The sequence below is a fragment of the Mycobacterium hippophais genome (assembly GCF_027529605.1).
GTDB classification, from domain to species: Bacteria; Actinomycetota; Actinomycetes; order Mycobacteriales; family Mycobacteriaceae; genus Mycobacterium; species Mycobacterium arseniciresistens.
The window spans coordinates 111,588-162,127 of the sequence record NZ_JAPZPY010000014.1; the positions used below are offsets into that span (position 1 = coordinate 111,588).

Genomic DNA, 50,540 nt, shown 5'->3' on the forward strand with positions numbered 1-50,540 from the left:
GGCGACGGGTGCCGCCGTCCTCGTCATTTCGACTGCTATTCGGCACCGATTGGCTCACGGATGGGTAACGGCCTCAACGGATTTCGGGTGGACGGCAGCGAGGTGCGGCGGTTTTCGCGCACGACATCCCCCGGGCACGTCGGGTGCCCGGGGGATGGTCGCTACGGGAGCGGCGGTCAGCTCGCCGGAGGCATCAGCACCGTGTCGATCATGTAGACGGTCGCGTTGGCGGTCTGCACCCCGCCGCACACCAGGCCTGCGTCGTTGACCTTGAGGCCCTCGCCCTCACCGGTCACCGTGACGTCGGCGCCCTGCACGGTCTTGTGGGTGCCTGCCACCTTGTCGGGAGCGGCGCCCGGACCCGGCACGACGTGGTAGGTCAGGATGCTCGTCAGCAGATCGGAGTCGGTCTTGAGCGTCTCGATGGTCGCCGGGTCGATCTTGGCGAACGCGTCGTCGGTCGGCGCGAACACGGTGAACTCGCCGCCGTTGAGCGTGTCGACCAGATTCACGTTCGGGTTGAGCTGCCCCGACAGCGCCTGGGTCAGCGTCTTGAGCATCGGGTTGTTGGACGCCGCGACGGTCACCGGGTCGGCCGCCATGCCGGTCACCGATCCGGGGCCCGACGGCACCTGCTCGGCGTAGGCGGCGCAGCTCGCGCCGACCAGGTTCGCGGCCGGGTCGGCCGCCGCGCTCGACGGTGCGGACGACGTGGCACTCTCCGTGGCCGACGACGCCGCGCTGCTCCCCGACGAAGCGGTGGACTCGCTGCCACCGCTCGAACACGCCGCGGCGCCGAACACGGCCAAGGCGCTCAGGCCTGCTGCCGCAACGGCCTTGCGGTGGACGCTGTACCTCTTCGTTGAAACCACTGCCACTCCTCGGTACGCGGAGGCGGCGGTGCCGCCGTCCTGGTGATCTGACACCGGGGATTCGGGGTGGTGTGCGTCACGGACGGGCCTCGGGAGCCGCCGTCACAAACGCGTCACATTCAAGATCGGGGTGCGGTGTGCGCCGGGGCGGCTCCCGGAGGCGGCACAATAGTCCGGTGAGCTCATCCGGATCTCGGCAGCGGGTGCTGATCCTCGGCAGCACCGGGTCGATCGGCACCCAGGCGCTCGAGGTGATCGTCGCCAATCCGGACCGGTTCGAGGTGGTCGGGCTGGCCGCCGGTGGCAACAACCCCGACCTGCTCGCCCGCCAGCGCGCCGAGACCGGCGCCACCAGGGTCGCGGTCACCGACGCCGCCGCCGCGGAGCGGATCGGTGACGTCACCCACAGCGGCCCGGACGCCGTGACCCGGTTGGTGCAGGACACCGAGGCCGACGTGGTGCTCAACGCCCTGGTCGGGGCGCTGGGACTGGAACCCACCCTGGCCGCCCTGGCCACCGGCGCGCGGCTGGCCCTGGCGAACAAGGAGTCGCTGGTGGCAGGCGGTCCGCTGGTGCTGCGGGCGGCCGCACCCGGCCAGATCGTGCCGGTCGACTCCGAGCACTCGGCGATGGCGCAGTGCCTGCGCGGCGGCACCTCCGGCGAGGTCGCCCGGCTGGTGCTCACCGCATCCGGCGGCCCGTTCCTCGGCTGGTCGGCCGAGGACCTCGACTCGGTGAGCCCCGAGCAGGCGGGCAAGCACCCCACCTGGTCCATGGGGCCGATGAACACCCTGAACTCGGCGACGCTGGTCAACAAGGGCCTCGAACTGATCGAGACGCACCTGCTCTTCGGCATCCCGTACGACCGCATCGACGTCGTCGTGCACCCGCAGTCGATCGTGCACTCGATGGCCACCTTCACCGACGGGTCGACGCTGGCACAGGCCAGCCCGCCCGACATGAAGCTGCCGATCGCGCTCGCGCTCGGCTGGCCGGACCGAGTGCCCGGAGCCGCCGCCGCCTGCGACTTCTCCACCGCCGCCACCTGGGAGTTCCTGCCGCTCGACGACGAGGTCTTCCCGGCGGTTCGGCTGGCCCGCGCGGCAGGCACCGCGGGCGGCTGCCTGACCGCGGTCTACAACGCGGCCAACGAGGAGGCCGCCGCGGCGTTCCTCGACGGCCGCATCTCCTTCCCGGCGATCGTCCGGACGGTCGGCGAGGTGCTGGCCGCCGGCGACGAGTGGGCCGCGGAACCAGCTACCGTGGAGGAGGTACTCGAGGCGCAGCGATGGGCCCGCGAGAAGGCCCGCTCCGTGCTCACCCAGGAGGTTCTGCCCGCCCGATGATGTTCGTTGTTGGTGTCGCGCTGTTCGCGCTCGCGATTCTGGTCTCGGTGGCCCTGCACGAATGCGGCCACATGTGGGTGGCGCGTGCCACCGGTATGAAGGTGCGCCGCTACTTCGTCGGCTTCGGGCCCACGCTGTGGTCCACGCGCAGGCCCAACAAGCTGGGGGAGACCGAGTACGGCGTCAAGGCCATCCCGCTCGGCGGATTCTGCGACATCGCGGGCATGACCCCGGTCGACGAACTCGACCCCGCCGACCGGCCGTACGCGATGTACCGGCAGAAGGTGTGGAAGCGGGTTGCCGTGCTGTTCGCCGGCCCCGGCATGAACTTCGTCCTCGGCATGGTGATCATCTACGGCATCGCCCTGACCTGGGGTCTGCCCGACCTGAACCCGCCCACCACCGCCGTCGTCGGCGAAACCGTGTGTGTCGCGCCGCAGGTGTCGAAGACCGAACTGGGTGAGTGCACCGGACCGGGCCCCGCCGCGCTGGCCGGTATCCGGCCCGGTGACACCGTGGTCAAGGTCGGCGACACCCCGGTGGCGGACTTCAAGGAGATGGTGACCGCCGTCCGCACCCTCGACGGGCCGACGCCGTTCACGGTCGAGCGCGACGGCAGCCAGTTCACCACCGTGGTGGACGTCACCCGTGTCGAGCGCTTCACCAGCACCGACGGTGACACCCCGTCGAAAGTCGGCGCCGTCGGCATCGGCGCCCCCGACCCGCTCGACTGGGCGCAGTACAACCCGCTGACGGCGGTGCCCGGCACCGTCGCGTTCACCGGCGACCTGGCCGTCCAGCTCGGCGAGGCGCTGGCGAAGATCCCCACCAAGATCGGCGCGCTGGTGGAGTCCATCGGCGGCGGCGAGCGCGACCCCGAGACCCCGATCAGCGTGGTCGGCGCCAGCATCATCGGCGGTGACACCGCCGACGCCGGGGTGTGGGAGTTGTTCTGGCTCTTCCTGGCTCAGCTCAACTTCGTCCTCGGCGCGGTGAACCTGATCCCGCTGCTGCCCTTCGACGGCGGGCACATCGCGGTCGCGGTGTTCGAGAAGATCCGCAACATGATCCGGTCGGCGCGCGGCAAGGTGGCCGCGGCGCCGGTGAACTATCTCAAGCTGATGCCCGCTACTTACGTAGTCTTGGTGGTGCTGGTCGGCTACATGCTGCTGACCGTGACCGCCGACTTCGTCAACCCGATCAGGTTGCAGTAGCCGGCCCTGAACCCTGGAGACGCTGTGACTTCGATAGGCCTGGGCATGCCGGCACCGCCGGCGCCGGTGCTCGCGCCCCGCCGCAAGACGCGCCAGCTGATGGTGCGCGATGTCGGTGTCGGCAGCGACCATCCGATCGCCGTGCAGTCGATGTGCACCACCAAGACCCACGACATCAACGCGACGCTGCAGCAGATCGCCGAACTCACGGCATCCGGCTGCGACATCGTGCGGGTGGCGTGCCCGCGGCAGGAGGACGCCGACGCGCTGCCCGCGATCGCCAAGAAGTCGCAGATCCCGGTGATCGCCGACATCCACTTCCAGCCCAAGTACATCTTCGCCGCGATCGACGCCGGTTGTGCCGCCGTGCGCGTCAACCCGGGCAACATCAAGGAGTTCGACGGCCGGGTCAAGGAGGTCGCCAAGGCGGCGGGCGCGGCCGGCATCCCGATCCGGATCGGCGTCAACGCCGGCTCGCTGGACCCGCGGTTGATGAAGAAGTACGGCAAGGCCACCCCGGAGGCGCTCGTGGAGTCGGCGCTGTGGGAGGCGTCGCTGTTCGAGGAGCACGGCTTCGGCGACATCAAGATCAGTGTCAAGCACAACGACCCGGTGATCATGGTCGCGGCCTACGAGCAGCTCGCCGCGCAGTGCGACTACCCGCTGCACCTCGGCGTCACCGAGGCGGGGCCGGCGTTCCAGGGCACCATCAAGTCCGCCGTCGCGTTCGGGGCGCTGCTGAGCAAGGGCATCGGCGACACCATCCGCGTCTCGCTGTCTGCGCCTCCGGTCGAGGAGATCAAGGTCGGCAACCAGATCCTCGAATCGCTGAACCTGCGGCCGCGTGGCCTGGAGATCGTGTCCTGCCCGTCGTGCGGCCGGGCCCAGGTGGACGTGTACACGCTGGCCAACGCGGTCAGCGCCGGGCTGGACGGCCTCGAGGTGCCGCTACGGGTCGCGGTGATGGGCTGTGTCGTCAACGGGCCGGGGGAGGCGCGCGAGGCGGACCTCGGCGTCGCGTCCGGAAACGGCAAGGGACAGATCTTCGTTCGCGGCGAGGTCATCAAGACGGTGCCCGAGGCGCAGATCGTGGAGACCCTGATCGAGGAGGCGATGCGCATCGCCGCCGAGATGGACTCCGGCAAGACAAGTGCGAGCGGTTCACCGGTTGTCACCGTAAGCTGAGGGCGGCCCTGTGGTCGGGGTCACGACCGCTCGAACAGAAAGACGCGCGATGTCGGCACCGCCGCTGTTCCGCCATGTCGACGAGCGACGGGTGTCGGTGGTGCGGGACGCCGCCGCGGTCCTCGAGGTGCTCGACCAGGATCCGATCGGATCGTGCATGGTCGCCGCCCGGGTCGCCGATCACGGCGTCGAGCCAGGCGCCATCGGCGGAGAACTGTGGACGCGCAGGGGTGCCGCCGATTCGCTGTGTTACGCCGGTCCCAACCTGATCCCGCTGCGCGGTGAGATCGACGACCTGAACGCCTTCGCCGACCAGGCGATGAGCACGGCGCGGCGATGTTCGTCGCTGGTGGGCCGGGCGGAGCTGGTGCTACCGATGTGGCGCAGGCTCGAGGCGGCGTGGGGCCCCGCGCGTGACGTGCGCGAGCACCAGCCGCTGATGGCGCTGCACTCCGCGCCCCAGTGCTCCATCGACTCGGCGGTGCGGCCCGCCCGCATCGAGGAACTCGACGCCTATCTCACCGCGGCCATCGACATGTTCATCGGCGAGGTCGGCGTCGACCCGCGGCTGGGCGACAACGGCCGCGGCTACCGGCGCCGGGTGGCCGGGCTGATCGCCGCGGGCCGGGCGTGGGCCCGCTTCGAGCGCGGCGAGGTGGTGTTCAAGGCCGAGGTCGGCTCCCAGTCGCCGACCGTCGGCCAGATCCAGGGCGTGTGGGTGCATCCGGAATGGCGTGGCCGCGGACTGGGCACCACCGGCACCGCGGCACTGTCGTCGGCGGTGCTGCGCAGCGGGCGCATCGCCAGCCTCTACGTCAACAGCTTCAACACCGTCGCCCGGGCGACCTACGCGCGCATCGGGTTTGAGCAGGTCGGCACGTTCGCGACGGTTCTGCTCGACTGACCACCGCCCGGTTCCCCGGGCGCGGTCCGCAGCCCTTAGGCTGCCGTCATGACCGAATCCGACCCCAAGGTCGCCCGCCGCGAGATCGCCGACACCCTGGTGCGGGCGCTGGACCACAGGCACGAGGTGCTCGACGCGATCGTCGACTCCGAGGACCACGACGCCGCGATCGAGGCGGTCGCATCGCTGCTGAAGACCTCCGCGTCCAGTGCTGAGGCAGTGCTGCGGTTGTCCTTCGACCGGCTCACCAAGGTGTCCCGGCGGCGCATCGCCGCCGAGTTGGAGGATCTCAACAACCAGCTGAGCTTCACGAGGGGCGAGTCGGGGTCCGCGTCGCCGGACTCGCTGACGCTGCGGGCCTTCGATGCGACCGCCGACGGCGACATCTTCGCCGCCCGCACCGCCGATGTCGGCGCGGCGGGCGACGGATCCGGCGGTCCCGCAGGCGATCTGGCCGACGAGATCTCCGCGGCCGTGTCGCGCGTCGCCGCCGAGGAGGCGGCGTGGCTGGTGGCGATCGACGGCTCCGACAAGGTCGGCATGGTGTTCGGCGAGCTGGCCGGCGGCGAGGTCAACGTGCGGGTCTGGATCCACCCGCAGTTCCGCAAGCGGGGGTACGGCACCGCGGCACTGCGGAAGTCCCGCTCGGAGATGGCTGCGTTCTTCCCGGCGGTCCCGCTGGTGGTGCGCACCCCGGCCGCCGGGTCCTGACGGTCAGGCCGCCGCGGCCTTGGTCAGGGTGTACTGGCGGACGTCGACGTGGCGCCAACGGAACCGGTCGGCACAGCCGGTGAGATACCGGATGTAGGTCTGGTAGGTGTCCTCCGAGGCGATGCGTACCGCGTCGTCATGGCGGGCGGTCAGTGTCTCCGCCCAGATGTCCAGCGTGCGGGCGTAATGCGGCTGCAACGACTGGACGTTGCGCACCGCGAAGCCGGCCGCCTCGGCGTAGGAGGGGATGCTCTGCGGTAGCGGCAGCTCACCGCCGGGGAAGATCTCCCGGCCGAGGAACGCCCAGAAGTCGACGTCTTCACGGGTGATCTTGCGGCCCATCCGAAAGATGTCGCGGCCCATGGTGACGATGGAGTGCAGCATCATCCGGCCGTCGCCGGGCAGGACGTCGTACGCCCGCTCGAAGAACATCGGGTAGCGGGCGTACTTGAAGTGTTCGAACGCGCCGATCGACACGATGCGGTCCACCGGATCGTGGAACTCCTCCCATCCTTGCAACCGCACCTCGGCGTGTCTGCCCGAGTCGGTGTTCGGCCGGGAAGCCAGCAGCCCCTGCACATGCTGGTACTGGTTTTCGCTCAACGTCAGCCCGATGACATTGACGTCGTAACGCTCCAACGCCCGCAGCATCGTGGCGCCCCACCCGCAACCGATGTCGAGCAGCGTCATCCCGCGCCGCAGGTCACATTTGCCCAGCGACAGGTCGATCTTCGCCAGCTGCGCCTGTTCCAGCGTGAGGTCCGGGGGCTCGAAGTACGCGCAGCTGTAGGTTTGCGTGGGATCCAGGAAGAGTCGGAAGAAGTCGTCGGACAGGTCGTAGTGGTGCTGTACGTCGCCGAAATTCGGGGACGGATCGGTGTCGGCCATCGTCGATCACGGTATGCCCCGCACCGCTTACCGTCACCACCGGGCGCTTCGCCGGAATGCGGTGGATCGGGCTCCGGCGACGGGCCTCGGTGATTGTCACGGCCGGGTCTCGGTGCGCCTCCCCGACATGCGCTGCCAAAGTTCATAACATCTGCCCCAATGGCAACTCGAACCTCAGCAGTATCACGTGCGTCCGCTTTGGTCGCGCTGGTGGTGGTTGCGGCGGCGGCGTCGCTGAGCGCCTGTACCCCCCGCCCCAACGGTCCCGAACCGACGGCCGAGGAGTTCTTCGCGGCGCTCGGCCGCGGCGACACCGGAGCCGCCGCCGAGCTCGCCGACCGGCCCGACGAGGCGCGCACCGACCTGAACGAGGCATGGGCCGGTCTGCAGGCGACCACGCTGGACGCCCAGATCCTCAGTGCCCGATACGCCGAGGACACCGGCAGCGTGACCTACCGCTACACCTGGCACCTGCCCAAGGACCGCACCTGGACCTACGACGGCCGGCTGAACATGGTCCGCGACGAGGGCCGCTGGCAGGTGCGGTGGAGCGCCACCGGGCTGCACCCCCGGCTCGGCGAGAACCAGACACTCGCGCTGCGCGCCGACGCACCGCCCCGCGCCGCGGTCAACGAGCGGGGCGGCACCGACGTGCTGGTGCCCGGCCGGCTCTACAGCTACGCACTCGACGCGGGAGCCGCGGGCGGCGCGCTGATGCCCGCCGCGCGCGCGGCCGCCGACGCGCTGCGGCAGTTCGACCCGACGCTGGACGCCCAGCGGCTGGCCGAGGTGGCCAGCTCGTCGGCGGGGCCGCTGAGCCTGATCACGCTGCGCCAGTCCGACCACGACCGCGTCGCGGGGGCGCTCGGGGCGGTACCCGGCGTCGTCGTCACCCCGCAGGCCGCGATGCTGCCGACCGACGACCGCTTCGCCCCCGCCATCGTGGAGGAGGTGCGCAAGGCCGTCATCGACGAACTCGACGGCCAGGCCGGCTGGCGCGTCGTCAGCGTCAACCACAACGGCGTGGACGTCGACGTGCTCAACGAGGTTCCCGGCAACCCCTCGCCGTCGGTGACCATCAGCCTGGACCGGGCCGTGCAGAACGCGGCGCAGAACGCGGTGAACTTCACCGGCAAGAAGGCGATGATCGTCGCGATCAAGCCGTCCACCGGCGAGATCCTGGCCGTCGCGCAGAACGCCGCCGCCGACGCCGACGGGCCGATCGCCACCATGGGCCTGTACCCGCCCGGCTCGACGTTCAAGATCGTCACCGCGGGCGCCGCGATCGACCGGGCCATGGCCACTCCGAACACCCTGCTCGGCTGCCCGGGCAAGATGGACATCGGCCACCGCACCGTGCCCAACTACGGCGGCTTCGACCTCGGCACCGTGCCGATGTCGCGGGCCTTCGCCAGCTCGTGCAACACCACCTTCGCCGAACTGGCCAGCCGGATGCCGCCGCGCGGGTTGACCACCGCCGCCGCGCAGTACGGCATCGGGCCGGACTACGAGATCGAGGGCATCACCACGGTGTCGGGCTCTGTGCCGCCGACGGTCAACCTGGCCGAGCGCACCGAGGACGGTTTCGGCCAGGGCAAGGTGCTGGTCAGTCCGTTCGGCATGGCGATGGCCGCAGCCACCGTCGCGGCGGGACGCACCCCGGTGCCCCGCCTGATCGAGGGCCGCGAGACCGTCATCAACGGCGACCGCACGCCCATCTCGCCGGCGATGGTCGACGGCCTGCGGCCGATGATGCGGCTGGTGGTGACCAACGGCACCGCCGACGACTTGCAGGGCGTCGGCGACGTGCGCGGCAAGACCGGTGAAGCCGAATTCGCGGGCGGCTCACACTCGTGGTTCGCCGGCTACCGCGGTGACATGGCCTTCGCCGCGCTGATCGTCGGCGGCGGCAGCTCCGAGTACGCGGTGCGGATGCTGCGCGGCATGCTCGACGGTCTGCCGCCCGACTATCTGGCCTGAGCTCCCGGCGGCGGTAAATTGGGACGGGACATGACCAGTCCCAACGGCGAACCCATCGCACTGCGCATCTCCGACGCCGACCGCAACGGCACCCTGCGCCGGCTGCACAACGCCGTCGCGATGGGCCTGATCGACATCGACGAGTTCGAGGAACGCTCGGCGCGGGTGTCGCAGGCCCGGCTGCGGCCCGACCTCGACACGCTCGTCGACGACCTGCCCGGTCCCGGCGCGATCGTCACCTCGGCCACCGACCGCGTCGAACTGCGTGGCGTGTTCGGATCCCTGAAACGCCAAGGCGAGTGGATCGTCCCGACCCGGCTGGCGCTGCACCGCCGGATGGGGTCGATCACCCTCGACCTGACCCGGGCCCGGTTCGCCGGCCCGATGGTCGTCATCGAACTCGACCTGCGCGCCGGCGGCCTGGAACTGCGGCTGCCCGACGGCGCGAGCGCGTCGATCGACGACGTCGAGGTGATCGTCGGCAGCGCCACCGACCACCGCCGCGACGCCCCCGCCGAGGGCCGCCCGCACGTGGTGCTGACCGGCAAGGTGGTGTTCGGCTCGGTGGACATCCGCGGTCCGCGCACTGGGTGGCGGTGGCGGCGCGGCGAGCGCTGACGACTCAGCGGCTCCGGCCTGATTCGCCGCTCAGCGGCGGTCGAGTACCGCGAAGCTCAACGTGGCCCGCGCGGCCAGCCGGTCACGGCCGACGTCGGTCACGTCGACGGCGGTGACGATCATCCGCCTGCCCGCCCGCACGATGGTCGCCTCGGCGCGGGCCGGGCCCGCCACGACGGGCGCGAGGAAGTGCACGGTCATGTCCGCGGTGGTGACGTCCTGATCGGCGGTGACGTGCCTGCCTGCGAGGCGTCCCGCGGCGATGTCGATCAGGGTGGCCACCAGGCCGCCCTGCAGCGCGCCGCGGACGTTGGCCAGGTCGGGCCGGTTGTCCATCTCGAGGATGAGCAACTCGTCGGCAACCACGACATCCCGCAGGCCCAGCTGTCCGAGCAGGTGGTCGGGCGTGGTCTCCATCGGCCGCGTCGTGAGGTTCGACTCGTCGAGCATGGCTGTCAAGGTAGCAGCACTCTCCGAAAGGGAGATCGGCGTTCTCCTGGCTATCCTGGGTGTCATGCCTGTCCGCACCGCGCTTCGCCCCGGTGAGCTGTCCCCGACGCTGCCGGTGCCCAAATCGATCGCCCGCCCCGAGTACGCCTGGCGGCCGACGGTCAACGAGGGCAGCGAACCGTGGGTGCAGACGCCCGAGGTGATCGAGAAGATGCGCGTCGCCGGGCGGATCGCGGCGGGCGCGCTGGCCGAGGCGGGCAAGGCCGTCGCGCCCGGCGTCACCACCGACGAGCTCGACCGCATCGCGCACGACTACATGGTCGACCACGGCGCCTACCCGTCGACCCTGGGCTACAAGGGATTTCCGAAGTCGTGCTGCACCTCGCTCAACGAGATCATTTGCCACGGCATCCCGGATTCGACCGTCGTTGAGGACGGTGACATCGTCAACATCGACGTCACCGCCTATATCGACGGCGTGCACGGCGACACCAACGCGACCTTCCCGGCCGGTGACGTCGCCGAGGAGCACCGCCTGCTCGTCGAGCGCACCCACGAGGCGACGATGCGGGCGATCAAGGCGGTCAAGCCCGGCCGTCAGCTGTCGGTTGTCGGCCGGGTCATCGAGTCGTACGCAAACCGGTTCGGCTACAACGTGGTTCGCGATTTCACCGGCCACGGCATCGGCACCACCTTCCACAACGGCCTGGTGGTGCTGCACTACGACCAGCCGTCGGTGGACACCGTGCTCGAGCCGGGGATGACATTCACCATCGAGCCGATGATCAACCTCGGCGGCCTGGACTACGAGATCTGGGACGACGGCTGGACCGTGGCCACCCGCGACAAGAAGTGGACCGCGCAGTTCGAGCACACCCTGGTGGTCACCGACGGCGGCGCCGAGATCCTCACCCAGCTGTGAGGGTCCGCCCGCGAGCAGACACAAAGTCGCACATTTTCGCCGCGCAAAGTGCGATTTTGCGTCTGCTCGCCGAGGGATCGTGAAGGGCGCGCTGCTGGTCGCGGGCACCACCAGCGACGCAGGCAAGTCGATGGTCGTCGCCGGGCTGTGCCGGCTACTGGCCCGCCAAGGCGTGCGGGTGGCGCCGTTCAAGGCGCAGAACATGTCGAACAACTCGGCGGTCACCGTCGAGGGCGGCGAGATCGGCCGGGCGCAGGCGGTGCAGGCCCGCGCCGCAGGCCTGGCGCCCAGCATCCGGTTCAACCCCGTACTGCTCAAGCCCGGCAGCGACTGCACCTCGCAGCTGGTGGTGCGCGGCAAGGTCACCGGATCGGTGGCCGCCGCGGACTACATCGCCCACCGGGACCGCCTCGCCGCGTTGATCGCCGACGAACTCGCTTCGCTGCGCGAGGAATTCGACGTCGTGCTGTGCGAGGGCGCCGGCTCACCGGCCGAGATCAACCTGCGCGCCACCGACCTGTCCAACATGGGGCTGGCCCGTGCAGGGCGGCTGCCCGTCGTCGTGGTCGGCGATATCGACCGGGGCGGCGTGCTGGCCCACTTCCACGGCACCGTCGCGGTGCTCGAACCGCAGGACCAGGCGCTGATCGCCGGCTTCGTGGTCAACAAGTTCCGCGGCGACCCGGCGCTGCTGGCGCCCGGGCTGGACCGGCTGACCGAGCTGACCGGGCGGCCCACCTACGGCGTGCTGCCCTACAGCGACGAGATCTGGCTGGACACCGAGGATTCGGTGTCGGTGCTGACCGGCCGGGTGGTCGGGCGGCCGACGTCGCCGCGCGGCGCCCAGCCCCTGACCGTCGCCGCGGTCCGGCTGCCGCGGATCTCGAACTCCACCGACGTCGAGGCGCTGGCCTGCGAGCCCGGGGTGCTGGTGCGCTGGGTCAGCGAGCCCGCCGACCTGGCCGACGCCGACGTCGTGGTGCTGCCGGGCAGCAAGGCCACGGTGGCCGACCTGACGTGGCTGCGCGAGCGCGGCCTCGCCGAGGCGATCGTCGGGTACGCCCGCGCGGGCCGGCCGGTGCTCGGCATCTGCGGCGGATTCCAGATGCTGTGCCGCCGCATCGACGACACCGTGGAGTCGCGGGCCGGACGCGTCGACGGCCTCGGACTGCTCGACGCCGACATCGCATTCGCCGCCGAGAAGACGCTGTGCCACCGCGACGCCCCGCTGCGGGGTTACGAGATCCACCACGGCCGGGTCGCCGACACCTCCGCCGTCGAGTGGTGCGACGCCGACACCGGCACCGCTGTCGGGCTGCGTCGCGACGGCGTCTACGGCACCCACTGGCACGGACTGCTCGACAACGACGCGTTCCGCAGGCGCTGGCTCACCGAGATCGCCGCGGCGGCGGGCCGGCCGGGCTTCGTCGTCGCCGACGACACCGACGTCACCGCGCGGCGCGACGCCCAACTCGACGTGATGGCCGACCTGCTGGCCACACACCTCGACGTGGACGCCGTCTGTGGCCTCGTCGCGAACGGTCCGCCGCCGCGCCCGACGCTCGTCACGACCCTCCGCTGAGCCCTCGCCTAACCTGGCCACATGATCCGCCGGTGGGGGGCGCTGCTCGCGGCGGCCTGCGCGCTCACCGGCTGCGCCACCGCCGTCACCGGGACACCCACCTGGCCCGGCGCCCGGCTGGAGCGGGCGCTGCTGACCGCTGAGGACTTCCCGGCCGGCGTGCAGTACGACCGGATCGCCGACGGGACCGGCGCGCCCGATGGGCCCGGCGCCCGCAGCGGCCCGCCGGCGATGCTGTCCGAGCCGCCGGGTTGCTCGGACGGGCTCACCAGGGTGATCGCCGGATCCGGTGAGCGCGGCCCCGGCAGCGCGGGCGAGTACGTGGTGGCCTGGGACGGCGTCCGCATCGTGATGACCGTGCTGACGTGGCCGCTGGACCTCGACCGGCTGGCCGCGACCGCCGACCGGTGCGCGCAGTTCGAGACCTTCTTCGACCCGGCCAGCGACGGCATCCCGATGACCACCACCCGGCTGCCCGCGCCGCGCGCCGAAGCGCTGGTGTACCAACAGACGATGACCCTGGCCGGCGTCGACAACAGTGTCTATTTCAGCTTCGAGAACGTGGGCGCGATGGCTGTCTTCGGCATCGCGTTCCCCACGCCGAATCCGGACATCGCCGTCAAAGGCACGCTGCCGCAGACGTTTCTGGACACCGCGGGCAGACAGGCGCAACGTGCAGCGGCACAGTGAAAGCCGAATTCTGATCTTAAATTCCGCCCGGGCACCCGGATTCTCCCTGTAGCGTGGCCGAATGCTCTCATCCATGGTCACCGTCGACGGGTTCTCCGTCCCGGTGGACGTGGCGGGCCCGGAGAAGGGCTCGACCGTGGTGGTCCTCGGCGCGGCCAATCACTCCCCGGCGTCCTACGACGCGGTCTGCGCGCGACTGCACACCGCGTCGCTGCGGACCGTCATCATCGGACCCGACCCCCGGCTGACCCCCAAGGCGGTGGTGGGCATCCTCGATGCGCTCGACGTGCGCTGGGCGTTGCTGGTGGGGGACAAGGTCGGTGGCGAGCTGGCGTGGGAGTTGGCGGCCACCCGGCTCGACCGCTTCATCGGGCTGGTGGTCATCGACCGCGGGCATCCCCGGGTCGCCGACCTGTCCGGAGCCGTCCGCGACGAGCACTGCCCGCCGGTGGAGATGAACACCACGGCGCTGGTGAGCACCCCGGCGTCGCGAGAAGTGGCGAAGGCCAGCCAGCGCTACGTGTACGGCGAGTTCCGGCTGGTCGAACTGCTCAGCCGGCGCAGCGCGCAGGACGCCACCGCGCAGGTCGCCGCCGAGATCGTGCTGCGCACCAGCACATGGTGACCGGCTAGGCCGGTGTCTCGTCCGGAGTCCAGGCCTGCGGAAGGCCCGGCTGGTTCGGGAACAGGAAGTCGATGAAAGCCGCTGCGGTGGGCTGAGGTTCGTGATTGGCCAGCCCCGGCCGCTCGTTGGCCTCGACGAACACGTACTCGGTATCGGTGACGTCGGGCACCAGGAGGTCGATGCCCGTCACGGGGATGCCGAGCGCTTCGGCGGCGGTGACCGCCACCCGGCACAGCTCGGGGTTGACCTCGGCGGTGACGTCGTGGATGGTGCCGCCCTGGTGGAGGTTGGCCGTGCGGCGCACCCGCAGATGCTCGCCCTCGGGCAGCACGTCGTCGAAGGACCAGCCGGCCTCCCGGACGGTGGACTTGGTGACCTCGTCGATCGGGATGCGTGACTCGCCGCCGGTCGCGGCGGCCCGCCGCCTGCTCTGCGTCTCGATCAGTTCGCTGATGGTGTGCTTGCCGGTGCCGACGACCTCCGCGGGCTTGCGCAGCGCGGCCGCGACCACCCTGCCGTCGATCACCACCAGCCGCAGGTCGTCGCCGGCGGCGCGCTGCTCGATCAGCACCTCGGGGTGCTGCTCGCGGGCCCGGACCAGGGCGGCGTCGAGTTCCTCGGGGCCGTCGACACCGACGGTGATGCCCTTGCCCTGCTCGCCGCGGGTGGGCTTGACCACGACGTCGCCGACATCGGCGAGGAACGCGTGGTCCTCGGCGTCGAAGGTGGCCAGCCGGCCCTTGGGCACTTTGATGCCCGCCTCGGACACGATGCGCCGGGTCTGTCGCTTGTCGTCGCACCGGCTCATCGCCACGGCGGAGGTGAACTCCGAGAGCGATTCGCGGGTGATCACGCTGCGCCCGCCGTGCGAGAGCCGCATCTCGCCGGCGCCCGCGTCGAGCACCTCGACCCAGATGCCGCGACGCATCGCCTCGTCGGCGATGATCCGCGCGTAGGGGTTGAGGTCGTCGACCGTCTCCGGCGGATGGGTGAACAGCGGTTCGTTGATCGCGTTCTTGCGCTTGACCGCCAGCACCGGGACCCGCTGGAAGCCGAGCTTCTCGTACAGCGCGATCGCCGCGGCGTTGTCGTGGGCCACCGAGAGATCCATGTAGGCCCGGTCCCGGTCCCGGAACGTCGCGGCCAACACCCTGGTCAGGGCCGCCCCGACGCCGGGCAGGCTGGTGGTGGGGTCGACCGCGAGCGTCCACAGGCTCGACCCGTCCTCGGGGTCGTTGAAGAGGAGTTTGTGGTCGACGCCGGTGACGGTGCCGATCACCGATCCGTCGTCGTCGCGGACCGCCACCAGGTACTCGACGGCGTCGACGTCGCGGTGGTTGGCCCAGATGACGTCGACGGGGGCGGGCACCATGCCGCAGCGCACGTACACCCGGTTCATCGCGTCGGCCTCGGCGGCGTCGGCGAGCGGTCGCACCGTGAACCCGATGGGATCGGCGTCGGGCACCTCGCGGTCGGCGAAGCGCAACCGGTAGGTGTGGCTGGGATCGATGAAGAGCTCCGACGGCGACCGTGCGACGAGGACGTGCGACTCCCTGGCGTAGATGCAGATGTCGCGGCGCCCGGGCCCCTCCTGTTGCAGGGCCTGCGCCAGCCGTTCCGGGTCGGCGAAGGTCTGGCCGAAGATCAAACGGCCCCAGCCGAGTTCGAGAACGACGTCGTCGGCCATCGCGTCGACGAGATGCTGCGGCGACGCATCGTGCAGACCCATGGTGATGGCCTCGGTGTGATCACCGGTGGACACCACATGTGGATCTGTGTCGGTCACGCCGCGGCCCCGTTGATGCCGTGCCGTTGCAGCCACAGTTCCAGCAGGCCGATCTGCCACAGCTCGTTGCCCCGCAGCGGTGTCAGCCTGCCGTTGGGGTCCGCCAGCAGCCGGTCGACGGCCTCCGGGCGGAACAGTCCGCGTTCCTTGGCCTCCGGTGCGTACAGCGCGTCGCGCACCAGGTCGAGGTAGGGGCCCTCGAGGTGGGTCAGCGCCGGCACGGGGAAGTAGCCCTTGGGCCGGTCGATGACGTCGGCCGGGATCACCTTGCGGGCCGCCTGCTTGAGCACACCCTTGCCGCCGTGGGCGATCTTGTACTCCGGCGGGCAGGTGGCGGCCAGCTCGACCAGCTCGTGGTCGAGGAACGGCACGCGGCCCTCCAGACCCCACGCCATGGTCATGTTGTCCACCCGCTTGACCGGGTCGTCGACCAGCATGACGGTGGTGTCCAGGCGCAGTGCGCGGTCGACGCCGGACTGGGCGCCGGGCCGGCCGAAGTGCTCGGCGACGAACTGCAGGCTCGGGTCGCCGTCGGCGAAGAACCCGGGGGTGACCAGGCCGCCGACGCCTGCGGTGTCGCGATCGAAGAAGGCGCCGCGGTAGGTCTGCACCGAACCGTCGAGGGCGGCTGCCGCAGGGTCACCCATCGGCGGGTACCAGTGGTAGCCGGCGAACACCTCGTCGGCGCCCTGGCCGGACTGCACCACCTTGACGTGCTTGGCTACTTCCTGGCTGAGCAGGTAGAACGCCACGCAGTCGTGGCTGACCATCGGTTCGCTCATCGCGCCGATCGCACCGTCGAGCGCGGGCAGCATGCGCTCGGTGCCGATGCGGATCTGGTGGTGGTCGGTGCCGAACCGTTCGGCGACGATGTCGGAGTACTTGAACTCGTCGCCGGCCACCCCGCCCACCGACTCGAATCCGATCGAGAAAGTCTGCAGTCCGTGCTGGCCGGCCTCGGCGAGCAGCCCGACGATAAGGCTGGAGTCGACCCCGCCGGACAGCAGGCAGCCGACCGGCACGTCGGCCACCAGCCGGCGCTCGACGGCCAGCCGCAGCGACGCCAGGACGGCGTCCTCCCAATCCTGTTCCGACCAGTCGGCGCGGTCGTCGCGGCGGCTGAAATCGGGGGACCAGTAGGTGGTGGTGGTGCGGCGGCCGTCCGGCTCGATCGCGATCAGCGACGCAGGCGGCACCTTCTTGACGCCCTGCAGGATGGTCAGCGGCGGCGGGACCACCGAGTGGAACGTGAGGTAGTGGTGCAGCGCGACCGGGTCGATGCGGGTGTCCACACCCCCGCCGGCCACCAGTGCGGGCAGCGACGAGGCGAACCGGATGCGGTGGGCGTCCTCGGTGATGTACAGCGGCTTGATGCCCAGCCGGTCACGGCCCAGCAGCACCCGGCCGGACTCGCGCTCGACGATGGCGAACGCGAACATGCCCTTCAGGTGGTCGACGAACCGGTCACCCCAGCGGTGGTAGGCCTTCAGCATCACCTCGGTGTCGCTGGTGGAGAAGAACCGGTAGCCGTGGTCGGACAGCTCGCGGCGCAGCTCGGGGTAGTTGTAGATGCAGCCGTTCCAGGCGATCGCGAGGCCGAGGTCGGAGTCGACCATGGGCTGGCCGCCGGCCTCGGTGAGGTCGATGATCTTCAGGCGACGGTGTCCCAATGCGACCCTGCCCGCTGACCAGGCGCCCGCGCCGTCGGGACCGCGCGGCGACATCGCCTCGGCCATCGCCGACACAGCGGCCAGATCAGGGGTTCGGCCGTCGAGGCGTACCTCGCCGGTGGCTCCACACACGCAGGTGACATTACCCGCAGGGCGGAAAAATTAACGGGCGAGCGACCTGTGGTGATCCAGATCGCATCAGTCGGTGTGACCCTCGAGGATCTCGTCTTCGATGGCGTTCGCCGCACGAGGAACAGGATGCCAATGGTCTATTGTCCTACCTTTGGAAGTGACGTTCCTGTAAACATGCAGGCGGAGAACGGTGGTTATGCGATTCAATGGTTGAATCTGCGCTTCGAGTCATTGATTCTGAGCCAGCGACCGGATGTCCTTCAGGAAGGTCCCCCATGAGCCCGAACCCCGGCATGCTGTCCCAGGCCGAACTCGAGCAGTCCGTCGCCGACGGCGACATCGACACCGTGATCGTGGCGTTCTGCGACATGCAGGGCAGGCTCACCGGCAAGCGGCTGTCGGCGCGCCTGTTCGTCGAGGACGCCGCGGCCCACGGCGCCGAGTGCTGCAACTACCTGCTCGCCGTCGACGTCGACAACAACACCGTCGACGGTTACGCGATTTCCAGCTGGGAGACCGGCTACGGCGACATGGTGATGACGCCGGACTTCGCGACGCTGCGGCTGCTGCCCTGGCTGCCGGGCACCGCGCTGGTGATGGCCGACCTCTCGTGGACCGACGGCACCCCGGTGATCCAGGCCCCGCGCAGCATCCTCAACGCGCAGATCGACCGGCTCGCCGACCGGGGACTGGTGCCCTACGCCGCGACCGAACTCGAGTTCATGGTGTTCGACACCGGGTTCCGTGACGCGTGGGCGGCCGGCTACCGCAACCTGCGGCCGGCCACCGACTACAACATCGACTACGCGATGCTCGCCTCGACGCGGATGGAGCCGCTGCTGCGCGACATCCGCCGCGGCATGGAGGGCGCAGGGATGTACTGCGAAGGCGTCAAGGGCGAGTGCAACCTCGGCCAGCAGGAGATCGGCTTCCGCTACGACCACGCCCGGACCACGTGTGACAACCACACGATCTACAAGAACGGCGCCAAGGAGATCGCCGACCAGCACGGCAAGAGCCTGACGTTCATGGCGAAGTTCGACGAGCGCGAGGGCAACAGCTGTCACATCCACATTTCGCTGCGCGGCGAGGACGGCGCGTCGGTGTTCGCCGACGACGGCGACCCGCTCGGCATGTCGCCGATGTTCCGCAGCTTCATCGCGGGCCAGCTGGCCACAATGCGTGAGCTGACGCTGTTCTTCGCACCGAACATCAACTCCTACAAGCGGTTCGCGGAAGGCAGCTTCGCCCCGACCGCGATCGCATGGGGCATCGACAATCGCACCTGCCCGCTGCGCGTGGTGGGCCACGGCGCGGGCATGCGGATGGAGTGCCGGGCGCCAGGCGGCGACGTCAACCAGTACCTCGCGGTGGCGGCGCTGATCGCCGGCGGCCTGTACGGCATCGAGAACGAGCTCGAACTGCCGGAACCGCTGGAGGGCAACGCCTACACCAGCGGGGCCGAGCGGCTGCCGACGACGCTGGCCGAGGCCGCCGCGCTGTTCGACGGCTCGAAGGTGGCGCGTGACGCGTTCGGCGACGAGGTGGTGGACCACTACCTCAACAACGCCCGCGTGGAACTCGACGCGTTCAACGCCGCGGTCACCGACTGGGAGCGGGTGCGTGGTTTTGAACGGCTATGAGAACGAGGCGGGCGCCGCGGCGCCGCCGGTGATCGGCATGACCACCTACCTGCAGCAGGCGCAGACCGGGGTGTGGGACGTGCAGGCGAGTTTCCTGCCCGCCGTCTACTTCCAGGGCGTCAACCTCGCAGGCGGCGTGGTGGTCCTGCTGCCGCCGCAACCCACCGACGCGGGCACCGCCGACCGCGTGCTCGACGGGCTGGACGGGCTGATCCTGACCGGCGGCAAGGACGTCGACCCCGCCCGCTACGGCCAGCGACCCCATGCGCGCACCGACGAACCCGACCGCGTCCGCGACGGCTGGGAGTTCGCCCTCGTCGACGGCGCGTTGCGGCGCGGCATGCCCGTGCTCGGCATCTGCCGCGGCGCCCAGGTGCTCAACGTCGCCCTCGGCGGAACCCTCATCCAGCACCTGCCCGACGTCATCGGCCACACCCATCACCAGAAGGGCAACGCGGTGTTCGGCACATCGGCCGTGTGGACCGAACCCGGCACCCGGCTGGCGGACCTGATCGGGAAGACCTCGGGCGCACAGTGTTACCACCACCAGGCCATCGACCGCCTCGGCGAAGGCCTGATCGTCAGCGCCCGCGACGACGACGGGGTGATCGAGGCGGTGGAGCTGGACCGTGCCGCGCACCCCGACACCTGGGTGCTGGCCGTGCAGTGGCATCCCGAGGAACGACTCGACGATCTGCGGTTGTTCGCCGGCGTGGTGGCCGCCGCGGCACGACACGCGAAGGAGAGGAACGCTCTTGAGCACCAGCACCAGTGACGTCATCAACCCGGCCACCGAAGAGGTGCTGCGCTCGGTCGAACTCCTCGACGTCGACGGTGTCGACGAGGCGGTCGCGCGGGCGGTCATCGCGCAGCGGGCGTGGGCCAGGCTGGCGCCGGCCGACCGGGCGGCGGCGCTGCGGTCGTTCGCCGCGGCCGTGGACGCCCACGTGCCGGAACTCGCCGCGCTGGAGGTCGCCAACTCCGGGCACCCGGTCGGCAACGCCACCTGGGAGGCCGGCCACGTCCGTGACGTGCTGCAGTTCTACTCCGCAGCCCCGGAACGCCTGTCCGGCAAGCAGATCCCCGTCGCAGGCGGACTCGACGTGACGTTCAACGAGCCGCTCGGCGTGGTCGGGGTGATCACGCCGTGGAACTTCCCGATGACCATCGCGGCCTGGGGGTTCGCGCCGGCGCTGGCCGCGGGCAACGCCGTGGTGCTCAAACCGGCGGAGTGGACGCCGCTGACCTCCATCCGGCTCGGCGAGCTCGCGCTCGCGGCGGGCCTTCCCGACGGCCTGTTCCAGGTGCTGCCCGGCAAGGGGTCGGTGGTGGGCGAGCGGTTCGTCACCCACCCGGACGTGCGCAAGATCGTCTTCACCGGCTCGACCGAGGTCGGCACCCGCGTGATGGCCGGTGCCGCCGCCCAGGTCAAACGCGTCACCCTGGAACTGGGCGGCAAGAGCGCCAACATCGTCTTCGACGACTGCGACCTGGAGAAGGCCGCAGCCACCGCGCCGTACGGGGTGTTCGACAACGCCGGCCAGGACTGCTGCGCACGCAGCCGGATCCTGGTGCAGCGCAACGTCTACGACCGATTCATGGAGCTGCTGGAGCCTGCCGTCAAGGGCCTGGTGGTCGGCGATCCCCGCGCCGAGGACACCGAGATGGGCCCGCTGGTGTCACGGGCGCACCGGGATTCGGTGGCGTCCTATGTGCCCGACGACGCGCCGGTGGCGTTCCGCGGCGCCGCACCGTCCGGACCGGGCTGGTGGTTCCCGCCGACGGTGCTCACCCCGCAGCGCCAGGACCGCACCGTGCGCGAGGAGATCTTCGGGCCGGTGGTCACCGTGCTGCCCTTCGACGACGAGGCCGACGCGATCACGCTGGCCAACGACACGCCCTACGGGCTGTCGGGATCGATCTGGACCGACAACCTGTCACGCGCGCTGCGGGTGACGCGTGCGGTGGAATCGGGGAACCTGTCGGTGAACTCGCACTCCTCGGTGCGGTACACCACCCCGTTCGGCGGGTTCAAGCAGTCCGGGCTGGGCCGCGAGCTCGGGCCGGATGCGCCGCTGTCGTTCACCGAGACCAAGAACGTCTTCATCGCCATCGAAGAAGCCTGACGAGACGAAGCCTGAATGCAAGCCGCAGAGGAGAACTGAATGGACCTGACCCAGCGACTGGCCGGCAAGGTCGCCGTGATCACCGGCGGCGCCAGCGGCATCGGGCTGGCGAGTGCCAGGCGGATGCGGGCCGAGGGCGCCACCATCGTGATCGGTGACATCGACCCGGCCGCCGGGAAGTCCGTCGCCGACGACCTGAACGGCACCTTCGTCGCCGTCGACGTCTCCGACCAGGTGGCGGTCGACGAGCTGTTCGACACCGCCGCCGAGACGCACGGCTCGGTGGACATCGCGTTCAACAACGCCGGGATCAGTCCGCCCGAGGACGACCTGATCGAGAACACCGGCATCGACGCATGGCAGCGGGTGCAGGACATCAACCTCAAGTCGGTGTTCTTCTGCTGCAAGGCTGCGCTGCGGCACATGGTCCCCGCGCAGAAGGGGTCGATCATCAACACCGCGTCGTTCGTGGCGGTGATGGGATCGGCGACGTCGCAGATCTCCTACACCGCATCCAAGGGCGGTGTGCTGGCCATCTCCCGGGAGCTCGGTGTGCAGTACGCGCGCCAGGGCATCCGGGTCAACGCACTGTGCCCTGGCCCGGTGAACACCCCGCTGCTGCAGGAACTCTTCGCCAAGGACCCCGAGCGGGCGGCGCGGCGGCTGGTGCACGTGCCGGTGGGGCGGTTCGCCGAGCCGGAGGAACTCGCCGCGGCGGTGGCGTTCCTGGCCAGTGACGACGCCTCGTTCATCACCGCGTCGAGCTTCCTGGTCGACGGCGGCATCAGCGGCCACTACGTCACTCCGCTGTAAGCCGGCTGCGATGACCGCCGACCCGGACGTGCCGATCTCCCCGGAAGCGGGCGATGCCCTGCTGCGGCCGGTGCGGCTGGGAAACGCGTTCGAGGACACCGTCGGACGGCTGCTGCAGACGATCCGGCTCGGGGTGGTCGCACCGGGGGAGTCGCTGCCACCCGAGCGTGAACTGGCGGCGCGGCTCGGGGTCAGCCGCGACACCGTGCGCGAGGCGATCCGGTCGCTGGCCGATGCCGGCTATCTGGTGGCCCGTCGCGGTCGCTACGGCGGCACGTTCCTGGCCGACGAACTGCCCCCGCACACCGGTGCGCAGGCCGGCGTCAGCCGGGCGGAGATCGACGACGCGCTGCGGCTGCGGGAGATCCTCGAGGTGGGCGCTGCGCGGATGGCGGCACAGCGCACGCTGACCGCCGCCGAGCGGGAAGGGTTGTGGTCGCGGCTGGCCGACGTGCGCTCTGCGGCGCCCGACGACTACCGGCGGCTCGACTCGCGGCTGCACCTGGCGATCGCCGAGGCGGCCGGCTCGCCGTCACTGGTGCCGCTGGTGGCCGAGAACAGGATGCGGGTCAACGCGATGCTGGACGGGATCCCGCTGCTGGCCCGCAACATCGCCCACTCCGACGAACAGCACGAGGCCGTCGTGATCGCGATCCTGGCCGGGGACGCCGACGGCGCGGCCACCGCCATGCGTGTCCACGTCGCCGGTTCGGCCACGCTGCTGCACGGCTTCCTGGACTGACGCCGGGGGCCCTCGCCATAACCCGTCGGGCGCTACATTGAGAGCTGTGATCCGAGCCGGCGAGCACGTGCACGTCGAGCGGGCGACGTCGGCGCTGGCCGACGTCGACACCGCCGGCTGGACGCAGCGCTTCGACCTGCTGTCGGATCCGAACCGGCTGGGCATCCTGCTCGGGCTGCACCGGGCGCCCGGAATCTGCGTCAGCGACCTGGCGGCCGCCCTCGGCCGTTCGGAGAACGCGGTGTCGCAGGCGCTGCGGGTGCTACGGGAACAGGGCTGGGTCAGCTCGACGCGGGTGGGCCGGTCGGTGAGCTACCGCCTCGAGGACCAGACGGTGCACGACCTGCTGCACTGGATCGGCGCCCGGCACGACTGACCGGCTCCGCGTGTTTCGCGGGCACGGGGTCGCCCCGTGGTGGACGCTGTACCCCGATGGGGGTGAATTTCCGGTTACTCGGTGAGGTCGAGGCCCTCGTGGACGGCCACGGCCTCGACGTCGGGCATGCGCGGCAGCGGTGTGTGCTCGCCTGTCTGCTGGTCGACGTGAACCGGCCAGTGTCGGCCGATCAGCTCATCGAGCGGGTGTGGGCGGGCGATCCGCCGCACCGGGCCCGTAACGCGCTGGCGGCGTACGTGTCCAGGCTCCGCCACGCGCTCGCCGCCGCCGACGCCGTGCACATCGCCCGCGGGACGGCGGGCTACACGCTGAACGCGCACGCCGACTCGGTCGACCTGCACCGGTTCCGCACGCTGACCGTCGCGGCCCGCGCCGCCGGACAACCGGGGGAGGCGCTCGCCGCGTTCGACGACGCACTGGCGCTGTGGACCGGTGAGCCGTTCGCCGGCCTCGACACGCCGTGGGTGAACGAGATGCGCGCGGCGCTGGAGACCGAGCGCCTCTCCGCCACGCTGGACCGCAACGACGCCGCGCTGCGGGTCGGCCGGCACACCGAACTGCTCACCGAACTGAGCACGGCGGCAACGGCTCACCCGCTCGACGAACGGATCGCCGCACAGTTGATGCTGGCGCAGTACCGCAGCGGCAGACAGGCCGCCGCGCTGCAGACCTACCGGCGGATGCGGGCGCGACTCGTCGCCGAACTGGGCGTCGAACCCGGGCCGGCGCTGGAGGCCGTGCACCGCGAGATCCTCGCCGGCGCAACCGTGCCCGCTCCGCAGGACGCGCCGGCGCCGCAGCCCACCCGCCCCACCCCGCGCCGGGCGACCCGGTTCATCGGCCGCACGAGCGAGCTGGCCGCGATCACCGGTGCGCTGCGGGTGGGCACCGCGCTGACGCTGACCGGCGTGGGTGGTGTCGGCAAGACCCGACTGGCCTACGAGGCCGCCGACCACGCCGACGGCTTCCCCGACGGTGTCCGGACCTGCGAACTCGCCCCCGTCGACGACGGGTCCGCTGTGGGCCGGGCCGTCGCGGTTGCGCTCGGCCTGCCGCAGGGCAGGGACACCGCCGTCACCACCACCGTGGTCGACCACCTGCGCAGCCGCCGGCTGCTGCTGGTCGTGGACAACTGCGAGCACGTGCTGGCCGACGCGGCGGACCTGGTGGACCGCATCACCCGCGAGTGCGCCGGGGTCGCGGTGCTCGTCACGAGCCGGGAATCCCTCGGTATCGACGGTGAGCGGCTGCTGCCCGTCGAACCGCTGCCCGAGGGCGACGCCACCGCCCTGTTCGCCGACCGGGCCAGGGCGATCCGGCCCGACTTCGACCTCGACACCGAACCGATCGGCGCCGTCGCCGAGATCTGTCGCCGGCTCGACGGTGTGCCGCTGGCGATCGAACTCGCCGCCGCGCGCCTGCGGGCGATGAGCAGCCTCGACGTCGCGCGACGGCTGGACCGGCTGCGACTGCTCAGCGGCGGTGCGCGCGGCGCTCACCCGCGCCAGCAGAGCGTCGAGGCGACCATCGACTGGTCCTACCGTCTGCTGGCCGAGCGGGAGCAGACCCTGTTCGACCGGTTGTCGGTGTTCGCGGGCAGCTTCGACCTGGAGGCGGTGCACGGGGTCTGCGCCGAGCGCAGCGACGACGAGGACGACACGCTGGAACTGCTGACCGGCCTGGTGGACAAGTCGATGGTGGTCGCCGTCCACGGTGACGCGGGAACCCGCTACTCGGTGCTGGAGACGCTGCGGGCGTACGGCCGGGAGCGATTGCGCGAGAACGATTCTCACGACCGGTGCGCCGTGCGGCACGCCACGTACTTCACCGAACTGGCCGAGCGCGGGGCCACGGCGATGCACGGTCCCGACGAGCAGGTGTGGATCGAACGGATGGCGCCGACCGCGGGCACCACCTTCACCTCACCCGACCACGACAACCTGCGCACCGCCTTCGAGCGGGCGATGGCCGACGGTGACACCGGCCTCGCGCTGCGCATCGTCGCGTCGCTGCCCGAACTGATGCACATGCGGGTCGGCTACACCTCGATGGACTGGGTGGACCGGGCGATCGAATCCGCCGATCCCGCCCATCCGCTGTTCGCCGCGGCGGTCGGGGTGTCCGCGCGCGGCGCATGGGTGCTCGGCCGGTTCTCCCATGCGCTGGCGCTCGCCGCGCTCGCCGAGGGCAGGGTCCCCGAACGCGGCCACTCCTACCTCGGATACCCGGGCGACATTCCCGCCGACGTGGCGGTGGTCTGCGGCGATCCCGCTGTCGCGCTTGGGCATTACCTCGAGGAGTGCGCCGTCGCCCGCGACGCCGGCGATGCACCGAGGCTGGTGTGGAATCTGTACAACAGCACGGTGGCCCAGGATGTCCTCGGTGTCCCGGAGGCCGGACTGGCCGCCGCTGCGGAAGCCATCCGCGTCGCGGCGACCACCGCCAATCCGAGTGTCTCGGCGATGGCCCGGTGCGCACTGGGCCGCTCGCTCAAGTCCACCGATCCCGAGCGTGCGGTCGCGGTGCTGGACGAGGCGTTCGCTTTGGCCGCGCCCGTGCAGAACAACTGGCTCACGGGCATCGCCCGGATGGAGTCCGCGGCCGTGACCGCCGTGCACGGTGACCCGGCGGCCGCGGCCCGTCGACTCCACGAGGTGCTCGACCACTGGAGCCAGGCCGGTGAGGGCGCCGGGGCGCAGCACTGGTACTGCCTGCGCTACGTCATCCCGCTGCTGGAGCGGACCGGCGCGGCGGCGGACGCCGCGGCGCTGCGCCGCGCCGATCCCGGTGACGACCGGTTCGCCGAAGATCCCGCGATCCTGTCCGGCCCGGAGGCAATGGCGCTCGCCAGGGCGGCCCTGCGACGCCTTCTCGCTCCCTGAGCTGCGCATTCAACGAACGCCGAAGGTCCGCCGAACCGTCGCCGCCGATCGTAGAGCGACCATCGAGAACTGGAGGACTGATGACCACTGAACACACGACGGTCGACGAGGCCGACCGGGCGCTCAAGGCGAAGCACCGCGCGCTGTGGGCGTCGGGTGACTACCCGGCCGTCGCCGCGGAGCTGATCCCGTCCCTTGGCCCGGCACTGGTGCAGGCGTGCGGGGTGCGGCCCGACGACCGGGTGCTCGACGTGGCGGCCGGATCCGGCAATGCCGCCATCCCCGCGGCGCAAGCCGGAGCGATGGTGACCGCCTGCGACCTGGCGCCGGAACTGTTCGACGCCGGCAGGCGGATCGCCGCCGCGCACGGAGTCGAGCTGGAATGGGTGGAGGCCGACGCCGAGGCGCTGCCGTTCGCCGACGGCGCGTTCGACATCGTGATGTCCTGTGTCGGTGCGATGTTCGCGCCGCATCACGACGTCACCGCCGGTGAGTTGATCCGGGTGCTCCGGCCCGGCGGCACCATCGGCATGGTCAACTGGACGCCATCGGGCTTCGTCGGGCAGTTGTTCGCCACCATGAAGCCCTACGCCCCGCCACCGCCTCCCGGTGCCGGATCGCCGCCGATGTGGGGCGACGAGGCCCACATCCGTGCCCTGTTCGGCGACCGCGTGACCGGGTGGGCGTTCGAGCGCCGGACGGTGGTGCTCGACCACTGCACGTCACCCGCACAGTTCCGGGAGTACTGGAAGCGCAACTACGGGCCGACGATCGCGACCTATGCGCACAACGCCGCCGCACCGGACCGGGTCGAGGTGCTGGACCGGGACTTCCTGCGATTCCTCGTCGAGGCCGACCGGGGCGACGGTGACCGTGCGGTCTGGGAGGCCGAGTATCTGGTCGTGACGGGGACGAAGCGCTGACCTCGGTACATCTGTCCATCTGTTCATCTGGACATATGTCGGGTGCGGTCATAGGCTCATCGGATGGCCGCCACCAGCGTCGTCGCCATGCACATGAGCGACGGCATCGTCAGTGCGCCGGTGTCACTGATCTTCGCCGTGATCGCCGTTGCGGCAGTCGGATTCTGCACCGTCAGGGCCCGCGCCGAGCTCGACGAGCGCACCGTGCCGTTGGCCGGACTGGTCGCCGCGTTCATCTTCGCGGTGCAGATGGTGAACTTCCCGATCCTGCCCGGTGTCAGCGGGCATCTGCTCGGCGGTGCGCTGGCCGCGATCCTCGTCGGCCCGTACACCGGGGCGCTGTGTATCGCGATCGTGCTGGTGGTGCAGTCGCTGCTGTTCGCCGACGGCGGGGTGAGCGCGCTGGGCACGAACATCACCAACATGGCGGTGATCGGTGTGTTGGCCGGCTACGGCACGGCGGTGCTGGGGCTCACGCTGGCGCGGCGCCGCGGCGAGGTGTCCACCAGGACGCTGGGCGGAATCTCCTTCGTCGCGGCACTCGTCGGGACGGTCTGCGCGGCAATGGGATTCGTCGTCGAGTTCGCGCTCAGCGGGGCGGGCGGAGCGTCGCTGTCCACGGTCGCCGGTTACATGTTCATCACGCACGTCCTGATCGGCATCGGTGAGGGACTCATCACCGCCCTCACCGTGGTGGCCGTCGCAGGCGCCCGGCCCGACCTGGTGCATCTGCTGCGCCGCCGGACGCGCGCCGGGGTGCCGGCATGACGCGACGGTCGGTGTTCTGGTTCGCCTTCGCCACCGCTGTGCTGGTGATCGCAGGCGGCCTGTCCTACCTCGCCAGCGGCAGCCCCGACGGTCTGGACTCGGCGACGCTGCAGGGCTGCGAGGTGGTGGAGACCGCGGCGGGCGAGGAACTCAGCGGCGCCTGCATCGCGCAGCACGCGACCGAGCATCCACTGTCGTCGTCGCCACTGGCCGACTACGCGATCGGCGGGCACGCCGCGACCGGTGGCATCGCCGGAATCGTCGGCGCACTGGTCACACTCACGGTGGCGGGCGCCGCCTTCTGGGGCATCGCAAGAAGCAAGCGCTAGCCCATGGGCGCAGGCGCACACCCGCTCTACCGCCACGGCGACACGGTCGTGCACCGGACGCCTGCCGAGGTCAAGATCGTCTGCCTGGTCGTGTTCGTCCTCGCGGTCGTCGCGACACCCCGGGAGCTGTTCTGGCCGTACGCGGCCTATGCCGCCGTCGTCGTGGCGTGCTGGTCGGTCGCCCGCATCCCGGCGCGCTGGGTGCTGCCACGCATGCTCATCGAGGCGCCCTTCGTCGTCCTCGCGGCGCTGCTGCCGTTCACGGACGGAGGTGCGAGGGTCACCGTCGCCGGGCTGGACCTCTCGGTCACCGGCCTCTATGCGGCATGGGGCATCGTCGTCAAGGGCACGCTCGGGGTGGCGGCCGCGTTGACGTTCGCCGCCACCACGCAGGCCACCGAACTGCCCGCCGCGCTGAGCCGGCTGAGGGTGCCCGCCGTGCTGACGTCCGTGCTGGTGCTGATGATCCGCTACGTCGATCTGCTCACCGCGGAGGCGGGACGCATGCGGATGGCGCGGATCTCGCGCGGCGACTCGCCGCGGGCACTGCACCAGGCCGGCGCCGTCGCCCGCGGGGTCGGCACCCTGTTCCTGAGGTCCTTCGAACGCGGGGAACGCGTGTACGTCGCCATGCTGTCGCGCGGTTTCGACGGCGCGGCACCCGATCTCGCCGCCGTCGGCGCTCCTGCCCGCGCCAGGCCTGCACTGTGGGCCGCCGCGATGGCGCCGGCGGTGACGGCCGTTGCGGTCTGCGCGGCGGCCTGGGTGTCCGCATGAGTGTGCCTGCGGCGGTGCGGATCGAGGGACTGCACCACACCTATCCCGACGGCCGGGCCGCACTCAACGGGCTCGACCTGACCATCACCGCCGGTGAACGGGTGGCGGTGCTCGGCCCCAACGGGGCGGGCAAGACCACGTTGATGCTGCACCTCAACGGTGTGCTGACGGCGACGGCCGGTTCGGTCGCGATCGGTGGTGTCACCGTCGGCCGCAAGACCGTTCGCGACATCCGGCGCCGGGTGGGTCTGGTGTTCCAGGACCCCGACGACCAACTGTTCATGCCGACGGTCGCGCAGGACGTGGCGTTCGGGCCTGCCAACTTCGGGGTGCGCGGCGACGAGCTGGACAGCCGCGTGCGCAAGGCGCTGGCGACGGTCTCGGCGACCGGGCTCGCCGATCGCAACCCGTCGCATTTGTCGGCCGGGCAGCGCAGGCGCGCGGCACTGGCCACCGTGCTGGCCTGCCGGCCCGAGATCCTGGTGCTCGACGAGCCGTCGGCCAACCTCGACCCGGTGGCGCGCCGCGAACTCGCCGAGACCCTGCTGACACTCGACGCCACGATGCTCGTCGTGACCCACGACCTGCCGTACGCCGCGCAGCTGTGCGAGCGGGCGGTGGTGATGGACAGCGGAGTCGTCGTCGCCGACGGGCCGATCGGCTCGGTGCTCGCCGACAGCGCCCTGCTGGCCGCCCACCGGCTGGAACTGCCATGGGGCTTCGTGGTGCCTGCGCGCTGAAAATCGCTTGACCTCAAGTCCACTTGAGATGCCAGGCTGTCGGCGTGACGACCGCGACAGAGGATCACGACCAGCGCAGGGCCCGCTTCGAGCGGGACGCACTGCCCTTGCTGGACCAGCTCTTCCGGGCCGCACGACGCTACACCCACAACACCGCCGACGCCGAGGACCTGGTCCAGGAGACCATGGCGAAGGCCTACGCCGGATTCGGCTCCTACGCCGACGGCACCAACCTGCGGGCCTGGCTGCTGCGCATCCTGACCAACACCTGGATCAGCTCCTACCGTGCCGCGCAGCGCAGGCCCGACGAGGTGCTCTCCGACGACTTCACCGACGCGCAATTCGCTGCGGGAGCGCAACATTCGTCGCGGGGCCTGCCCTCGGCCGAACTCACGGCGCTGGAGGCGATGGGCGACGAGGACGTCCGCGCGGCGCTGCAGGCGCTGCGGGAGGACCAGCGGATGGTGGTCTACTACGCCGACGTCGAAGGCTTGCGCTACAAGGAGATCGCGACGATCCTCGACATCCCGCCCGGCACCGTGATGTCACGGCTGCACCGCGGCCGCAGGCTTCTGCGCCTGCTGCTGGTCGAGGTGGCCGCTGCCCGCGGCTACCTGCCCCGCGACTGCTGCGCGGCGTGAAGGCGTGAATCAGTGCCGTCGGGGCGGTGGCCACGGTGGCTCGCCGCACAGCGCCAGCAGGGCGTTCTCCACCACCTCCGGCAGCGCCGGGTGGATCCAGTACTGGCCGCGGGCCATGTCCTGGGCAGGCAGGTCGAAAGCCATCGCCTGGATGAGCGGCTGGATGATCGACGACGCCTGGTGTCCCATGATGTGCGCGCCGAGCAGCAACCCGGTGTCGTCGTCGACGATCAGCTTGGCGAAGCCGGTCGCGTCCTCCATCGCCCAGCCGTAGGCGACGTCGCCGTAGTCCTGCACCTTCGACCGGATGCGGTATCCCGCTGCGCGGGCCTCGTTCTCGGTCAGCCCGACCGACGCGATCTGCGGCTCGGTGAACACCGCCGACGGCACGTTGCGGTGGTTGGCGGGCATCAGGTTGTCGGTGTCGTCCCAGTCCTGCAGCAGGTTGTGCTTGACCACCCGCGCCTCGTGGTTGGCGACGTGCTTGAGCTGATACGGCGAACTGATGTCGCCCAGCGCGTAGACGTTTCGCGCCGTGGTGCGCTGGAAGTCGTCGACGACCACCAGCCCGTCCTCGACCTTGACGCCGGCGTGGTGGGCGTCGAGCTGATCGCCGTTGGGGATGCGGCCGGTGGCGACGAGCAGGGTGTCGGCGTGCAGATTCGAGCCGTCGTCGAGGTGCAGCGTCACCCCGGACTCGTCGGACTTGCCGCTGACGATGTTGCGGCGGCTGCGGATCTCCCACTTCTTGCCCGCGATGTCGGTGAACCGTTCGCAGATGGTGTCGTCGCAGTGGGTGAGCATCGTCGTGCCGCGCAGCACGATCGTCACCCGGGAACCCAGCGACGAGAAGACGTGCGCGAACTCGGCGGCCACGAAACCGCCACCCACGATGACGATGTGCTCCGGCAGCTCCGAGATGCGCATGATGCTGTCGCTGGTGTGATACGCCACGCCGCAGTCCAGGATGGCCGGCGGCACCGTCGCCCGCGAACCCGCGGCCAGCACCACCTGGTCGGCGGTGAACTCGTCGCCGTCGTCGGTGCGCAGCCGGTAGCCGTCGGCACCGGAACCCGCCGGGGCGAACCGTGCGTGGCTGGCGAACACCTCCACGTCGGGCGACGACCGGCGGTACTGCTCCCCGCCGCTGGCGAGCGGGTCGATGCGGCCGAACACCCGCGAGACGATGTCGGTCCAGCGCACCGCGTCGACGTGGGCGTCGACGCCGAAGCGGGCCGAGTCGTGGACCTGCTGGGCGACGCCCGCGGCGTAGACGAACATCTTGGTCGGGATGCAGCCGACGTTGAGGCACGTGCCGCCGAACAGCCCCTTCTCCGCGATGGCCACCCGCTTGCCGAGGTAGCGGTCATCGAGGACGGAGTTGCCCGATCCGGTGCCGATGATCGCGATGTCGAAGTCGGCCATACCCATCACTCCTGTCGGGATCGTGCCGACGGCGTGTCGGAACGTGTGTCCGGCAGGTACCCGTCCAGCCAGCGGTCCAGTTCACGGTAGGCCACCGCCCGTGGCCCGGCCAGGGAGAGGAACACGTCGTGCTTGGCGTCGGCAATCGGCACCACGGTCGTGCGGTTCCCGATGCAGCCCGCCCACCTCGCGATCTGCCGGACGTCGAGCACCGCGTCACCGCGCTGGATGGCGTCGAGGCCCGCCGGGTCGCGCACCTCGCGCACGCTGTGGTCGGACCGCAGGATCAGATTGGGCACGCCGACGTCCAGTCCGCGGTGCAACCGGGCGTGCCCGCGCCGGATCGCGGCGAGCCAGCCGACGGTGACGGGGAACCCGCCGACCGGTTTCCAGTCCAGGTTGTAGTCGAATTCGCCGGCGTAGTCGCGGTGCAGCGAGGCCCCGTAGCCCCCCTCGGGCACCGGGGTGCGCACCACCTGTCGCTTGCGCAGCCGCGACACCGCCGACATCGCCGCCGAGGTGCCGGCGAACCGCAGGATCGCCGGGCCCTGCAGATCCAGCCACGGGCTGTTGAGCACCAGACCGGTCACATCGCACTGCGCGGTGCGGTCACGTCGCCGCAGCCGGTCCAGCCACAGCGGGACGATCAGCCCACCCGCCGAGTGCGCCATCACCAGCACGTCGGCGCCGCCGGTCTCGGCCGCGACGATCTCGCACGCCCGCTCCAGTTCGGCGTCGTACCGGCTCAGGTCGGTGGTGAAGTGCGGGGTCTGGCTCGGCTGCCACGAGCGGCCGCATTTGTGCAGGTCGAGCGCGTAGAACGCGAAGCCGCGGGCGGCCAGCCGGTCGGCCAGCTCGGTGTGGAAGAAGTAGTCGGTGAACCCGTGCACCAGCAGCACCGCGTGCGCGGCCGGGCGGGCGTCGCCGCGGCGCACCACGGTCGCGAAGAGTTCGCCCTCCCCATCGGGGTCGGTGCCCAGCTCCACGGTGTGCTGCCAGTAGCCGGGCAGAACGTCGGGCTCCCAGCCGGTCACGACAGCCACCTTAGAGCCCGCGCACCGGCACGGGGGTGAGGAGTTGCACAGCCCTGGGCCGGTTTGGCGCAACGGTGTCGGGATAACCTGAGTGCTGAACCGTCTCGAACGGACCGTGTGAGCATGTGAGGGCCGAGTGTCGAAGTCAGAGGCAGCCACCCAGACCGACGTCGTGCTGGTGGGCGCGGGGATCATGAGCGCGACGCTGGCCGCCCTGATCCGGCTGGTGGAGCCCGACTGGTCGATCACGCTGATCGAGCGGCTCGACGGCGCCGCCGCGGAGAGCAGCGACCCGTGGAACAACGCGGGCACCGGCCACTCGGCGCTGTGCGAGCTCAACTACACCCCCGAACTGCCCGACGGCGACATCGACATCGCCAAGGCTGTCCACGTCAACGAGCAGTTCCAGGTGTCGCGTCAGTTCTGGTCCTACGCCGTGGAGAACGGCGTGCTGCCCGACGTCCGCAGCTTCCTCAACCCGATCCCGCACGTCAGCTTCGTCAGCGGCGCCAAGAACGTCCAGTACCTGCGCAAGCGGTACGACGCGCTGGTCACCAACCCGCTGTTCGCCACGATGGAGTTCATCGACGACCGCGACGAGTTCACCCGCCGGCTGCCGCTGATGTCCGAGCAGCGCGACTTCTCCGACCCGGTGGCGCTGAACTGGACCCAGGACGGCACCGACGTGGACTTCGGTTCGCTGTCGCGTCAGCTCATCGGCTTCGCCGCAAAGCAGGGCATGACCACCTACTTCGGCCACGAGGTCCGCGATCTGGACAAGCAGTCCGACGGCAGCTGGACACTGAAGGTGGTCAACCGGCGCACCGGCGCCAAGCGCAAGCTCAACGCCAAGTTCGTCTTCGTCGGCGCAGGCGGTGGCGCGCTCCCGCTGCTGCAGCGCGCAGGCATCGCCGAGGCCAAGGGTTTCGGCGGGTTCCCGGTGGGTGGCCAGTGGTTGCGCAGTGGCAATCAGCGCCTGACCGCAGGCCACCAGGCCAAGGTCTACGGCCAGCCGCCGCTGGGCGCGCCGCCGATGTCCGTGCCGCACCTGGACACCCGGGTGATCAACGGCAAGTCGTACCTGCTGTTCGGTCCGTTCGCCGGCTGGTCGCCGAAGTTCCTCAAGCAGGGCAAGGTCACCGATCTGCCGTTCTCGGTGCGGCCGAACAACCTGGCATCCATGCTCGGCGTCGGTGTGACCGAGCTGGGCCTGGTCAAGTACCTGATCGGCCAGTTGCGGCTCAGCGAGGCCGACCGCGTCGATGTACTGCGTGAATTCGCGCCCAGCGCACAAGATTCCGACTGGGAGCTGGACATCGCCGGCCAGCGCGTCCAGGTGGTCCGCCGCAAGGGCCGCGGCGGCGTGCTGGAGTTCGGCACCACCGTGCTCACGGCGGCCGACGGCAGCATCGCCGGCCTGCTCGGCGCGTCGCCCGGTGCGTCGACGGCCGTGCCCGCGATGTTCGACGTGATGGAACGCTGCTTCGGCGACCGCTACCAGACCTGGCTGCCCAAGCTCAAGGAGATCGTGCCGTCACTCGGCGTCCAGTTGTCCAACGAGCCGAAGCTGTTCGACGAGGTGTGGGCGCACGGCACCAAGGTCCTCAAGCTCGACCGGCCGGCGAGCGGGATGCCTGCCACCGTCGACCACGAAAACACTGCAGGCACCGAGCATTCACCCACCGCGGCCACTGCCTGACGTGGTCGGCGGATGACTGTCGCGCTGCGGCGCAGCTGGGCGAAGGACCTCGATGCGGCAACGCTCTACGAGCTGCTCAAGTTGCGTGTCGAGGTCTTCGTCGTCGAACAGGCATGTCCCTACCCGGAACTCGACGGCCGCGACCTGCTCGCCGAGACCCGGCACTTCTGGCTCGAAGGTGTTGACGGAGAGGTCATCTCGACACTGCGGTTGATGGAGGAGCATCCCGGCGGGCAGAAGGGCTTCCGCATCGGCCGGGTGTGCACCAAGCGCGAGGCGCGCGGCCACGGCCACACCCACCGGCTGATGCAGGCCGCCCTCGCCGACGTCGGCGACCATCCCTGCCGCATCGACGCGCAGACCTATCTCGAGGAGATGTACCGCGGCCACGGCTTCGTCCGCGACGGCGACGAATTCCTCGACGACGGGATCCCGCACGTGCCGATGCTGCGGGCCGCGTCGGGGGCGGCGCAGTGACCGCCGAACCCGGCTACCCCTTCAGCGCACTCGTCGGACACGACCGGCTGCGCCTGGCGTTGCTGCTGTGCGCGGTGCGCCCGGAGATCGGCGGGGTGCTGATCCGCGGGGAGAAGGGCACCGCCAAGTCGACGGCGGTGCGCGCCCTTGCCCGGGTGCTCACGGCCGTCGACGCCGGCGCGCGGCTCGTCGAGCTGCCCATCGGGGCCACCGAGGACCGGGTGGTCGGCTCGCTTGACCTGCAGAAGGTGCTCCGCGACGGCGAGCATGCGTTCTCGCCGGGTCTGCTGGCCCGCGCGCACGGCGGCGTGCTGTACGTCGACGAGGTCAACCTGCTGCACGATCACCTGGTCGACGTGCTGCTCGACGCGGCGGCGATGGGCCGGGTGCACGTCGAGCGTGACGGCATCTCGCATTCGCACGACGCCCGCTTCGTCCTGATCGGGACGATGAACCCCGAGGAGGGGGAGCTGCGGCCGCAGCTGCTGGACCGTTTCGGGCTCACCGTCGACGTGGCGGCCTCCCGCGACGTCGACGTCCGCGCCGACGTGATCCGCGCCCGGCTGGCCTACGAGGCCGATCCGGCAGGCTTCTCCTCCTACTACGCCGAAGCCGACGCCGGACTGGCCCGCCGCATCGCCGGCGCCCGCGCCCTGGTCGGCCGGGTGGTGTTGCCCGACAGCGAGTTACGCCGTATCGCCGCGCTGTGTGCGGCGTTCGACGTCGACGGCATGCGCGCCGACCTGGTGGTGGCGCGCACCGCCGTCGCCCACGCCGCCTGGCGGGCCGCCGACGCTGGGGCGAGCGAAGCGACGGGAGATGTCGCCGGGGCGAGCGACGCGATCACCGTCGCCGAGGAGGACATCCGGGTGGCCGCCGAATTGGCGCTGCCGCACCGTCGTCGCCGCGACCCGTTCGACGACCCCGGTCTGGATCCGCAGCGCCTCGACGAGGCGATGGAGGAGGCCGGTGCGCAGAGCGCCGACGCGGAGTCCGGGCCCGAGGATCCGGAACCCGATCCGCCGGGTGGCGGGGCATCGCCCGACGGTGCCGCGGAAGCGCCTGGCAAGCAACAGGATTCGCCGTCGCCGACCCGTTCCAACGCGGCGCCCTCGGGGGTGTTTCGCACCAGGGCACTGACCGTGCCCGGGGTGGGGGAGGGCGCGCCCGGCCGGCGTTCGAGGGCAAGGAACCGGACCGGCACCGTCGTGTCGGCCACCGCCGACCCCGGCGTGGGACACGGTGTGCACATCTTCGGCACCCTGCTGGCCGCCGCCAATTCGCAACGCGCGGCGGGACGTCCGCGGCCGGGACCCGACGACGTGCGGCGCGCGGTGCGGGTGGGCCGCGAGGGCAACCTGGTGATCTTCGTGGTGGACGCGTCGGGGTCGATGGCGGCCCGCGACCGGATGGCGGCGGTCGGCGGCGCCACGCTGTCACTGCTGCGCGACGCCTACCAGCGGCGGGACAAGGTGGCGGTGATCACGTTCCGCGGCGACGCGGCACGGGTGCTGCTGCCGCCGACGTCGTCGGTGTACATCGCGAGCAGGCGGCTGGCCCGCTTCGACACCGGCGGCCGTACTCCGCTCGCCCAGGGACTGCTGACCGCCCGCGATGTGGTGGTCCGGGAGAAGGCCCGCGACCGGGCCCGGCGCGCACTCGTAGTGGTGCTCACCGACGGCCGGGCGACCGGCGGGCCGGATCCCGTCGGCAGGGCGCGGGCCGCCGCCGCACGGCTGGTCGCCGAGGGCGCCGCGGCGGTCGTGGTGGACTGTGAGACGTCATTCGTGCGACTGGGTCTGGCCGCTGACCTCGCCGCCCACCTGGGCGCCCCGGCGGTGCGGCTGGCACATCTGCACGCCGACGAGCTGACCCGGGTGGTCAGCCGGGCCGACCGCACCGCGGCCTGAACCACCGAGGAGGACCGCCATGCCCCAGGGCCGCCCGCTGACCGTTCCCGCCGACGGGTTGAGCACCCGCGCCCGCCGCAACGCGCCGCTGCTGGCCGTGCACACCGGTCCGGGCAAGGGCAAGTCGACCGCGGCGTTCGGGATGGCGCTGCGGGCGTGGAACCAGGGGTTCGACATCGCGGTGTTCCAGTTCGTCAAGAGCGCGAAGTGGAAGGTGGGCGAGGAGGCGGCGTTCCGCGAACTCGGTCGCCTGCACGAGCGCGACGGCGTCGGCGGGCCCGTCGAATGGCACAAGATGGGCTCCGGGTGGTCGTGGTCGCGCAAGGCGGGCAGTGCCGACGACCATGCGGCGGCCGCAGCCGACGGGTGGGCCGAGATCACCCGCCGGCTGGCCGAGCAGCGGCACGACTTCTACGTGCTCGACGAGTTCACCTACCCGCTGAAGTGGGGATGGGTCGACGTCGACGAGGTCGTCGCCACGCTGGCCGACCGGCCCGGCAACCAGCATGTGGTGATCACCGGCCGCGACGCGCCGCAGGCCTTGCTCGACGCCGCCGACTTGGTGACCGAGATGACGAAGGTCAAGCACCCGATGGATGTGGGCCGCAAGGGCCAGAAAGGGATCGAGTGGTGACCCGGTGAGCGTGCCCGCCCTGGTCATCGCCGCCCCGGCCTCGGGCAGCGGGAAGACCACCGTCGCAACCGGTCTGATGGGCGCGCTGCGCCGGGCGGGCCGGTCTGTCGCGCCGTTCAAGGTGGGCCCGGATTTCATCGATCCGGGCTATCACGCGCTGGCCGCGCACAGGCCCGGCCGCAACCTCGACCCCGTGCTGGTCGGCGAGTCGCTGATCGGGCCGCTCTACCGGCACGGCAGCGACGGTGCCGACCTCGCCGTCGTCGAAGGTGTGATGGGGCTGTTCGACGGGCGAATCAGCGACGAGCCGATCACCGGGCCCGCCCGCGGTTCCACCGCAGAGGTGGCCGCGCTGCTGGGCGCGCCCGTGGTGCTGGTGATCGATGCCCGCGGTCAGAGCCACAGCGTGGCCGCCCTGCTGCACGGCTTCGTCGGCTTCGACTCGGCCGTGCGGATCGCCGGGGTGATCCTCAACCGCGTCGGCTCACCGCGCCACGAACAGGTGCTGCGGCAGGCCTGCGAGTACGTCGGGCTGCCGGTATTCGGGGCGATACCGCGCACCGAAGCACTCGCCGTGCCGTCACGCCACCTCGGTCTGGTGACCGCCGGCGAGCACGGTGCGCAGGCCCGCGAGGCGGTGGAGGCGATGACCGAGGTGGTGGGCCGCCACCTGGACCTGACGGGCATCCGCGCAGTCGCGACCAGCCGGGTCGGTGACCCGCCGTGGGACCCCGCCACCGCAGAACCCGTGGGCAACGGCGTCACGGTGGCCGTCGCGGCGGGAAACGCGTTCAACTTCCGCTACACCGAGCACACCGAGATGCTGCGCGCCGCGGGAGCCGAGGTGGTGGACTTCGACCCGCTGACCGATCCGCTGCCCTCGCGGACCGCCGCGCTGGTGCTGCCGGGCGGCTTCCCCGAGCAGCACGCAGCCGAACTGTCCGCCAATGACATTCTGCGCCAACAGATCAGGAGGCTGGCCGCCGCCGGTGCGCCGGTGCACGCCGAATGCGGCGGACTGACGTACCTGGTGGACGAACTCGACGGCCACCCGATGTGCGGCGTGCTGTCGGGTTCGGCGGAGTTCACCCCGCGGCTCACACTGGGTTACCGCAGCGCGCTGGCGACCGGTGAGTCGGTGATGTACCAGGTCGGCGACACCGTGACCGGCCACGAATTCCACCGCACCACAACCAAGTTCACCGGTGACTACGGCCCGGCGTGGAGGTTCTCCGGAGATCGGGCCTGCGCGCCGGAGGACGGTGCCCTCGACCGCAACGTGCACGCGTCGTACCTGCACACCCATCCGGCCTCGGTGCCTGCGGCGGTCACCCGTTTCGTGGCCGCCGCGGCGCGGCTCTAAGCTCGCCGGGTGACCGAGAACGCCTACCTGGTAGGACTGCGGCTGGCCGGCAAGAAGGTCGTCGTGGTCGGAGGCGGAACCGTCGCGCAGCGCCGGCTGCCGCTGCTCATCGCCAACGAGGCCGACGTGCACGTCATCGCCCGCGCCGCCACCCCGGCCGTCGAGGCCATGACGGGGATCACACTGCAGCTGCGTGACTTCCGCGACGGTGACCTCGACGGCGCCTGGTACGCGATCGCCGCGACCGACGATCCCGACGTCAACGCCGCGGTCGTCGCCGAGGCCGAGCGCAGGCGCATCTTCTGCGTGCGCGCCGACGTGGCCAGGGACGGGACGGCGGTGACCCCGGCGTCCTTCGAGTACGAGGGCCTGGCGGTCGGGGTGCTGGCCTCGGGTGAGCACCGCCGCTCGGCCGCGATCCGTTCGGCGATCCACGAGGCGATGCAGCAGGGCCTCATCGCCGCGGACACCTCCGAGACGATGCGGGCCGGCGTCGCGCTGGTCGGCGGCGGGCCCGGCGATCCGGAGCTGATCACCGTGCGCGGGCGGCGGCTGCTGTCCCAGGCCGACGTGGTGGTCGCCGACCGGCTGGCGCCGCCGGAGCTGCTCGCGGAACTCGCGCCGCACGTCGAGGTGATCGACGCCGCCAAGATCCCCTACGGCAGGGCGATGGCGCAGGACGCGATCAACGAGGTGCTCGTCGACCGGGCGCGTGCGGGCAAGTTCGTGGTGCGGCTCAAGGGCGGCGACCCGTTCGTGTTCGCACGCGGGTACGAGGAGGTGCTCGCGTGCGTCGAGGCGGGGATTCCGGTGACCGTGGTGCCCGGTGTGACCAGTGCCATAGGTGTCCCGGCGCTGGCCGGCGTCCCGGTCACCCATCGCCACGTCACGCACGAATTCGTGGTGGTCAGCGGGCATGTCGCGCCGGACCATCCCGAATCGTTAGTGAATTGGGATGCGCTCGCCGCGCTCTCGGGCACCATCGTGTTGCTGATGGCGGTGGAACGCATCGAACTGTTCGCCAAGGCCCTGCTGGACGGCGGCCGACCTGCGGATACCCCTGTGCTCGTGGTCCAGCACGGAACCACGTCGGCTCAACGGAGTTTGCGGGCGACACTCGCCGACGCGCCGCAGCGGATCCGCGAAGAGGGCATCCGACCTCCCGCGATCATCGTGATCGGGCCCGTCGCGGCCTTCGGCGGTTAAAGGGTTCTTAAGATTACTGTAAGGTAACCCGTTATGACGGCTCTCAATGACGCAGAGCGCGCAGCCATGTTCAGCGATGCCGCCGGGGGTTCCGGGCGGGCTGTGCCGTCGAGCAACAAGTCGGCCAAGGCACGCACCGCCAAGGCTCCGGCCTGGGTTCCGTCGCGGCGGTTCTTCGCCGCGGTGATCGCCATCGCCGGTATGCAGCTCATGGCCACGATGGACGGCACCATCGCCATCGTCGCGCTCCCCAAGATCCAGGATTCACTGAACCTGTCCGATGCCGGGCGCAGCTGGGTCATCACGGCCTACGTGCTCACCTTCGGCGGACTGATGCTGCTGGGCGGGCGCCTCGGCGACTCCATCGGCCGCAAGCGGACGTTCATCGTCGGCGTCGCGCTGTTCACCATCGCCTCGGTGTTGTGCGGCATCGCCTGGGACGAGGCCACGCTGGTGATCGCGCGGCTGCTGCAGGGCGTCGGCGCCGCCATCGCCTCGCCCACCGCACTGGCCCTCGTCGCGACGACGTTCGCGAAGGGCCCGGCCCGCAACGCCGCCACGGCGGTGTTCGCCGCGATGACCGGTGTCGGTTCCGTCATGGGACTGGTCGTCGGCGGCGCGCTGACCGAGGTGTCCTGGCGGCTGGCCTTCCTGGTGAACCTCCCGATCGGGCTGCTGATCGTCTACCTCGCCCACACGGCGCTGCGGGAGACCCACAAGGAGCGGCTCAAGCTCGACGCCACCGGGGCGCTCCTGGCGACCCTGGGCTGCACGGCGGCGGTGCTCGCCTTCTCCATGGGTCCCGAGCAGGGCTGGGTCTCACCGGTCACCATCGGCTCGGGCATCGCCGCGCTGATCTGCCTCGTCGCGTTCATCATCGTCGAGCGCACCGCCGAGAACCCGGTGGTTCCGTTCGAACTGTTCAAGGATCGCAACCGGCTGGCCACGTTCGGGGCGGTCTTCCTGGCCGGCGGCGTGATGTTCACCCTGTCGGTGCTGATCGGCCTCTACGTCCAGGACATCCTCGGCTACAGCCCGCTGCGGGCCGGTATCGGCTTCATCCCGTTCGCCATCGCGATGGGCATCGGGCTGGCGCTGTCCTCGCAGCTGGTGTCGATCTTCCCGCCGCGGATCCTGGTGATCGCCGGTGGAATCCTGGTGCTCGGCGCGATGGTCTACGGCTCGACGCTCAACAGCGGCATCCCGTACTTCCCGAACCTCGTCATCCCGCTCGTGGTGGGCGGCATCGGGATCGGGATCATCTTCGTCGCGCTGATGCTGTCGGCCATCGCCGGCGTCGGGTTCGACCAGATCGGTCCGGTCTCGGCGATCACGCTGATGATGCAGAACCTCGGCGGGCCGATCGTGCTCGCGATCATCCAGGCCGTCATCACCTCCCGCACGCTGTACCTGGGTGGCACGACGGGGCCGGTGAAGAACATGGACACCACCCAGCTCGCGGCCCTCGACGCCGGATACACCTACGGCCTGCTGTGGGTGGCCGCCGTCGCGGTCCTGGTCGGCGGCGCCGCCCTGCTCATCGGCTACACCAGCCAGCAGGTCGCGCACGCCCAAGAGGTCAAGGACGCGATCGACGCCGGAGAGCTCTAGCCCGAGATCTCTGCGGCGACCGAGCGCAGCGCGGCGACCACCGCGCCGGCCTCGTCACCGGCGTCCGCCGCGGTGAGCGCCATCGTGCTGCGGCCCAGCCAGTTCGGGTCGTCGACCGCCACGGTGGTGACACCGTCGGGCACCGACTTCGCCGCCAGTTCCGGCATCAGGCAGATCCCGAGGCCGGCGGCCACCAGTCCGAGCCGTGCCGGCCAGCCGGCCACCCGGTGCCGGATCACCGGATCGGACAGCGTCGGCCACGCGGTGAACTGCGGATCGCCCGCCGAGCCCGTGCCCGCGATCCACGCCTCGTCGGAGAGTTCGCGGACCGCCACCGGGCCTGCGGCCGCCAGCCGGTGCCCGACCGGTACGGCCACGCACAGGTCCCCGGCGTAGATGCGGCGCGCGGCGAGGCCGTCGACGTCGTAGTCGGGCAAGCCCGCGCCCGCGCCGATGACGGCGATACCCAGCCGGCCCGCGCGCAGCTCGCGCAGCAGCGCCGGCGTGGCGGCCTCGCGCAGGCTCACGCTCAGCCCCGGGTGCTCGACCGCCAGGCGTGCCACGGCCCGCGGCACCAGCACGGCCATCGCCGCGGGAAACGCGCCGACGGCGACGCGTCCAGCGAGCCGGTCGCCGAGGCCCTCCAGTTCGTGCCGGAGCGCGGCCGTGGCGCCGAGGACGCGGGCCGCGTGCTCCACCACCACCGCGCCTGCCGGCGTGAGGCTCACGCCGCGCACCTCACGGGCGAACAGGCGGTAGCCGGCGGCGTCCTCCATCGCCGCGACCTGCCGCGAGACCGCGGGCTGTGAGTACCCCAGGGACCGGGCGGCGGCGGTGAACGACCCCAGCAGTGCGATCTCGCGGCACACCCGCAGCCCCTCGAGCGTCATCTCGGTCACGACCCCACCCTAGGCATGCGCATCACGTATGGGTGGCCTTCGGATTGCTCATCTCCCGCATGGATGTACCGCCGGCTCGGGGTGGTTGACTCGGGCAGAAGCGCGAAAAAAGGGAAGTTCGACATGACCAGGACCTGGTTCATCACGGGTGCGTCCCGCGGCATGGGCCGCGAACTCGTCGAGCAGCTGCTCGCACGCGGTGACACCGTCGCCGCGACGCTGCGGCGACCCGAACAGCTCGACGATCTGGCGGCGCGGCACGGCGACCGGCTGTGGCGGCGCGCGCTCGACGTCACCGACACCGGGGCAGTGCGCGCGGTCGTCGCCGAGGCCTTCGCCGCACACGGCCGCATCGACGTCGTCGTGTCCAACGCGGGATACGGGGTGTTCGGCGTCGCGGAGGACCTCACCGACGAGCAGATCGACCAGATGATCGCCACCAACCTCACCGCGTCCATCCAGCTCGCCCGCGCGGTGCTGCCGCACCTGCGTGCCCAGGGCGGCGGCCTGCTGATGCAGATGTCGAGCATGGGCGGGCACATGACGTTCCCGGCCTTCTCGCTGTACCACGTCACCAAGTGGGGCATCGAGGGCTTCTTCGACGCCCTCGCAGCCGAGGTCGAGCCGTTCGGCATCCGCACCACGCTGATCGCACCGGGTGTGGTGCGCACCGGCTTCTTCGAGGCGGCGGCGCGTGTTCCGCTCAGCGAGCCCTACCGCGGCGGCCCCGCCGACGCGCCTGCCACCACCGTCGAGGAGATGACCGACGACCCCGAGCGCACGGTCGCGGCGATCATCCGCGCCGCCGACTCCAGCGACCCGCCCCGCCGCCTGGTGCTCGGCTCCGACGCCTGGACGCTGATCACCGGGGCGTTGCGGGCCCGGCTGGACGACGTCACCGCCCAGCGCGAGAACGCCGCCACCGCCGACTTCTGAGTGATTCTCGGCGCGCTCACCGCCGCACCGCGTCACCGGGCGCGCCGAAATCACCACGGTAGGGTCGTGAGCCATGTCGGCGCAGGGGTCCTCCGGGTCGCAGCCGCTGACCTCCTCGGTGCTCGGCGTGGCGATCGTCGCGATCACCGGCATGCAGCTGATGTCGACGCTCGACGGCACGATCGTGATCGTCGCGCTGCCGCGCATCCAGTCCGACCTCGACATGTCCGACGCCGCCAAGAGCTGGGTCGTCACCGCCTATGTGCTCGCCTTCGGCGGGCTGCTGCTGCTCGGCGGCCGGATCGGCGACGCGATCGGGCACAAGCGGGCGTTCCTGTCCGGCGTCGGCGTGTTCACCCTCGCGTCGCTGGTCTGCGGCCTGGCCACCGACGGCACCACGCTGGTGATCGCCCGCGCCGTACAGGGCACCGGGGCGGCGGTGGCGGCGCCGACGGGGCTGGCGCTGATCGCGACCACCTACGCGATCGGCGCTCCCCGCAACCGGGCGCTGGCGGTCTCGGCGGCGATGCAGGCCGCCGGATCGGTGCTCGGCCTGATCCTGGGCGGCGCCTTCACCGTCGTGTCGTGGCGGCTGGCGTTCCTGATCAACGTGCCGATCGGCATCGCGGTGATCGCGGTCGCGGTCTACCGGATCACTGAGACCCACCACGAGCGGCTCAAGCTCGACGTGGTGGGGGCGCTGCTGGCCACGCTCGGCTGCACGGCCGCGGTGCTGGTCTTCACCCAGGGCCCGCCGCGCGGCTGGATCGACCCGTTCGTCTTCACCGCGGCCGCCGCCGCGGCCGTCTTCTTCATCTCGTTCCTGCTCGTCGAGCGCCGGGCCGCGCACCCGATCGTCCCGTTCTCGGTGTTCGACGACCGCAACCGGGTGGCGACGCTCGCCGCGTACTTCCTGGCCGGCGGCGTGATGCTGACCATCTCGGTGATGATGGGCCTCTACATCCAGGACGTGATGGGTTACTCGGCGCTGCAGGCGGGCATCGGGTTCCTGCCCTTCGCCGTCGGCTTCGGCGTCGGCAACGTGGTCGCCACCCGGCTGGCGCCGAGGATCGCGCCGCGCTGGGTGGTGATCGGCGCCGGTGTCTTCGTGCTGGGCGCCATGCTGTTCGGCTCCACCCTGACGCGCACCGTCGCCTACTTCCCTGACCTGTTCGTCCCGATCCTGTTCGCCGGCTTCGGCATCGGGGTGATCTCGGTGGTGCTGCCGCTGTGCGCCATCGCCGAGGTGGGCCCGCGCGAGATCGGACCGGTCTCGTCGATCACGCTGATGGTGTTCAACCTCGGTGGGCCGCTGATGCTGGTGGCGATCCAGGCGGTGCAGACCTCACGCACGCTCTACCTGGGTGGCACCACCGGCCCGGTGACGGACATGACCGACGCGCAGCTCGACGCGCTCGGCCAGGGCTACACCTATGCCCTGCTGTGGGTGGCGGCCATCGCGATCCTGGTCGGGGCGGCTGCCCTGTTCATCGGTTTCACGGCACGTCAGATCGCGGTGGCCCAGCACACCCGCGAGGCGTTCGACGCCGGAGAGCTCTGAGACCTCAAGCTAAGGTGGGCGCTCGTGATCACCCGTATGTCCGAGCTGTTCCTGCGCACTCTCCGCGACGACCCGGCCGACGCCGAGGTGCCCAGCCACAAGCTGCTCATCCGCGCCGGCTACGTCCGGCCGGTGGGCCCCGGGCTGTACAGCTGGCTGCCGCTCGGCCTGCGGGTGCTGCGCAAGATCGAGGGCATCATCCGCGACGAGATGGCGCACATCGGCGGGCAGGAGATCCTGCTCCCCGCGCTGGTGCCCCGCGCACCGTACGAGACGACGAACCGGTGGACCGAGTACGGCGACAGCGTGTTCCGGCTCAAGGACCGCCGCCGCAACGACTACATGCTCGGGCCCACCCACGAGGAACTCTTCGCGCTGACCGTCAAGGGGGAGTACAGCTCCTACAAGGACTTCCCGCTGCGGCTCTACCAGATCCAGAACAAGTACCGCGACGAGGCCAGGCCGCGGGCGGGCATCCTGCGCGGGCGCGAGTTCGTGATGAAGGACTCCTACAGCTTCGACGTCGACGACGACGGCCTGAAGAAGGCGTATCACGCGCACCGCGAGGCCTATCAGCGGATCTTCGCCCGACTCGGTGTCGAGTACGTCATCGTTTCGGCGGTGTCGGGTGCGATGGGCGGCAGCGCCTCCGAGGAGTTCCTGGCCGAGAGTGAGATCGGCGAGGACACCTTCGTCCGCTGCCTCGAGTCCGGATACGCCGCCAATGTGGAGGCGGTGATCACCCGGGTGCCGGAATCGCTGCCGATCGACGGACTGCCCGAGGCGACGGTGTACGACACCCCCGACGCCCCGACCATCGCCACGCTCGTCGACTGGGCGGACAGCGCCGACCTGCCCGGCTTCGCGGGCCGCACCGTCACCGCCGCGGACACGCTGAAGAACGTGCTGCTCAAGGTCCGCGAACCCGGCGGAGAGTGGGAACTGCTCGCGATCGGCGTGCCCGGTGACCGCGACATCGACGAGAAGCGCCTCGGCGCCGCGTTGGAACCCGCCGAGTACGCGCTGCTCGACGACACCGACTTCGCCAGGTATCCGTTCCTGGTCAAGGGCTACGTCGGCCCGAAGTCACTGGCGGACAACGGAGTCCGATTCCTGGTCGACCCGCGCATCGTCGACGGCACGACCTGGATCACCGGTGCCGACGCACCGAACAAGCACGTGGTCGGCATGGTGGCGGGACGTGACTTCACCGCCGACGGCACCATCGAGGCCGCCGACGTCCGCGACGGCGATCCGTCGCCCGACGGCGCCGGCCCCCTGGTCAGCGCCCGCGGCATCGAGATCGGCCACATCTTCCAGCTCGGCCGCAAGTACACCGAGGCGTTCACCGTCGACGTGCTCGGCGAGGACGGCAAGCCGGTGCGGTTGACCATGGGTTCCTACGGCATCGGCGTGTCCCGGCTGGTCGCCGTGATCGCCGAGCAGCAGCACGACGAGATCGGTCTGCGCTGGCCCTCGTCGGTGTCGCCGTTCGACGCCCACCTGGTGATCGCGAACAAGGACGAGGCCGCCCGCGCAGGCGCGATGGAGCTGGCCGCCGACCTCGACCGGCTGGGTGTCGACCTGCTGCTCGACGACCGCAAGGCCTCGCCCGGGGTGAAGTTCAAGGACGCCGAGCTGCTCGGGGTGCCGTGGATCGTGGTGGTGGGCCGCGGCTGGGCCGACGGCACCGTCGAGCTGCGCAACCGGTTCACCGGTGAGACGCGCGAGATCGCCGTCGACGCGGCGGCCACCGAGATATCCGCGGCGATCGCCGGCTGACGCCTCCTACTCGTTGCCGCCGGGGAACGCGACGGTCACCGGCGAGACGTCGAGCACCCGGTTCCAGCGGGCAATCCTGACCGCGCACTGCGTCAACGCCGTCACCGCGAACGTCCGGTCCTCGGTGGTGGTGGCCTGCTCGAGCACCGCCCGCCACGCCGTCGCGGTGTCGCGCTCCATCTGCGCGGCCAGCTCGGCGGCGTCGGTCGGGCTGTTGACCCGCGACGGCAGCTGGTAACCGGGCTCGGGCAGCGGTGCCTCCACCGACCTGCCGTCGAGCATCCCGATCGCGGCTTCGCGGCGTTCGCGGTGTTCGGCCATCGACGCGGACACCAGCGAGTTGAGCTCCGGCGTCGAGTGCGCGGACACCAGGCCGTAGCCGTAGATGACGGCGTGCTCGGTGGCGACGGCGTCGTAGAGGGCGCCGGTGTCGGGGCCGGACGGCCGTGTCGGCATGGCCGGTTCGGGTGATGTCACGACGACTCCTCCGGCGCCAGCGCCACCAGATAGGCGGCCGTGCAGGCCGCGGCGATCGAACCGAGCAGGCCGGCGCGGTAGCCGGACAGCTGGGCCGCCAGGCCCGCGGCGCTCTCGGCGGACTGCCGCAGCGCACCGGCCACCTCGGCGGCGGTCGGCGGCTTCACCGGCTCCGCGGGGGTGGACGACGAGGTGGTGGTCGTGGTCGGCGCTCCGGCCCGCACCAGGCGCGTCAGCTCGTCCTCGAGCGCGCGGACGTGCTCGGCACGCTCGGCGGCCAGCTCGGTCAGGGTCTGCGCCAGCGGCGGGCGGGCGGCCGCGGCCGCCCTGGTGGCCAGGGAGCCGTCGTTGCGCGCCCGCTCGATCTGCGCGATCAACTCGTCGACCTCGGGCGGCGGAGGCGGCGTGCCGCAGGCGGCGGAGGCGGCTCCCAGCAGGCTGAGGGTGGCCGCGCCCACCAGCACGCGTCGCCTGCTGACGACTGGATTGACGCTCGGCACGAGCAACATCCTGCCATTGCCCCTCCTGGGCGCTCGACGCCGACGAGCGTGGTGCCCGACGGGCCCGCGGCAGCACCGCGGGCCGCCTGCGCTGCCGTTTCGCGCGTGCGCTCAGCGGGCTGGCGTATCGTGGAAGGTCGATTCCTGGGGTTCGAGGTGACGCCTCGACGGGCGACCGAGCCCGGGGAGTCGTGTCCGGACAACTCAAGACGAGGAGCTCGCCGTGGCGCCCGACCCACGATCGTCCGGGTTACCGACGCAGGAGCAGGTGATCGCCGTCCTCGACGGCGAGTTCGCGCGCGCCGGTTACGAGATCGAAGACGTGGTGATCGACGGTTCGACCCAGCCGCCACGGATCACCGTCATCGCCGACGCCGACGGCGGCGTGAGCCTCGACGCGATCGCCGACCTCTCGCGCACGGCCTCCGAGCTGCTCGACCGTCTCGACCCCGACACCGGTCACGGTGCCGACGCCGAATACGTCCTGGAGGTCACCTCACGCGGGGTGGAGCGCCCCCTGGTCGCCGAGAAACACTTCCGGCGCGCGCAGGGCCGCAAGGTCGAGGTGACGCTGGCCGACGGGTCCCAGGTGACCGGCCGGCTCGGCGAGACCGCGGGCGGCCTGGTGCGGCTGATCGTCCGCGAAGGCAACAGGCCCACCCTGTCGGTACGCGAGCTGCCGCTCGACGGGATCACCAAAGCTGTTGTGCAGGTCGAATTCTCGGCTCCCAATTCGCGTGAGCTGGAACTGGCGGGACAACCCCGGAAGGAGGGTGTGGAATGAACATCGACATGGCGGCCCTACATGCCATCGAGGCGGACAAGGGCATCACGGTCGACGTCGTGGTCGACACCATCAAGTCGGCGTTGCTCACCGCCTACCGGCACACCGAGGGCCACGAACCCGACGCCCACATCGACATCGACCGGAAGACCGGCGTGGTGAAGGTGATCGCCCGCCAGACCGACGCCGACGGCAACGTGGTGCACGAGTGGGACGACACCCCAGAGGGATTCGGCCGCATCGCCGCGACGACCGCACGTCAGGTGATCCTGCAGCGCCTCCGCGACGCCGAGAACGAGAAGAACTACGGGGAGTTCTCCGCCCGCGAGGGCGACATCGTCGGCGGGGTGATCCAGCGCGACGCCCGCGCGAACGCCCGCGGGCTGGTGGTCGTCCGGATGGGCAGCGAGACCAAGGGCTCCGAAGGGGTGATCCCGGCCGCCGAGCAGGTGCCCGGCGAGAGCTATGAGCACGGGGACCGGCTGCGCTGCTACGTCGTGGGCGTCTCGCGCGGTGCCCGTGAGCCGTTGATCACGCTGTCGCGAACCCACCCGAACCTGGTGCGCAAGCTGTTCTCGCTCGAGGTGCCGGAGATCAACGACGGATCGGTCGAGATCGTCGCGGTGGCCAGGGAGGCCGGCCACCGCTCGAAGATCGCCGTCGCGTCCCGGGTGCCCGGCCTCAACGCCAAGGGCGCGTGCATCGGGCCGATGGGTCAGCGGGTGCGCAACGTGATGAGCGAGTTGTCGGGGGAGAAGATCGACATCATCGATCACGACGACGACCCCGCGCGCTTCGTCGCCAACGCGCTGTCGCCCGCCAAGGTGGTGTCGGTCTCGGTGATCGACGAGACCGCCCGTGCCGCGCGCGTGGTGGTGCCCGACTACCAGCTGTCGCTGGCGATCGGCAAGGAGGGCCAGAACGCCCGCCTGGCCGCACGGCTCACCGGCTGGCGTATCGACATCCGTAGCGACGCCGCACCGACCGGCCCGGCCGGGCCGGCGCAGTCCGGACGCGGTGCGACGCACGGAGCGGCTCGGGACGCCTGAGCGCTCGCAGAAACCCACACCCGGACCACGGTTTCGGCGCAACGGGTCCGTGGCGGTAGACTCAGCCGTGATCCAGCGCGAGACTCCGGTGTCCCAACGGGGGCGCACCGCCGACCTACCGGTCGGGCCGGTGCGGACCTGTGTGGGGTGCCGGAAGCGAGAGCTGGCTGTCGAACTGCTCCGAGTGGTCGCAGTCGGCGGGAACGGCGAGTGCGCCGCGACCGTCGACACGGCGGGTAATCTGCCTGGGCGGGGTGCATGGCTGCATCCCGATCCGCAGTGCCTACACGCAGCAATCCGGCGGCGAGCGTTCGTGCGAGCGCTGCGGATCACCGGTTCACCGGACCTCACCGCGGTGACCGAGTACGTCGAGGAAATCTCGAGGCACTCGGACGCCCGGTCGACAGAACAGGTAGCGAGAAAAATGAGCACACCGTGAAGTCCCGATGACCATGTGTCATAGCTAACCCGAGGCGCGGCGCCTACCACCGCCATCGCCTCTAGAGATGGAGATGTAGTGGCAGGTAAGGCCCGCGTACACGAGTTGGCGAAGGAACTCGGTGTCACCAGCAAGGAACTCCTCGCAAAACTGAAGGACCAGGGCGAGTTCGTCAAGTCGGCGTCGTCGACTGTCGAAGCCCCCGTCGCGCGCCGCTTGCGCGAATCGTTCGGCGCCAAGTCCGCGCCGCAGAAGGCATCCGGTAACGGCGCGCCGGCCAAGGTCGCCAGCCCGGCCGCCGCGTCGGCAGGCTCATCGGTCAAGCCGGGCCCACGGCCCGCGGCGCCGACCCCGCCGCCCGCGCCGGCACCGGCTCCGGCTCCGCCGCCCCCGCCGCC

The 50,540-nt window shown here is 70.9% G+C and carries 47 protein-coding genes and 1 pseudogene; 38 read left to right on the forward strand and 10 right to left on the reverse strand.

Annotation, left to right across the window (positions count from 1 at the left end; genetic code table 11):
- Positions 1-176 precede the first annotated feature (176 nt).
- Positions 177-872 (reverse strand): fasciclin domain-containing protein, encoded by a 696-nt coding sequence (locus O6P37_RS24415; protein WP_269896496.1) that lies wholly within the window; start codon positions 870-872, stop codon positions 177-179.
- Between the two features lie 176 nt (positions 873-1,048).
- Here O6P37_RS24415 and dxr point away from each other — a divergent pair, with 176 nt between their 5' ends.
- From dxr to O6P37_RS24440, 5 genes are read left to right on the forward strand one after another with little or no spacing between them, the layout of a single operon-like run.
- Complete coding sequence (gene dxr, locus O6P37_RS24420; protein ID WP_269896497.1) at positions 1,049-2,218, forward strand: 1-deoxy-D-xylulose-5-phosphate reductoisomerase; 1,170 nt, start codon at positions 1,049-1,051, stop codon at positions 2,216-2,218.
- Entirely contained in the window at positions 2,215-3,432 is a 1,218-nt protein-coding gene (locus O6P37_RS24425; protein ID WP_264012925.1) for a M50 family metallopeptidase, read from the forward strand. The genes dxr and O6P37_RS24425 overlap by 4 nt, the downstream gene beginning before the upstream one ends.
- A 45-nt stretch (positions 3,433-3,477) precedes the next feature.
- Positions 3,478-4,617 carry a flavodoxin-dependent (E)-4-hydroxy-3-methylbut-2-enyl-diphosphate synthase gene (gene ispG / locus O6P37_RS24430; RefSeq protein WP_269896541.1) on the forward strand — a complete coding sequence of 380 codons (1,140 nt, stop codon included), beginning with the start codon at positions 3,478-3,480 and terminating at the stop codon, positions 4,615-4,617.
- Positions 4,618-4,666: 49 nt separating this feature from the next.
- A complete protein-coding gene (locus O6P37_RS24435) occupies positions 4,667-5,521 on the forward strand; it encodes a GNAT family N-acetyltransferase (protein WP_264012926.1) in 855 nt (284 codons plus the stop codon).
- A gap of 48 nt (positions 5,522-5,569) precedes the next feature.
- The gene (locus O6P37_RS24440; protein WP_269896498.1) at positions 5,570-6,232 is read left to right on the forward strand and encodes a GNAT family N-acetyltransferase; all 663 of its coding nucleotides are present in this window, start codon (positions 5,570-5,572) and stop codon (positions 6,230-6,232) included.
- Positions 6,233-6,235: 3 nt separating this feature from the next.
- Here O6P37_RS24440 and O6P37_RS24445 read toward each other — a convergent pair whose 3' ends face one another.
- Positions 6,236-7,120 (reverse strand): cyclopropane mycolic acid synthase family methyltransferase, encoded by an 885-nt coding sequence (locus O6P37_RS24445; RefSeq protein WP_269896499.1) that lies wholly within the window; start codon positions 7,118-7,120, stop codon positions 6,236-6,238.
- Positions 7,121-7,279: 159 nt separating this feature from the next.
- Here O6P37_RS24445 and O6P37_RS24450 point away from each other — a divergent pair, with 159 nt between their 5' ends.
- A complete protein-coding gene (locus O6P37_RS24450) occupies positions 7,280-9,100 on the forward strand; it encodes a penicillin-binding transpeptidase domain-containing protein (protein ID WP_269896500.1) in 1,821 nt (606 codons plus the stop codon).
- Between the two features lie 30 nt (positions 9,101-9,130).
- A complete protein-coding gene (locus O6P37_RS24455) occupies positions 9,131-9,718 on the forward strand; it encodes a DUF1707 SHOCT-like domain-containing protein (RefSeq protein WP_269896501.1) in 588 nt (195 codons plus the stop codon).
- A 30-nt stretch (positions 9,719-9,748) separates the two neighbouring features.
- Here the strand turns inward: O6P37_RS24455 and O6P37_RS24460 are convergent, their stop codons facing one another.
- A complete protein-coding gene (locus O6P37_RS24460) occupies positions 9,749-10,135 on the reverse strand; it encodes a PaaI family thioesterase (protein ID WP_269896542.1) in 387 nt (128 codons plus the stop codon).
- A 97-nt stretch (positions 10,136-10,232) separates the two neighbouring features.
- Here O6P37_RS24460 and map point away from each other — a divergent pair, with 97 nt between their 5' ends.
- From map to O6P37_RS24480, 4 genes are all read left to right on the forward strand, one after another.
- The gene (map, locus tag O6P37_RS24465; RefSeq protein WP_269896502.1) at positions 10,233-11,090 is read left to right on the forward strand and encodes a type I methionyl aminopeptidase; all 858 of its coding nucleotides are present in this window, start codon (positions 10,233-10,235) and stop codon (positions 11,088-11,090) included.
- Positions 11,091-11,166: 76 nt separating this feature from the next.
- Positions 11,167-12,672: a cobyric acid synthase gene (locus O6P37_RS24470; protein ID WP_269896543.1), complete on the forward strand. Its 1,506-nt coding sequence runs from the start codon at positions 11,167-11,169 to the stop codon at positions 12,670-12,672.
- 21 nt (positions 12,673-12,693) lie between these two features.
- A complete protein-coding gene (locus O6P37_RS24475; RefSeq protein ID WP_269896503.1) occupies positions 12,694-13,362 on the forward strand; it encodes a hypothetical protein in 669 nt (222 codons plus the stop codon).
- 61 nt (positions 13,363-13,423) lie between these two features.
- Positions 13,424-13,987 carry an alpha/beta fold hydrolase gene (locus O6P37_RS24480; RefSeq protein WP_264015090.1) on the forward strand — a complete coding sequence of 188 codons (564 nt, stop codon included), beginning with the start codon at positions 13,424-13,426 and terminating at the stop codon, positions 13,985-13,987.
- A 4-nt stretch (positions 13,988-13,991) separates the two neighbouring features.
- Here O6P37_RS24480 and ngg read toward each other — a convergent pair whose 3' ends face one another.
- Both ngg and O6P37_RS24490 read right to left on the reverse strand, forming a co-directional pair.
- Positions 13,992-15,716: an N-acetylglutaminylglutamine synthetase gene (gene ngg / locus O6P37_RS24485; RefSeq protein ID WP_269896544.1), complete on the reverse strand. Its 1,725-nt coding sequence runs from the start codon at positions 15,714-15,716 to the stop codon at positions 13,992-13,994.
- Positions 15,717-15,769: 53 nt separating this feature from the next.
- Positions 15,770-17,575, reverse strand: coding sequence for an N-acetylglutaminylglutamine amidotransferase (locus tag O6P37_RS24490; RefSeq protein WP_264015091.1), 1,806 nt, complete (start codon positions 17,573-17,575; stop codon positions 15,770-15,772).
- 275 nt (positions 17,576-17,850) lie between these two features.
- Between O6P37_RS24490 and O6P37_RS24495 the strand changes: the two genes are divergently transcribed.
- The 13 genes from O6P37_RS24495 to O6P37_RS24555 all read left to right on the forward strand — a co-directional run bounded on the left by O6P37_RS24495 (position 17,851) and on the right by O6P37_RS24555 (position 30,356).
- Positions 17,851-19,218, forward strand: coding sequence for a glutamine synthetase family protein (locus tag O6P37_RS24495; protein ID WP_269896504.1), 1,368 nt, complete (start codon positions 17,851-17,853; stop codon positions 19,216-19,218).
- 37 nt (positions 19,219-19,255) lie between these two features.
- Entirely contained in the window at positions 19,256-19,993 is a 738-nt protein-coding gene (locus O6P37_RS24500) for a gamma-glutamyl-gamma-aminobutyrate hydrolase family protein (protein WP_269896545.1), read from the forward strand.
- Positions 19,974-21,344, forward strand: a complete 1,371-nt coding sequence (locus O6P37_RS24505; RefSeq protein ID WP_269896505.1) for an aldehyde dehydrogenase family protein — start codon at positions 19,974-19,976, stop codon at positions 21,342-21,344. Before O6P37_RS24500 ends, O6P37_RS24505 begins: the two co-directional genes overlap by 20 nt.
- 39 nt (positions 21,345-21,383) lie before the next feature.
- Positions 21,384-22,157, forward strand: a complete 774-nt coding sequence (locus O6P37_RS24510; RefSeq protein WP_269896506.1) for a 3-oxoacyl-ACP reductase — start codon at positions 21,384-21,386, stop codon at positions 22,155-22,157.
- A 10-nt stretch (positions 22,158-22,167) separates the two neighbouring features.
- Entirely contained in the window at positions 22,168-22,899 is a 732-nt protein-coding gene (locus O6P37_RS24515; protein WP_269896507.1) for a FadR/GntR family transcriptional regulator, read from the forward strand.
- 46 nt (positions 22,900-22,945) lie between these two features.
- Complete coding sequence (locus O6P37_RS24520) at positions 22,946-23,275, forward strand: ArsR/SmtB family transcription factor (RefSeq protein ID WP_372503793.1); 330 nt, start codon at positions 22,946-22,948, stop codon at positions 23,273-23,275.
- Positions 23,276-23,331: 56 nt separating this feature from the next.
- Positions 23,332-26,178, forward strand: a complete 2,847-nt coding sequence (locus O6P37_RS24525; protein ID WP_269896508.1) for a BTAD domain-containing putative transcriptional regulator — start codon at positions 23,332-23,334, stop codon at positions 26,176-26,178.
- An 80-nt stretch (positions 26,179-26,258) separates the two neighbouring features.
- Positions 26,259-27,101, forward strand: a complete 843-nt coding sequence (locus O6P37_RS24530) for a class I SAM-dependent methyltransferase (RefSeq protein WP_269896509.1) — start codon at positions 26,259-26,261, stop codon at positions 27,099-27,101.
- Between the two features lie 87 nt (positions 27,102-27,188).
- On the forward strand, positions 27,189-27,869 hold the full coding sequence (locus O6P37_RS24535) for an energy-coupling factor ABC transporter permease (RefSeq protein WP_408633246.1): 681 nt from the start codon (positions 27,189-27,191) through the stop codon (positions 27,867-27,869).
- The gene (locus O6P37_RS24540; RefSeq protein ID WP_269896511.1) at positions 27,866-28,198 is read left to right on the forward strand and encodes a PDGLE domain-containing protein; all 333 of its coding nucleotides are present in this window, start codon (positions 27,866-27,868) and stop codon (positions 28,196-28,198) included. The genes O6P37_RS24535 and O6P37_RS24540 overlap by 4 nt, the downstream gene beginning before the upstream one ends.
- A gap of 3 nt (positions 28,199-28,201) precedes the next feature.
- Positions 28,202-28,975, forward strand: coding sequence for a cobalt ECF transporter T component CbiQ (gene cbiQ, locus O6P37_RS24545; RefSeq protein ID WP_269896512.1), 774 nt, complete (start codon positions 28,202-28,204; stop codon positions 28,973-28,975).
- The gene (locus tag O6P37_RS24550) at positions 28,972-29,715 is read left to right on the forward strand and encodes an energy-coupling factor ABC transporter ATP-binding protein (RefSeq protein ID WP_269896513.1); all 744 of its coding nucleotides are present in this window, start codon (positions 28,972-28,974) and stop codon (positions 29,713-29,715) included. Before cbiQ ends, O6P37_RS24550 begins: the two co-directional genes overlap by 4 nt.
- A 44-nt stretch (positions 29,716-29,759) precedes the next feature.
- Positions 29,760-30,356, forward strand: a complete 597-nt coding sequence (locus O6P37_RS24555) for a sigma-70 family RNA polymerase sigma factor (protein WP_269896514.1) — start codon at positions 29,760-29,762, stop codon at positions 30,354-30,356.
- Between the two features lie 9 nt (positions 30,357-30,365).
- On the opposite strand, the gene mtr is transcribed toward O6P37_RS24555, so the two are convergent.
- Both mtr and O6P37_RS24565 read right to left on the reverse strand, forming a co-directional pair.
- Positions 30,366-31,781, reverse strand: coding sequence for a mycothione reductase (mtr, locus tag O6P37_RS24560; protein WP_269896515.1), 1,416 nt, complete (start codon positions 31,779-31,781; stop codon positions 30,366-30,368).
- 5 nt (positions 31,782-31,786) lie between these two features.
- A complete protein-coding gene (locus O6P37_RS24565; protein WP_269896516.1) occupies positions 31,787-32,815 on the reverse strand; it encodes an alpha/beta hydrolase in 1,029 nt (342 codons plus the stop codon).
- Between the two features lie 193 nt (positions 32,816-33,008).
- On the opposite strand from O6P37_RS24565, the gene mqo reads away from it, so the two are divergent.
- The 7 genes and pseudogenes from mqo (at position 33,009) to O6P37_RS24600 (ending at position 41,715) form a co-directional block, all read left to right on the forward strand.
- Positions 33,009-34,514 (forward strand): malate dehydrogenase (quinone), encoded by a 1,506-nt coding sequence (gene mqo, locus O6P37_RS24570; protein ID WP_408633247.1) that lies wholly within the window; start codon positions 33,009-33,011, stop codon positions 34,512-34,514.
- Positions 34,515-34,526: 12 nt separating this feature from the next.
- Positions 34,527-34,991 (forward strand): GNAT family N-acetyltransferase, encoded by a 465-nt coding sequence (locus tag O6P37_RS24575; protein ID WP_264015107.1) that lies wholly within the window; start codon positions 34,527-34,529, stop codon positions 34,989-34,991.
- Positions 34,988-36,901: a VWA domain-containing protein gene (locus O6P37_RS24580; protein WP_269896518.1), complete on the forward strand. Its 1,914-nt coding sequence runs from the start codon at positions 34,988-34,990 to the stop codon at positions 36,899-36,901. Before O6P37_RS24575 ends, O6P37_RS24580 begins: the two co-directional genes overlap by 4 nt.
- A gap of 19 nt (positions 36,902-36,920) precedes the next feature.
- Positions 36,921-37,535 carry a cob(I)yrinic acid a,c-diamide adenosyltransferase gene (cobO, locus tag O6P37_RS24585; protein WP_269896519.1) on the forward strand — a complete coding sequence of 205 codons (615 nt, stop codon included), beginning with the start codon at positions 36,921-36,923 and terminating at the stop codon, positions 37,533-37,535.
- Positions 37,536-37,539: 4 nt separating this feature from the next.
- A pseudogene (locus O6P37_RS24590) lies at positions 37,540-38,911 on the forward strand (cobyrinate a,c-diamide synthase).
- Positions 38,908-40,104 (forward strand): uroporphyrinogen-III C-methyltransferase, encoded by a 1,197-nt coding sequence (gene cobA / locus O6P37_RS24595; RefSeq protein ID WP_269896520.1) that lies wholly within the window; start codon positions 38,908-38,910, stop codon positions 40,102-40,104. Before O6P37_RS24590 ends, cobA begins: the two are co-directional and overlap by 4 nt.
- Positions 40,105-40,137: 33 nt before the next feature.
- Positions 40,138-41,715: an MFS transporter gene (locus O6P37_RS24600; RefSeq protein WP_269896521.1), complete on the forward strand. Its 1,578-nt coding sequence runs from the start codon at positions 40,138-40,140 to the stop codon at positions 41,713-41,715.
- Here O6P37_RS24600 and O6P37_RS24605 read toward each other — a convergent pair.
- Positions 41,712-42,605: a LysR family transcriptional regulator gene (locus tag O6P37_RS24605; protein ID WP_269896546.1), complete on the reverse strand. Its 894-nt coding sequence runs from the start codon at positions 42,603-42,605 to the stop codon at positions 41,712-41,714. The genes O6P37_RS24600 and O6P37_RS24605 overlap by 4 nt on opposite strands.
- Before the next feature lie 132 nt (positions 42,606-42,737).
- On the opposite strand from O6P37_RS24605, the gene O6P37_RS24610 reads away from it, so the two are divergent.
- The 3 genes from O6P37_RS24610 (at position 42,738) to O6P37_RS24620 (ending at position 46,893) form a co-directional block, all read left to right on the forward strand.
- Positions 42,738-43,550: an SDR family oxidoreductase gene (locus O6P37_RS24610; protein ID WP_269896522.1), complete on the forward strand. Its 813-nt coding sequence runs from the start codon at positions 42,738-42,740 to the stop codon at positions 43,548-43,550.
- Between the two features lie 73 nt (positions 43,551-43,623).
- Positions 43,624-45,111, forward strand: a complete 1,488-nt coding sequence (locus tag O6P37_RS24615) for an MFS transporter (protein ID WP_269896523.1) — start codon at positions 43,624-43,626, stop codon at positions 45,109-45,111.
- A gap of 24 nt (positions 45,112-45,135) precedes the next feature.
- Entirely contained in the window at positions 45,136-46,893 is a 1,758-nt protein-coding gene (locus tag O6P37_RS24620) for a proline--tRNA ligase (RefSeq protein WP_269896524.1), read from the forward strand.
- A gap of 6 nt (positions 46,894-46,899) precedes the next feature.
- On the opposite strand, the gene O6P37_RS24625 is transcribed toward O6P37_RS24620, so the two are convergent.
- Together O6P37_RS24625 and O6P37_RS24630 are read right to left on the reverse strand one after the other, a co-directional pair.
- Positions 46,900-47,370, reverse strand: coding sequence for a ferritin-like domain-containing protein (locus tag O6P37_RS24625; protein WP_269896525.1), 471 nt, complete (start codon positions 47,368-47,370; stop codon positions 46,900-46,902).
- Positions 47,367-47,879: a hypothetical protein gene (locus tag O6P37_RS24630; RefSeq protein WP_269896526.1), complete on the reverse strand. Its 513-nt coding sequence runs from the start codon at positions 47,877-47,879 to the stop codon at positions 47,367-47,369. The genes O6P37_RS24625 and O6P37_RS24630 overlap by 4 nt, the downstream gene beginning before the upstream one ends.
- 214 nt (positions 47,880-48,093) lie before the next feature.
- Here O6P37_RS24630 and rimP point away from each other — a divergent pair, with 214 nt between their 5' ends.
- The 4 genes from rimP to O6P37_RS24650 all read left to right on the forward strand — a co-directional run.
- On the forward strand, positions 48,094-48,654 hold the full coding sequence (gene rimP / locus O6P37_RS24635; RefSeq protein ID WP_269896527.1) for a ribosome maturation factor RimP: 561 nt from the start codon (positions 48,094-48,096) through the stop codon (positions 48,652-48,654).
- Positions 48,651-49,703, forward strand: coding sequence for a transcription termination factor NusA (nusA, locus tag O6P37_RS24640; RefSeq protein WP_269896528.1), 1,053 nt, complete (start codon positions 48,651-48,653; stop codon positions 49,701-49,703). Before rimP ends, nusA begins: the two co-directional genes overlap by 4 nt.
- 184 nt (positions 49,704-49,887) lie before the next feature.
- The gene (locus O6P37_RS24645; protein WP_408633248.1) at positions 49,888-50,142 is read left to right on the forward strand and encodes a YlxR family protein; all 255 of its coding nucleotides are present in this window, start codon (positions 49,888-49,890) and stop codon (positions 50,140-50,142) included.
- Positions 50,143-50,220: 78 nt separating this feature from the next.
- The coding region (locus O6P37_RS24650) for a translation initiation factor IF-2 N-terminal domain-containing protein (protein WP_269896530.1) at positions 50,221-50,540 on the forward strand (320 nt) is incomplete at its 3' end.

Excerpts from the sequence above, each read along its gene's own strand:
- O6P37_RS24445 (WP_269896499.1), bottom strand. The coding sequence starts at position 7,120 with ATGGCCGACACCGATCCGTCCCCGAATTTCGGCGACGTACAGCACCAC.
- O6P37_RS24455 (WP_269896501.1), top strand. The coding sequence starts at position 9,131 with ATGACCAGTCCCAACGGCGAACCCATCGCACTGCGCATCTCCGACGCC.
- O6P37_RS24530 (WP_269896509.1), top strand. The coding sequence starts at position 26,259 with ATGACCACTGAACACACGACGGTCGACGAGGCCGACCGGGCGCTCAAG.
- nusA (WP_269896528.1), top strand. The coding sequence starts at position 48,651 with ATGAACATCGACATGGCGGCCCTACATGCCATCGAGGCGGACAAGGGC.
- mqo (WP_408633247.1), top strand. The coding sequence starts at position 33,009 with ATGAGCGCGACGCTGGCCGCCCTGATCCGGCTGGTGGAGCCCGACTGG.
- map (WP_269896502.1), top strand. The coding sequence starts at position 10,233 with ATGCCTGTCCGCACCGCGCTTCGCCCCGGTGAGCTGTCCCCGACGCTG.
- O6P37_RS24630 (WP_269896526.1), bottom strand. The coding sequence starts at position 47,879 with ATGTTGCTCGTGCCGAGCGTCAATCCAGTCGTCAGCAGGCGACGCGTG.
- cbiQ (WP_269896512.1), top strand. The coding sequence starts at position 28,202 with ATGGGCGCAGGCGCACACCCGCTCTACCGCCACGGCGACACGGTCGTG.
- O6P37_RS24510 (WP_269896506.1), top strand. The coding sequence starts at position 21,384 with ATGGACCTGACCCAGCGACTGGCCGGCAAGGTCGCCGTGATCACCGGC.
- O6P37_RS24495 (WP_269896504.1), top strand. The coding sequence starts at position 17,851 with ATGAGCCCGAACCCCGGCATGCTGTCCCAGGCCGAACTCGAGCAGTCC.
- ispG (WP_269896541.1), top strand. The coding sequence starts at position 3,478 with ATGCCGGCACCGCCGGCGCCGGTGCTCGCGCCCCGCCGCAAGACGCGC.
- O6P37_RS24475 (WP_269896503.1), top strand. The coding sequence starts at position 12,694 with ATGATCCGCCGGTGGGGGGCGCTGCTCGCGGCGGCCTGCGCGCTCACC.
- O6P37_RS24450 (WP_269896500.1), top strand. The coding sequence starts at position 7,280 with ATGGCAACTCGAACCTCAGCAGTATCACGTGCGTCCGCTTTGGTCGCG.
- O6P37_RS24535 (WP_408633246.1), top strand. The coding sequence starts at position 27,189 with ATGCACATGAGCGACGGCATCGTCAGTGCGCCGGTGTCACTGATCTTC.
- O6P37_RS24605 (WP_269896546.1), bottom strand. The coding sequence starts at position 42,605 with ATGACGCTCGAGGGGCTGCGGGTGTGCCGCGAGATCGCACTGCTGGGG.
- O6P37_RS24540 (WP_269896511.1), top strand. The coding sequence starts at position 27,866 with ATGACGCGACGGTCGGTGTTCTGGTTCGCCTTCGCCACCGCTGTGCTG.
- O6P37_RS24480 (WP_264015090.1), top strand. The coding sequence starts at position 13,424 with ATGCTCTCATCCATGGTCACCGTCGACGGGTTCTCCGTCCCGGTGGAC.
- O6P37_RS24600 (WP_269896521.1), top strand. The coding sequence starts at position 40,138 with ATGACGGCTCTCAATGACGCAGAGCGCGCAGCCATGTTCAGCGATGCC.
- O6P37_RS24500 (WP_269896545.1), top strand. The coding sequence starts at position 19,256 with ATGACCACCTACCTGCAGCAGGCGCAGACCGGGGTGTGGGACGTGCAG.
- O6P37_RS24515 (WP_269896507.1), top strand. The coding sequence starts at position 22,168 with ATGACCGCCGACCCGGACGTGCCGATCTCCCCGGAAGCGGGCGATGCC.
- O6P37_RS24435 (WP_264012926.1), top strand. The coding sequence starts at position 4,667 with ATGTCGGCACCGCCGCTGTTCCGCCATGTCGACGAGCGACGGGTGTCG.
- cobO (WP_269896519.1), top strand. The coding sequence starts at position 36,921 with ATGCCCCAGGGCCGCCCGCTGACCGTTCCCGCCGACGGGTTGAGCACC.
- O6P37_RS24440 (WP_269896498.1), top strand. The coding sequence starts at position 5,570 with ATGACCGAATCCGACCCCAAGGTCGCCCGCCGCGAGATCGCCGACACC.
- O6P37_RS24550 (WP_269896513.1), top strand. The coding sequence starts at position 28,972 with ATGAGTGTGCCTGCGGCGGTGCGGATCGAGGGACTGCACCACACCTAT.
- O6P37_RS24610 (WP_269896522.1), top strand. The coding sequence starts at position 42,738 with ATGACCAGGACCTGGTTCATCACGGGTGCGTCCCGCGGCATGGGCCGC.
- O6P37_RS24575 (WP_264015107.1), top strand. The coding sequence starts at position 34,527 with ATGACTGTCGCGCTGCGGCGCAGCTGGGCGAAGGACCTCGATGCGGCA.
- O6P37_RS24615 (WP_269896523.1), top strand. The coding sequence starts at position 43,624 with ATGTCGGCGCAGGGGTCCTCCGGGTCGCAGCCGCTGACCTCCTCGGTG.
- ngg (WP_269896544.1), bottom strand. The coding sequence starts at position 15,716 with ATGGGTCTGCACGATGCGTCGCCGCAGCATCTCGTCGACGCGATGGCC.
- O6P37_RS24460 (WP_269896542.1), bottom strand. The coding sequence starts at position 10,135 with ATGGAGACCACGCCCGACCACCTGCTCGGACAGCTGGGCCTGCGGGAT.
- O6P37_RS24525 (WP_269896508.1), top strand. The coding sequence starts at position 23,332 with ATGGGGGTGAATTTCCGGTTACTCGGTGAGGTCGAGGCCCTCGTGGAC.
- mtr (WP_269896515.1), bottom strand. The coding sequence starts at position 31,781 with ATGGCCGACTTCGACATCGCGATCATCGGCACCGGATCGGGCAACTCC.
- O6P37_RS24425 (WP_264012925.1), top strand. The coding sequence starts at position 2,215 with ATGATGTTCGTTGTTGGTGTCGCGCTGTTCGCGCTCGCGATTCTGGTC.